This window comes from Flavobacterium sp. GCM10022190, assembly GCF_042656445.1.
Classification (GTDB): domain Bacteria; phylum Bacteroidota; class Bacteroidia; order Flavobacteriales; family Flavobacteriaceae; genus Flavobacterium; species Flavobacterium nitratireducens.
On sequence record NZ_JBHSOQ010000004.1, the window covers coordinates 1 to 57,671 of the forward strand.

Here is a 57,671-nt window from a genome sequence, read left to right on the forward strand (position 1 = left end):
AGAACGTTTTCGCTGTTGCGGGTGCAAAAGTAGAACCTTTATTCGATTAAACAAGACCTTTTCAAAACTATTTTTTGTTTATTTTTTAATCAACTGATAACATGTGTTTTAATTTTTAAGAAATTTTCAGTTTTGTAAGAATTTGGGGTTTTAGACATTGTTTAACCGCAAAGAGCGGAAAGTTTCTTCACAAAGAACACTAAGAACAGACCGATATCACTATATTACATAGTAGAAAATAAGCTTTTAAACACATAGGTCTCTTAAGAAAACTAAAAGAACACAAAGGTTTTTACACTATATATAATAGTAGAAGCTCCATTTTAAGCAACCACCCTAGCCCTGACCTGCCTGCCGGCAAGGCAGGTAGCAGCAGCATCCTCTTGTGGTAACACAGTGGACACAAGAGATAGAGCGGATAGCAGGATTTAGCTCCTGAAAAAAAAGAAATAAAAAAACCCGCCTCGATAAATCGGGACGGGTTGTAATGATTGAAACTACTCTTTATTATTTAGTAGAAAATTTGAAAGCCGTTTTTGTTTTATATGTTTCCCCAGGGTTTAAAACTGTTGTTGGGAAATCTTTTTGGCTTGGAGAATCTGGATAATGTTGCGTTTCTAAACAAAGACCTGTTCTGTGTGCATACGTTTTACCATCTCTTGTAGGCAAAGTACCATCTAAGAAATTACCCGTGTACAACTGGATTCCCGGCTCATCAGTATAAACCTCCATCACTCTACCACTTGTTGGCTCATAAACTGAAGCTGCAAAACGGAAACCTTTGTCTTGATTGTTCAACACCCAGCAGTGATCATAACCTTTACCTCTTTTTAATTGCTCATTAGCAACTCCTATTTCTTTACCAATAGCTTTTGGTTTTCTAAAGTCAAATGGCGTATTAGCTACATCGTCTAATTTTCCTGTTGGAATCAATGTTTCATCAACAGGAACCAATTTATCAGCATCAATAGTGATTTCGTTATCCAAAATAGTCTTTGTAAAATCACCAGAAAGGTTGAAATAAGAATGCTGTGTTAAATTCACTACTGTTTTCTTATCTGTAGTAGCTTCGTAATCTACTTCCAAAGTATTATCTGCTTTTAAAGTATAGGTAACAAAAACCGTTAAGTTTCCAGGAAAACCTTCTTCCATATCTTTTGAAAGGTATTTTAATTTCAAAACTCCATCAGTTCCTCCTTTTGCTTCAACAGCAGTCCAAATCACTTTATGAAACCCTAATGGTCCACCGTGCAAACTATTTGGCCCGTCATTAGCCGCTAATTTATACTCTTTTCCATCCAAAGTAAATTTAGCTTTACCAATACGATTACCATATCTACCAATTAAAGCCCCGAAATAAGGATTATCCTTAGTGTATTGCTCAAAATTATTAAAGCCAAGAACGATTTCTTCAGAAACACCAGCTTTATTAGGCACTTTTAACGAAGTGATAATTCCTCCATAAGTCATGATATCTACTTCCATTCCTTTTTGATTTTTCAGCTTATAGCTTTCAATCTTTTCCCCTTTGGCAGTAGTACCATACTCTGATTTCTTAACAGTCACACTGTCTTTTTGCGCAACACTTTGTTCTTGGTTTTCTTTCTTTTCCCCTTTACATTGAACAGAAAGCCCTGCTGTTGTTATAACAGCCAATCCTAAAACACAACTTCTTAATAGATTCATACTTTTTTTAATTTTATCGGTTAATAGAGAAGTCATAAAGCCAAAAGCTAGTATAACTTTTGACTTTATGACTTTAAAAATTTTGTTTCTAAACAATATTACAATCCTGTTTGGAACAAGTGGTAATAAGCTTCGTTAGCATTCAAAGTTTCTTTGAAAGAACGGATTTTAGTATCATTATCAATAACTACTAATTCGATTCCGGCGATATCAGCGAAATCTTCCATAAATTCAGTTGTAACCGCTTGGCTATATACTGTATGGTGCGCTCCACCTGCTAAAATCCAAGCAGTAGCGGCGATATCTAAGTTTGGTTTACAATCCCAAAGTACACGAGCTACAGGTAATTTTGGCAATTCAGCCATTGGTTTAACAGCAGTAACTTCGTTTACAATTAAACGGAAACGAGTTCCCATATCTACTAAAGATACGTTGATAGCATCTCCAGCTGGTGAATTAAATACTAAACGAACCGGATCTTCTTTTCCTCCAATTCCCAATGGGTGAATTTCACAAGAAGGTTTTCCATCCGTAATAGAAGGACAGATTTCCAACATGTGAGAACCTAAAACATATGATTTTTCAGGTGTAAAGTGGTACGTATAATCTTCCATGAAAGAAGTTCCACCTTCAAGACCAATGTTCATTACTTTTAAAGCTCTTACCATAGCAGCTGTTTTCCAGTCACCTTCTCCTCCAAAACCGTAACCATCAGCCATCAAACGCTGTGTAGCAATACCAGGTAATTGTTTTAATTCTCCTAAATTTTCAAAAGTATCTGTAAAAGCGCCGAAACCACCTTCTTCTAAGAATGCTCTTAAACCTAATTCAATTCTAGCAGCATCTCTTAATGATTCTCTTTGCTCTCCTCCTTTTTGTAATTTTGGAGCCAAAGTATAAGATTCTTCATAAACTGCTACTAAAGCGTCTACTTGCTCTTCAGTAACTAATTTCATTTTATTAACGATATCTGAAGAGTCATATCCGTTTACAGAAACACCAAAACGAATTTGAGCCTCCACTTTATCACCGTCAGTAACTGCAACTTCACGCATGTTATCACCAAAACGAGCTACTTTTAAATTTTGCAATTCATCCCAACCTAAAGCAACTCTTGTCCAGTTTCCAATTTTTTGCTGAACGCGCTCGTCTTCCCAGTGTCCAACGATAACTTTACGTTTTTTACGCATTCTGGACATGATGTAACCAAACTCTCTGTCTCCGTGAGCTGATTGATTCAAGTTCATGAAATCCATATCGATTGATGCCCATGGAATTTCAGCATTGTATTGTGTATGTAAGTGACATAATGGCTTTTTCAAGATACTTAAACCATTAATCCACATTTTAGCAGGGGAGAAAGTGTGCATCCAAGCAACGATTCCGATACAGTTTTTAGCCGAATTAGCTTCCATACAGATATCTGTGATTTCGCTTGGTGATTTTGCAACTGCTTTGTAAACAATTTTTACAGGAACATGTGACGAAGCATCAATTCCTTTAGCAATTGCTTGAGAATGGATAGCAACTTGTTTTAAAGTTTCTTCACCGTATAAATTTTGGCTTCCAACTACAAACCAAACTTCTTTTTTAGAAATATCAATCATTTTATATATTGTTTGTTTTTAAATTTATTTGTTCAAGGTTCAAAGTTTAAGGTTTTTAATAGTTACAGAAAGAACTTGAAACATTAAACTTTAAACTAATTTTTATTGTCCGTAATAAGCATCTTTCCCGTGCTTACGATCGTAGTGTTTTTTAATCAAAGAATCTTTTAATCTTGGAGCAGCAGGATTAATTTGTAGTGTCAAATAAGCCATTTCCGCACAAACCTCTAACACTTTAGAGTTATAAACCGCTTTTGCAGCATTTTTACCCCATGCAAAAGGACCATGATTACCTAAAAGAACCATTTCTACTTCTTCATAAGAAAGGTTTTTTTCTTTGAAACAGTCTAAAATTTGGATTCCTGTATTGTGCTCATAGTTTCCTTCTATTAAATGATCAGCCATTGGGGGAGCACAAGGAATATCAGCTGTTAAGTGATCAGCATGTGTAGTTCCGAAAATTGGAATATCTCTTTGCGCCTGAGCCCAAGCTACTGAATAAGTAGCGTGAGTGTGCGCAATTCCACCAATATTTGGCCAGTGCTTGTATAAATAAGCATGTGTTTTAGTATCTGAAGAAGGTCTTTTGTCCCCTTCGATGATATTATTATCAAAATCAACAATAACAATATCTTCTGCTTTTAATACTTCATATGGTACACCACTAGGTTTAATTGCAAAAACTCCATTTTCTCTATCAACTGCACTTACATTTCCAAAGGTATATACTACTAAATTCAACTCATTTAGCTGCATATTAGCCTCATAACATTCTTGTTTTAACGCTTGGTATTTTGACATACTACTTAATTATTTTGTTATACTTTCAATAAATTGACTTAATTCTGAGTAAGAATCCATCAATTCTTGGTATTTTTCAATTTTATCTGCTTGAGGGAAATATTCGCTTTCAAAATCACTTCCCATTTTTTTACTAGCTTCAATTACGTTAGGATAAATTCCAGCAGCAACTGCAGCATAGATAGCAGCTCCTAAAGCTGGTGCTTGGTCTGAAGCACAAACTTTAATTGGCTTATTCAAGACATTAGCCAAAGTTTGCATGATAAATGGTGATTTTCTAGCCACACCTCCAATACCTATTACAGAATCAATACGAACACCTTCTTCTTCAAAACGATCGACAATTTTCTTAGAACCAAAACAGATTGCATTGATTAAAGCTTTGAAAATATGTGGTGCTTTCGTTCCTAATGACAAATTAGTCATCGCACTTTTTAAACCTTGATTAGCATCTGGAGTTCTACGTCCGTTTACCCAGTCCAAAGCAGTTGGAATACTTTCTGATAACGGAATAGCTTCTGCTTGTGCTGTTAACGTTTTAATGAAATTAGACTCTACTTCCTCTTTTAACTTTACTTTTTGCTCTTCAGATAAAACATCCGAAGTATAGACTAAATTATTCAATGGCCAAGATAAAGTATCTTTGAACCAAGCTAAAACATCCCCAAAAGCAGATTGTCCAGCCTCTAAACCAACATATCCTGGTATAACCGAACCGTCTACTTGTCCACAGATTCCTTTTACTGTTTTACTTCCTACTGCTTCATTTGAAGCTACCATAATATCACAAGTAGATGTACCCATTACACGTACTAATGCATACTCGTCTATCTTAGCTCCAACCGCACCAGAATGCGCGTCAAAAGTTCCTACAGCAATAACTGTATCCGTTGTTAATCCTAAACGATTTGCCCATTCTTGATTTAATTTTCCAGCAACTAAATCGGATGTATACGTTTCATTGTATAATTTTCCTCTTAACTGAGCCAAATACGGATCTAATTTTGTCAAGAATTCTTCTGGAGGTAAACCATTCCAGTCTTCATGCCACATTGCTTTGTGTCCTGCTGCACAACGGCTTCTTTTAAATGTTGTTAAATCTTTATCATCGATTAATAAAAAAGTCATGTAATCGCAGTGCTCCATCCATGAATGCGCTGCATTTTTTACCGCTTCATCCTCACGAATGATGTGTAAAATTTTTGCCCAAAACCATTCAGAAGAATAAATTCCACCTTCATATTTAGTAAAATCTTCACCACCCCATGAAGCTGCTAATTCATTAATTTCATTTGCTTCATTGATAGCCGTGTGATCTTTCCATAAAATCATCATCGCATTTGGGTTATGCTCAAATTCTTTAGTTAAAGATAACGGACTACCATCAGCTGTAACAGGAATTGGAGAAGACCCAGTAGTATCGATACAGATACTTTTTATTTGAGATGGAGCTACATTAGCTTGAGCTACAACCGATTTAATTGTTATTTCCAATCCTTCGATATGATCCAAAGGATGTTGACGAAATTGATTGATTGACGGATTACAATACTCATTGTTTTTCCATCTTTTATAATGACAAACTTCAGAGGCTAATTCTTGCCCATTTTCGGTATCAATTAATACGGCACGAACTGAATCTGATCCGTAATCTATACCTATAACATAATTTTTCATCTTCGAATTTTAAAATGTGGTTACAAATATAAAATAAAAAAACATTAAGTGTTACACTTACACTTAATGTTTTTTATCAATTTTTCAATATTTTTAGTTAAATTTTTTCTTAACTAAAAATAGAAATTATTTTTTTGATTATTTCATTTTTAGTTTCAAAACTACAAACGAATTCGCAGGTAAACTCAACACCGCTTTTTTACCACTTACTTTAAAATCTTTTTCTACTGGACTTATTTTAGTTGGCTCAGCCAAAGTATTGTATTCCTCCAAATTAGCACTTGTTAAAAGAACCATTTTCCCCTTGCTATCTACATTTTTACCAGATAAATTAATAGATAAATCTTGCGCTTTAGCTGATGTATTGACCAATTTCAAAATCAATTCATTTTTCACAGCATCTTTTGCCGCTGAAGCATATAAATCATTTTGTCCAGTTATCGCTTTTCCATCTTTAGTAATAGAAAGCACATCAGTTCCTCTATTATTAGAATACATTTTTTGAACATAATAATTTGCCGTACCATAAGCAGCTAAATTATCAAACCAAATCATATCTGGAGCCCATTGAAAAGCATCAACATGCGCCATTAAAGGAGCATAAGACGTTAAATAAACAACATCTGCATTACGCTCTAATCCTGTCATAAAAGCAGACTCAGAAAGCGCCGCTAACCAGTTATTCTCTTTCAAACCATCCTCAACTCCATTAGGATGTGCTGCATATTCACCAGCGAAAATTTTAGGCCCTTTTCTATCATAGTTATCATAACGAGCAGCATTTGCTTTAAACCATTCTGGGTTTTTATAATAATGCTCATCAACTATATCAGCCTTCAATTTTTTTAATTCGTCCCAACCATAATCAAAAAACACACCATCAGGCGAAGGTCCAGAACCAGAAACGATAGTAATATTTGGATACTTAGATTTTATAGCTGTTGCAAAAACTTTATATCTCTCAATATATTGCGGACCCCATTGTTCATTACCCACTCCAATAAATTTAAGGTTAAAAGGTTTTGCATGTCCCATATCGGCACGTAATTTTCCCCATTTTGTAGATACATCTCCATTGGCAAACTCAATTAAATCAAGTGCATCTTGAACATAAGGATCCAATTCTGCCATTGGCACTAACTCCCCTGTGTTGTATTGACAAGCAATTCCACAACTTAAAATTGGTAGTGGCTCTGCGCCTAGATCTTCTGATAGTTGGAAATATTCAAAAAAACCTAAACCAAAAGACTGAAAATAATCTGGTGCTAGTTTATGTTTAAATTCCACATTCCATCTATTAATCATCGTTTCTCTATCCTCAACTGGACCAACTGTTTTTTTCCATTGGTATCTATTTTCAAGTGTTTTTCCTTCAACGATACATCCACCTGGGAAACGAATAAATCCTGGTTTTAAACCATCTAATAATTGAACGATGTCCTTACGCAATCCATTTTTCCTGTTTTTCCAAGTTTCCTCTGGAAATAACGAAATCATATCTAAGTCAATCGTTCCATTACCTTCAAAAGTAATTTTCAATTGGGCTTTAGCCTCCGTTTCGGTTGCGACTAATTGTGCTGAATAATCTTTCCAAGTTGTAGATGAAGGAACAATAGTAGTTTCACCTAATACTTTTTTATTCGCATCAATAAATTGAATAATAATCTTTTTAATTGCATTGTTATGATTGGCAGCTTTTAAAGTAAGATTATATTTTGCATCTTTCTTAATTCCCATTCCTCTGAAACCTTCATTAATGATTTGGTATCCTTTATCATTATTGATTATAATTCTACAAAAATCTGGATTATTTTTATTTTCAGAAGTATGCATAGGTGTTGCAATACCTGAATCTAAATTCATAGAATGTACATTACTATTAGGCTGTAACCATCCCATCAAAGGTGCGTCAAAACCAAAAGTTCTATTCTTAACCATTTCTGCATACAATCCTCCATCGGCAGCAAAATTGATATCTTCAAAAAAGACCCCGTACATAGTAGGTTGAATTTTAGCAATTGACTTGGTTAAATCAACTTCTAGATTTGTTTTTTGGGCTGTTGCCAAGAAACTACTTAGTAACAAACCGCAAAGGGCGCTCTTTTTCATTACATTTAATTTCATCTTGTTATATTTAGTTTTTATTTATGTTTCTGTGTTTTTCTATTCTTTTGATTCTTAATTTAATTCGGGCCAAAAATCAGCATCCCATTGTAATTCTTTGATAACTAAAACGGATTTCCCATTTTGTTTGGCATCATAACCATGATAAATCATATAATCTTTACCTTCAAAAGTGTACACACTATTATGACCAACTCCAAAAAAATCCTGATCTCCTTTTACTATAATTGTACCTCCTCCTTGATTTAACCCATTTCCATCTTTATCAAGATAAGGCCCTGATACATTTTTAGATCTTCCCACTACAACTTTATAAGTACTCTCCTTACCTTTACAACAGAAATCCCAAGAAGTAAACAAATAATAAAAGCCATTTTTCTTAAAAATAAAAGGGGCCTCTATAGCTGAACTTTTTTCTTTATCCTCTTTTTTGCGTTTGGCAATCGAATACCATTCCTGAGGCTCTGCAATGGATTTTAAATTTTCCCCTAATTTAACTATTTTAATTCCATCCCAAAAAGAACCAAATGACAACCATGGAATATTATTATCATCAAATACTACATTTGGATCAATTGCATTCCATTCATCTCTATTAGGATGCGATTCTATCACAATGCCTTGATCAATCCATTTATAGTTAGGGTCTTCTGGATTCAAGGTAACATTAGTAGCGAGACCAATTGCAGATGTGTTTTTTCCAAAAGCCGAAATTGAATAATACAAATAGTATTTCTTATTATGAAATGTAATATCAGGTGCCCAAATATGATTTTCAAAATTAGGAACAACTTTATCTGCCCAAACAGGTTTTATTTCAAATACAGCTGGTCCCTGTTTCCAATTTTTTAAATCTTTTGAACTAAAAGTTTTAATCCCTTTTCCTGTACAAAACAAATAATAAGTATCCTTTTCTTTAATAAGGACAGGGTCATGTACGGCAATTGACTGTGCATTTGATTTTATAAAAACCAATAGCAACCCAATAATCCAATAGTATTTTATTTTAAAAAAAATCATGATTATTCTTGAATCCCTTCTGAAGTCATAACTACGCGTTTCATTGTCCCGTTAGAGTTATAAAACAAACGGTCTACACAAACTGAACGTCTAAAACTTCCTCCTTCGGTAGGGATAACACCATTGTGATATATAAAATAAGATTTCCCTTTAAAATCAATAATTGCTTGGTGGTTAGTATTTGAATTTCCAGCCACTTCGTTCAATATTCCTTTGTATTCCCATGGTCCATTAATTGACTTACTCATCGCATAAACAATTTTTTCAGGAAATTGGGAAGCATAAGATAGATAATACCATCCTTTGCGTTTATGAACCCATGGTGCTTCAGTGAAATTTGGCAAATCGATAGTCATCATTGGACCATCCATTTCTATCATGTTTTCTTTTAATTTCACATAATTACACACAGTATTCCCCCAAAACAGATAGGCCTGACCATCATCATCAATAATAACCGAAGGATCAATATCATCCCAACTAATATTGGTTTTAGTGGTCATATCATTAGTGATTAATGCTTTCCCTAAAGCATCTTTAAAAGGTCCTGTAGGACTATCCGACACTGCAATTCCTATAGATTTTCCGTGAATGGTACCGTGAGTAATAGCCACATACCAATAAAACTTTCCGTTTCTTTCAATCACTTGACCAGCCCAAGCATCACCCTTTGCCCAAGAAAAATCAGAAGCTTTTAATGGCACTGGATGTTCTTGCCAATGTACCATGTCTGATGAGGAATACACCAGCCAATCATTCATGCGATAAAAATTAAAGTCCTTTTCAGGAACATCATGTCCAGTGTATAAATACACTTTGTCATTATAAACTAATGCAGCAGGATCTGCTGTATATTTATCTGTTATTATAGGGTTATTCATTTTTAGTGTTTGCTGATTTTTTACAGCAGCTGTTTTACAAGAAACAGCTGCTAAAATCCCCACACTAAATAAGATTGATGAAATTTTCATTTTAATAATATTATTTTCCTTCTAACATAATAACTGAAAAAGGAGGAACAGTTATTTCAATTTTACCTTTGGTATTTTTTACACCCTTAAATTCTTTAGGTTCAATTGTATTTGGTTTTTCAAATGAATTATAATCTTGTAGTTTTTTTGAAGACAAAATAGTGGCAGTAACATTTTTCAAACCAAGATCGGCTAAATTAATTTCGATTTTATTTCCCTTTTTAGCATCAATATTAACTAACGAGATATGAACTAATCCTGCTTTGTCTTTTGAAGCAGAAACAGAAATTGCTGGTAAAGTTTTCCCTTCTAAGGTATAATCAGGCGATTTAAAATCAACCGGAATTAATTCGGCATCCTGATGAACACGATACATTTTCATTACATGATAAGTTGGTGTTTTAATCATTTGAGCCTTATCCGTCAAAATAACAGCTTGCAAAACATTTACACATTGTGCTAGATTAGCCATACGAACTCGATCTGCATGATTATTAAAAATATTCAAAGTAGAACCAGCTAATACTGCATCTCTCATTGTATTTTGTTGATACAAAAAGCCTGGATTTGAACCTTTTTCAACTTCATACCATCCACCCCACTCGTCAACTGCCATTGTTATTTTTTTCTGAGGGTCGTACTTGTCCATAATAGCAGCATGTTTAGTCACTAATTCCTCCATTTTTAAAGCTGATTTCATGGTTTGGAAATATTGCTCTTCTGTATAATCTACAGCGTCCCCTTTTTTATTCCAGTCGATTACAGCATAATGGTGAACTCCTACAGCTCCTAACATATTTAATGGAATATTTTTCATTAAAACTTCTGTCCAGTTGTAATCATCACCACTTGCACCAGAGGCAATACGAGTTAAACCACCTGTATTTTCCCAATCAGCCATAAAAGTAGCATATTTGCGATATTCACCTGCATAGTATTCTGCAGTCATATTTCCCCCACATCCCCAAGCTTCATTACCAACTCCCCAGAATTTCACTTTCCAAGGTTCAATTCTACCATTTGCTTTACGTAAATCACTCATTGGACTTTTACCACCAAAATTAACATATTGAACCCAATCAGTCAATTCTTGAACCGTCCCACTTCCTATATTTCCTGCTAAATATGGCTCTGCTCCTAATACCTCACATAAATTTAAAAAATCATGTGTACCAAAACTATTATCTTCTGTTGTTCCACCCCACCAAGTATTTACAATTGTAGGTCTTTTATCTTTAGGTCCAATTCCGTCTTTCCAATGATAGGTGTCTGCAAAACAACCTCCAGGCCATCTCAAATTTGGAATTTTCAATTCTTTTAATGCCTCAATAATATCATTTCTAACTCCGTTTGTATTTGGAATTTTAGAAGTATCTCCCACGTAAAAACCTCCATAAATACATCTTCCTAAATGTTCTGCAAAATGACCATAGATATTTTTATTAATTGTAATCGGTTTTTCTCCTTTTTTGATATTTAAAATTGTGGTTTCATTTTGAGAAAAAATAAGCTGGCTCGAAAAAGTCAAAGCCAACAATAAGAACAAATTTTTTTTCATTGGATAATTTTTTTTTATTTATAAGTGTTATTTTAACATTTGTAAATATAACTAAAAAAAAATGATTAAAACAAACTATTATAGCAAACAACAAAGCTTTTTAATTTGTTAAATAACTTTGTTGTAATCCATTATTTAATTACTTTTTTTTTACCCCAAACAGGTATTCCTCCAGCTGTAAGTCCAGAATATGTTATAGTCACTTTTCGTGTTGGAGATTCCCAATCCCATGCATCACTCACTTTACATTTGATTCCATTAACTGTTAATGTTTTATTCGTAGAATCATAAGACCAATTTCCTGTCACAGCTCCAGAAACTTTTTTATCGGCAGTCAAATAAATAGTTACCGATTTCTGAATAGTTTTAAATTGATAATTCATGGTGATTTGTTCCCATGTCCCTATAAACGAAGTTTCAGCAATAGTAGTTTCAGGTACTGCTGCATAACGTTCAGGATCGATTACTGGCCAACCATCATCAGTCCATTTGATTGCTCGAACATGCCCCATCATGATTGCATTAGAAGCAAATATACCCGGAACATTTTCTGGCAAACGTCCTTGAGAAGAATAAAACCATTGTTTCGTTTCTGGGTTTTGAAAAATAGCACAGTGAGAAATCCCAACCCATCCACTATGATTATTAAATCCATAAGGATGTGTTAGCATAGGCCAACAATCAGCTCCATTTGTAACATTAGCACCATTAATACCATAATAAGGTCCTGTCACATTCCTAGAACGAGCTACACGTGTATTGTATGCGACTGATAACTCATCATATGCCATAAACAGATAATAATATTGAGTATCTGGATTGTATATGATTTCGGCTCCTTCGGAAGCCTGCCAACGACTTATAGAATTACGAGTAGCAATACGTGTTCCATAGTCTGCCAAAGTATTAAGTTGAAAAGGCTTTCCTGTAGTGGGATCTAATTTTAAAGCCACAATTCCTGAATGCCATGAGCCATAAATTAAATATTGTTCCCCCTGTGGTGTTTCAATAAAACTCGGATCAATGGCGTTATACTTGAAGTATGCATTTTCCCAATTTCTAACTCCTGTATACGAATATGGTTTTAATCCATCTGGTTCTGAACATACGACCATACCTTTATCTGTCCAAACATTAGAGGCTAAATCATCTGTTTCGGCTAAACCAATAAAAGCTCTTTCAGTCCAAGAAGTATCAAAACTTGTTCCTGTAATGGGTTCATCAACAACTATACTGTAATACATACGGAATTTATTACCTACTTTACGAATACAAGGTGCCCAATATCCATATCTTGGATTCATAATAGGTGGCAATGCTGGATTCATTCTTGCTCTTTTATTATTCAAGGAATCTTTAACCCATGCTGGAGCAGTTGTCATTGTTGACCCCATAAATTCCCAATTTACTAAATCTTTAGAACGACGATAAAAAAAATGACCACGTCCATCGTGCGCATTCCCATAAGATGCATCCGTTTGATACATATAATAGTATTCCCCCGATTTTTCTATTGAAGGATCATGAACATTAGCCAAATTCCACTGTGATCTTGTATTCCAAGAAGCAATTGAAGTATAATTATCGCTATATGTTGGCCCGGGAAAACCTGGGGTTACAACTGGTGGATCTACAACAACTGGATCTGACTCTCCAGTTCCTGAATCATCTTTAGAACAGCTTGTTAAAGCTAAACCAATTATATAAAGTCCCAAAACAATAAACTTGTTTAATTTTGAATTTGATTTTTTCATTAGATTCCTATTTAATTTTCTCCTTAAATTTTAGAGGAGAAAGAATTATTATTTCCTTTACATTCATAAGGCCGAATTAATACACAGCTTTATTCCTACTATTGACCACCTTAAAATACTTTAAGCTTGTAAAACTTTAAAAAAATCTAATTTTTAGAAGAAGATACCTTCTTTGATTGTAGGTGAAAATACCACAATGATAAGCGTGTAACAACTTATCATCATGGTATCCTAAATTGTATAAACAAATCGTTTACTAAAATGGTTTAATACCCATCATTTTGAGTTGAACCTGGATTATTATCCATTTCTAACTGTGGGATTGGAAAATATTCTCTTCCAGAACTGTAACTATTAAATTCAACGTCTCTTGATTTCAACCAAGCAAGTTTAACAGGATCTTGTAACCATCCCCAACGACGAATATCATCAAAACGGTGCCCCTCTAGTGGGAATTCTAAGAATCTTTCATGACCTATTTGATCTCTCATTTGAGCTTGAGTCATACCCGGTTTTGTAGTTGCTAAATTTGGCAAACCAACTCGATCTCTAACCATTTGAATATAAGAATAGGCTCCAGCAGTATTACCTGTTTCGTTCAAACACTCTGCATACATCAACAGGATATCTGCATAACGTAACAAACGTTCGTTAATTCCTGAACGCCAATCAAATTCATTTGCATAAGCTCCATCTGAATTTTGATACTTTCTACAAAATAAATCATTTAAATCTCCTGGATTACCAGCATAAAATGTAGCAAAATCTTTTCCGTACAATTGCATTCCTCCCGGTTTATTGTAAAACATTGTAGCATCTAAACGTGGATCGATAGTATTTGCTGTAGTTTTTTCAATCTGATATTCATTATATAATGTCCAAGTAGGCTGTACATCCGTCCAACCGAAAGCTCTTGGAGCATATGTAATTGCTCTAGCGGAAGTTTTACCCCATCCTGAAGCAGGTGCACCACCCCATCCTAAATCAACTCCACCAGCATCTCTACTGAATTGTACTTCAAATAAAGACTCCGAATTATTTTCATTTGAATCAGTAAAATTGTCTCTATAATTAGACACTAATGAATAAACACCTAAATCAATAACAGCCTTAAAAGTATCTCTTGCATTTGTAAAATCTTTAGTAAACAAATAGGCTTTCCCTAAATATCCTAAAGCAGCTCCTTTCGTTGCTCTTCCTTTTTGTCCTGCGTCTAATCCAGAAACACTAGTGTAAGATGTTGGTAGTAATTCAGCAGCTTTCTTGAAATCAGCTATTACTTGAGCCCATCCTTCTGCTTGTGTCTTTTGTGGATAAATTGCTGCAATTTCTGTTGGAACAGGAACATTCTTAAACATATTTACAGCATGGAACAAATACAAACCTCTCAAGAAATAAGCTTGACCTAAAATTCTATTCTTAAGAGCTACATCTGTAAAATTAATAGCAGGAACACTAGTTAAGACTTGATTTGCTCTATAAATTCCCTGATAATACGTTTCATACGCCCAACCATAAATAGCTGCATTAGAAACATTAGAATTAAAACGTCCTACATTGTACATGGCATCCCACGGACTATTGCTTCTACAATCATCTCCTTTTAAATCTAACAATAAAGGAGTACTTCTCATATAAGTACCGTCAGTTAATAAACTTCCATAAGCAGCATTAACACCTTCTAAAGCATCTTGATCATTTTTCCAGAATGAATCCACCGCATCGTTATTTGGGTCAACCTGAATTAAATCTTCATTATCAACACAACTTGTTGTTAAAATAGCTATTGAAAAGAACCCAGCTATATATTTATATATTTTGAATTTCATGTTTTTTGATTTTAAAATTATTGGCTAGATTAAAAATTTACTTCAACTCCTAAAGAAACAGTTCTAGGATTAGGAAATGATCCGTTATCGTAACCTCTTGAGAAAGAACCATCATTACTATTAAAATCAGGATCATAACCTTTGTATTTAGTAATAGTCCACAAATTTTGACCATTAGCATAAACTCTAGCTTTTTGAATTAAACTTTTAGCAGGGAATGGAATATTAAAACCAATTTCCATTGTTTGTAATCTAAAATAATCTCCTTTTTCAATGAAGCGGTTAGAGTCTCTACCATTAGCATTTGGATCACCAATAATTGGACGAGGTATATTAGTGTTGGTGTTTGAAGGTGTCCAATAATTTAACATATCTGTATGGTGGTTTCCATATTGTCCAGCCATTAAATTACGATATAAGCTATTGAATACTTTGTTACCTCCACTTCCTTGACAAAACATTGAGAAATCCCAATTTTTATAACTTCCGCTAAAATTAATTCCGTAATTGTATTTTGGAATAGTGACTCCTTGATAAGTTCTATCTAGGTCACTAATCATACCATCACCATTAATATCTTTGAATCTAATATCCCCTACACCAGCATTCGTTTGAGTTGGAGCAGCAGCAATTTCGCCAGCATTTTGAAAAATTCCATCCGTTTCATAAGCATAAATTTCACCCATTGATCGTCCTACTTCAGTTTTTGATGCAGCACCATAAATTGGATTTCCATTAATACCGATCTGTAAAACTTCATTTTTAAGCGTACCTACATTCGCCGAAATACTATATTTGAATTCATTTTGACTATTCGTATATTTTGCCTCAAATTCAAAACCTTTATTTCTCATCGCGCCCGCATTAGTAGTTATACTCGCAGGAAAAGCGCCTGTCGAATAGGGTAATGGAACACCTATTAATAAATTTGAAGAATTTTTAATATAATACTCAGCCGTTAATTGTAATTTGTCATTAAACAAACCAAACTCAGCAGCAAAGTCCGTAGTTTTTACATCTTCCCAACGCACATTTGGGTCATACGAACTTACCACAGTAGTCCCAGGTGCTAATTCATTATTGAAATCGTAACCTGCAAAATTATTAATAGTAGCTGCAAAAAAGTAAGCAGGGATTGTATTGTTTCCTAGTTTACCATAACTTCCTCTTAACTTAACAGTATTAAGCCACTCTGGTAAATGAATAAATTTTTCATTACTTAATTTCCACGCTCCAGAAAAAGAATATGCATTAGTGGTATTATTATTTGTATTAAACAAAGACGATTTATCTTGTCTAAAATTAGCTTGAACTAAATAACGGTCATCAAAAGAATAATTAATTCTACTGATATAGGATATTCCTTTTATTTTAGTTTCAGATTCTCCAGTATTGTTCGCATCAGCATATTGCAACTTGCTAATTTCACCATAATCATAACCAACCCCCCTAGACCAGTGGTTGAAAAATTGTTTGCTTTCTTGAACCCAACCCGCTAAAACATCAACTTTATGCTTGCCAATTTCAAGATCATAAGTCAATAAATTATTGAAAAAAGTCTTGATTTCATCGCCACTAACAACATCTAATGAAGCCTCTTCTTTAGTTGTGATATAATACCAACCTAAATCACTTTGTGGGACAAATACTCTATTTTGATAATTTAAACGATCGTAACTAGCGTCCATTTTAAATTTTAATCCCTTAACAATTTCTAATTCTCCCCACGCATTTCCGATAAATCGATTTCTAATACCTCTATTATCAATCAAATTATTAAATCCTATTACGTTTAACGAAATCGCTCTTTGTGTTAAATTGGTTGTTCCACCATAACCACCTAATCTATTCGAATCGTAAACAGGCATAGTAGGTACAGCACTTACTAAAGCACCTACTGCTGACTCCCCTACGTAGCTATTAAAACTTTCTTTTCCTGATTGTGTATAACCTATTTTTGAGCCATATTTAAAATTCCCTTTTTTACCACTTAGGTTCAAATTCATCGATAGGCGCTCATAATTTTGAGGGGAATTAATGTAGCTACTGTTTTTGAAATAATCCATATTCAAATTGTAAGCTAAATTTTCAGCACCTCCATTGAAAGTTAAAGCATGATTTTGAACAACGCCCGTTTCATAAGCTTCATCTTGCCAATTAGTATCTACATTCCTAATATAACTACTATTAGTTGGGTCATTACCAGGAGCCAAAGTAAGTCCAGCATTTGCTTCAGCAGCATTTGTTATAGTTTGGTAACCAACGCGATCTGTAACGGACCATTTCTTTGCTACATTTTGAAAACCAACAAGGGATTTGTATTTAATATCCATTCTTCCTTGTTTTCCTTTTTTGGTTGTAATAATGATTACACCATTAGCACCACGAACTCCATAGATAGCAGCCGAAGAAGCATCTTTAAGTACCTGCATAGACTCAATATCTCCAGGAGCAAAATCAAAGGGAGAATCTACAATCATTCCATCAATAACAAATAATGGATTATTGTTACTGAATGAATTCAAACCCCTAATTTTAATATTTACAAAACCTCCCGGCTCACCCGAAGATTGAACAGTAACCCCAGCAACTTGTCCTTGAAGCATTTTTGCAGCATCATAGGTAATTGTTTTTTTAGCACTTTCCATGTTTACAACCCCCACAGAACCTGATAAATCAGATTTCTTTTGAGTACCATATCCAATAACAACTACTTCTTCTAACTTAGCATAGTCATCTGATAGTTTAACAGTAATATTGGATTGATTACCTACAATAATCTCTTGATTTACAAAGCCTATATATGAATATACAAGTACAGAATTGGGCCCAGCAACCTCAATTGAAAACTTACCATCAAAGTCAGACTGAACAGCATTAGTAGTTCCTTTTTCTAAAACATTTACTCCTGTTAAAGGGTCTCCTTTAGAATCTTGAATAACACCCGTGACTTTTATTCGTTGTTGTTGTATCTTTTCAAGAGCTTTATTTTTTGCAATAATAATCTTATTATCTCCACTAAGTTCAAATACATAACCTTCACCCCCAAGGTTATCGTTAAGGAGCTTGTTAGCATCTACTATTCCTTTTTTAAGTTTTAATTTAGGAACATTTTTAAACATATCTTCTTGATAGATAAATGTGTATTTGGTTTGAACTCTTAACATATCGAAGACTTCATCAATAGTCACAACTTTATCTTTATCTACTACAATTTTTACATTTTGTGTAAAAACCTTACTAGAAGTAAAACTTAAGGCTGTTGTACAAAAAAACAATATAAAAGCTTTCATACAGGTTAGTAAAAACTTTCTCTTTAAAAAGAAAAAATGGTTAATAAATTCAATTTTCATATATTTGGTGTTTATTGGTTAATTTGTTAATTAATAAGCTTCATGGGGAAAAAAAGTAGCGTACTGTCCAGGTATTACTTTCTTCCCCTTTTTTTATTTTATTGTAATTTTTCGGTCTTTTATCTCATAGTCTTTTATAAAATTGGTTTTCTTAATTATTTTTAAAATTTCTCGTATATTATCATTTTTACTTAATACTCCATTAAATTTTACGCTCTCCAGAGCTGTATTTTGAAATACAACTTCAACATCATACCATCGAGACATTACTGCCATAATTTCCTTTAAATTCTTACCCTTGAAACTAAAAATCCCTTTTGTCCATAGTACTTCATTGTAGGCATCAACAGTTTGGATATTGATATTTTTGTTTTTGATGTTAATAGTAGACTGTTGATTTGGACTCAAATATTTTTTTGTGGTTGCATTAGTAACAGTAACTTTTCCTTCTACTAAGGTCGTAGCAACATTATCTTCATCTTTATAGGCTTTAATATTAAATTCAGTTCCTAAAACTTCAACGATCTGTTCTTTGTTTACTACTTTAAAATTTGATCCTTTATGATTGGTACTTGGAGACACATCAAAAAAGGCTTCTCCATATATTAATTCTACTTTTCTAGAACTGCCCTCCACAAAAGCAACTGGAAATTTCAATTTAGAATCAGAATTTAACCATACTATTGTTCCATCAGTTAAAACCAATTTAAATTGTCCTCCTCTAGGAATAGTTAGATAATTATATGGAATAGCAGAATTTGGTTTGTTTCTTTTGTTACACACCAATTCTTTTCCGTTGCTAACTACATTACCCCTCTGATAAGTCTTATTTTTTTCTAACAACACATTTGACCCATCTTCTAGTGTCAATACAGCTTTATCAGTTCCTGCACTTATTACATTATTAACTAGAACTTTAGGTTGTTCAATAGGATTATTATTTAAAATGCTATTACTATTAAAATAAGTTGATGCCACTACTCCTATGAAAACTGCTGCTGCCGAATAATAAAAAAGTTTACGTATTTTTTTAATTTTCTTCTTTCTTATTTCTTGTGCATAAGCTCCTAATAACTCATTAATCACTTTATTAGAATCAAATTCTTGCATATTATATTCTATTGCATAATTAATCTTTACGAATTCATCAAATAACTTCTTATTATTTGATTGCTGAATCCATTCTTCTAACTCCGTTAATTCAGAAGCTGATGCTTGTTTAGTTAAAAATTTAACTATTATATTTTCTATTTTAGCGTCCATTATTTTGTGTCCCTTTTTATCAATTACGAATGCTTTTTACAAAACCCTATGTTTTTATGTAATTTTTTTTAACTTTTTTTTTACATTGCATAAAAATCAAGCTCATTATTTACACTAACCTTAATTATGCTAGCTTATTCTGACAATACCCAACTTATCCATGCTTTAAAATCAGGAGATCCTAAAGCATACACCTATTTAGTCAATACTTACCATCATAAACTATGTGTGTATGCCTATAGTTTTACGCATGACCATAGTCTTTCGGAAGATATTGTTCAGAATGTTTTTATGCGTATTTGGAATAAAAGAGAAAATCTTAAAGATGATTTTGTACTAACAAATTTGTTGTATAAATCTGTTTACAATGAATTCATAGATCATTATCGCACACAAAAATCATTTTATCCACTAGAAAAAAAATATATTGATGCTTTGAATACTATTGTAGAAACGGATGACGAACATTCGTTAGAAAGAATCATCAAATTAGTTAAACGGGAGATTCAAAATTTGCCACCTAAATGCCGTGAGATATTCTTGCTCAGTAAAGAAGAGGGACTTACTAATATTGAAATTGCAGAATACAAAAATGTTTCCATAAAATCAGTTGAAGCCCATATAACAAAAGCCTTTACAATTTTGCGTAATTCAATTGGTGATAAAACCGATATTTATCTATTCTTAGCCTTTAGATAATTCATATTATCGAATTTTTACAAAACCAAACTAATCAATAAAAATTCTACACTTAAATTGTTCAAAAACAAAAGTGTTTTCAAAACACTAATTAATTATGATACTTTTTAATAAGTGTTTATATTTACACCAAAATAATCTAACAAGATGCTAAACAGTTATAGTTCTGAAGACAAAGTGCTACTTTCAGTAGATTGTATCATTTTTGGATTTGATAATGAAGGACTTAAGATTCTTCTCATCAAAAGAGATTTTGAACCCGAAAAAGGCAAATTGTCTTTGATGGGTGGTTTCCTAAAAAAAGAAGAATCCCTAAATGATGCCGCTACCCGTGTTTTAAATCATTATACAGGTTTACAAAACATATACATGGAGCAGTTATATGCTTATAGTGAAGTAGATCGTGACCCTGTAGAAAGAACCATTTCTGTTGCTTACTATGCCCTAATTAATATTGAAAATCATAATACAGAATTAATCAAAAATTATCACGCTGAATGGTTCAATATTTCACATATGCCAAAATTAATTTTTGACCATAACGAAATGGTTGCGCATGCCATGCGTAGATTACGTTATAGAACTTCTACTAAACCAGTAGGTTTTGAACTCTTACCAGAAAAATTCACTATGCGTCAATTGCTAGAATTATACGAAGCCATCTTAGACAAAGAACTGGACAAAAGAAATTTTATTAGTAAGATTAATTCACTTGACATATTGGTAAAACTCAACGAAAAAGATATGTTATCGTCCAGAAAAGGGTCTTATCTTTATAAATTTGATAAAGAAAAATACGATGCAAAATCACTTAATAACTTTGCATTAAACTTATAAAAAATCTATTTTCATAAAATAATAAAACCGTCCCAATAACTATCAGGACGGTTTTTTCGTTTTTGTTTTTGTTTTTAGTTAACTACTACAAGATATAATCAGTATTAATAAAATTAGATTCTTTATTATTTAACAATTCTTGTAATATTTCGTTATTGTAAGCATTATCTTTAGAAGCCACAAAGGTTCTAATAGAAAATGAACGTAAAGCGTCAAAAACACTAAGGGTACCTACCGCAGAATCCTTGCGACCTGTAAATGGATACACGTCTGGTCCACGTTGGCAAGAACTATTTAAGTTAACTCTACACACTAAATTCACTAACACATCAATAAGTGGAGCTAATGTTTTACTGTCTTTTCCAAATAAACTCACTTGCTGACCATAATTTGATTCAGCCATATCGTTTAATGGTTCTTGAATATCCTTAAAAGTCATAATTGGAACCACTGGCCCAAATTGTTCTTCGTGATACACTCTCATTTCTTTATTCACAGGGAACAAAACAGCAGGAAAAATATAATTTTCAGATACTTGTCCACCTTTGGCATTAATAATCGTAGCACCTTTGCTAGTTGCATCATCGATTAAGCCTTGAATATATGCTGGTTTTTCTACCTCTGGTAGTGGGGTTAATGAAACTGATTTGTCCCAAGGATTTCCATAAACCAACTCATCAACAGCCTTAGAAAATCTTTTATTAAATTCTTCAGCTATTGATTCATGAACGTATAAAACTTTTAAAGCTGTACAACGCTGACCGTTGAAAGACAATGTTCCTGTAATACATTCAGATATAGTTAAATCTAAATCGGCATCTGGTAAAATAATCGCCGGATTTTTAGCTTCTAATCCTAATACCAAACGCAATCTGTTTTTATTTGGGTGTTGATCTTGTAACGCAATGGCGGATTTACTATTTCCAATTAATGCCAGAATATCAATTTTTCCTGATTTCATAATTGGAGAGGCAATTTCCCTACCTCTACCGTAAACAATGTTTATTGCTCCTTTTGGGAAACTGGTTTGAAAAGCTTCTAATAAAGGAGAAATTAATAAAACTCCGTTTTTAGCTGGCTTAAATATTACTGGATTCCCCATAATTAAAGCCGGAATCAATAATGAAAAAGTTTCATTTAACGGATAATTGTAAGGACCTAAACACAATACAACTCCTATTGGACCTCTACGAATCATTGCATTTACACCTTGACTTTTGGTAAAATGCGCATTGCTTCGGTCTAATTGTTTGTAATGTTCAATCGTATCGTAGATATAATCAACTGTTCTATCGAATTCTTTTTGAGAATCACCTAATGATTTCCCAATTTCCCACATCAACAACTTAACTACTTCTTCACGAGTCGTTTTCATTTTTGACACGAAATTTTCCATACATTTAATGCGATCAGCCACTTTCATTGTAGGCCATAATCCTTGCCCATTATTAAAAGCATTGCTCGCAGATTCCACCACTTCTTGTGCTTCTGCTTCACCCATAAAAGGAATTGTTCCTAATAAAGTAGGTGCATATTCTTCTGTTGAAGATATTGTAGAATAAACCTCTGTAGTTTTTCCGGTCCATTTTTTCAATTCGCCGTTTACTAAATAGGTATCTTGATGTAATAATGTTTTTATCTTAAATTCTTCCGGGATTGAATTCATCTAAATTTTGTTTTGTTGTTGTTAGTTAGTTAATTTATTTAGCTGTTTTTTTAGATTACTTCACCTTCCCATTCAAGCATACCTCCTAATAAATTGTAGGTATTATCAAATCCTAATTCATTCATTATTTCGCAAGCTTTTGCACTTCTAGCACCTGAACGACAATAGATATAATAATTTTTACTCTTATCTAATTTTTCAATTTCAGAAATAAATCCTTGCCCTTGATGAATATCAATATTAATGGCATTAGGAATAATTCCTTCATCGCATTCAGCTTCTGTTCTTACGTCTAATATTACTGCATTCCCATCTTCCTCGAGTTGAGCAATCCAATCTTCTTGTGTTAAATTCATAATACTGTTCTGTTTTTTGTAAAATTACGATGTTTTTGCTATAAATTAGCCTTTGAAATTTGAATTAGCAAATATTTTAAAGAAAACGTTTTAGTGAAGTACTTATACCAACAAAACTAAGAATACCCTATAATTTTATTAAAAACTAACTCGATATTATCATTTTGAATAGAATATTCTCAATTTAACTTTTTCCTAACACACAGAAAACATTGAATAACTATCATCAAATTTTAACTACTTTTACAAAAGTCTTAGCTTTTTTCGAAAAATAACGAAATATCAACAAGATTTAGCTTCTACAAACACAATACACATGGCAACAGAAACACCAAATATTAAAAACGCATTTCCCAATTTTTCGAATGAATTAATACAGGAAATTGAAGCCAACTCCTCTTTACAATACTTTAAAGCGGGTGATGTTATCATGCGAACAGGCCAATACATCAAAAGTACCATGCTAATCCTTAAAGGACAATTAAAAATCTATCGAGAAGGAGATGATGGTGAAGAGTTTTTAATGTATTATTTACAACCCGGACAAGCCTGTGCTATTTCTTTAATATGTTCAACAAAAAACCAAACGAGCCAAATAACCGCAAAGGTTGTTGAAGATGTTGAAGCCGTTACTTTTCCCTTATCCTTAATGGATAAATGGATGATGAATCATCGTACTTGGTATGAATTTGTAATTTACACCTATAGAACCCGTTTTGAAGAAGTACTGGAAGTAATTGATAACATCGCTTTTAGAGCTATGGACGAACGATTAGAATTTTATTTAAAGCGACATGCTAAAGCTTGCGGCTGCAAAGAAATCAATCTTTCACACCAAGAAATTGCTATCGAATTGAACACTTCCAGAGAGGTAGTTTCTCGTCTATTAAAAAAAATGGAACAACGCGGTTTATTGAAACTTCATCGAAACCAAATTGAACTTTTTATATAAAAAAGCTTCATGTGACAAATGTTACTGTAATCAACCGAAATACATCCAACCTTTGTAAAAAAATTACAAGATGGAATATTTCGGATATATTGCTTCAATCATAATTGGACTTTCATTAGGATTAATTGGCGGAGGAGGTTCAATACTCACGATTCCTATTTTAGTTTACTTATTTAAAGTCGACCCTGAATTAGCTACCAGTTATTCCCTATTCATTGTAGGGACTACCGCTTTATACGGTGGATACAGTCATTACAAACTTGGTAATCTAAAATTAAAAACGGCGCTATACTTTGCGATTCCTTCGGTGTTTTCCATATTGATAATCAGAGAAGTAATTTTTCCTAAAATTGCCAATACGCTATTTACCATCGCATCTTATGCTGTGTCTAAAAACTTATTAATCATGATTGTCTTTGCTATACTCATGATTAGCGCTTCCATTTCGATGATTAAGAAAAGTAAAAATGAAGATCGTCCACATAAAACAAATTATCCTCAACTCGCCTTTATAGGCTTTCTAGTAGGCATTGTAACCGGTTTCTTAGGAGCTGGAGGTGGTTTTTTAATTATTCCTGCATTGTTATTCTTTGCTAATTTGCCCATGAAACAAGCAGTTGGAACTTCGCTGCTCATTATCTTTATCAACTCTGCAATAGGTTTTGTAGGTGACTTATACATCAATACCCCAATAGACTATCGTTTTTTGTTTTCAATAACCGCCATGGCTTTTATTGGAATGTTCGTTGGAATTTTACTATCTAAAAGAATTGACGGCACAAAACTAAAACCGATTTTTGGTTGGTTTGTATTAGTAATGGGAATTTATATTATACTCAAAGAAATCATTCTATAATCGTAAAGGATTTATATAAAAGTAAACAACAAACCCTAATATTTCCCAAAAGAGCCAATCTAACTACGGTTAAAATTGGCTCTTTTACTTTTACATTTAATGCTAATGTTCTCCATATCCTACATCATCCATTTTTCCACTAAATACTTTATACTGAATAAAAAAATAGCCAATAACTAACAATATAGCAACTGCAAACCAATACACACCTACTGATAAAGCATAATCACCATTGGCAACATTATAAATAGTCAACGATGGATTCACCTTATTAGTCGAGGGCAAAACTTCGGGAAAAATAGAAGCCGTTGTAGAAGTAAATCCTCCAACAAGGAAAAGACTCGAAAACAGGAATCCTGTTCCGTCTTTTTTTAATGTTCTCACTTTAAAAAGTCCAAACAAACCCACAAATGTGATTATTGGAAAAATAAAAAGTAATGGATTATTGATAAAATTATGGAAAGGTTCTTTCTCAATAATATGCCAAACAGAAATTGACACAACTACCAAAACTAGTAATACAAAATTCAATTTGTAAACCAATTGTCTTAATTGTTCATTTAAAGAAGAATTGGTTTTATAGATAATCCAATTGGCTCCATGAATCATTAATGCCACCACACTTACAACGCCCAGAAAGAGTGTAAACCAATCTATAATTCCAAGTTCGGCCGCTTCAGGACTAAAACTAGGATTCCACAAAGGCAAAAAGAAAAAATGAGGTTCCTGCGTAGAAACACCATTTACAACCATTCCTAGATTTACCCCACGAACTACATTTCCCAGTGCCATCCCAAAAAACAAAGCCAATAACAAACTGGCTATCCCAAAAGCTTTATCCCAAACTGCTTCCCACATTGCATTGTGAATTTGCCCACGCAATTCTAATCCTACAGCTCTAAAAATTAACAGCCATAAAATCATCATCAAAGGCAAATAAAACCCGCTAAAAGAAGCAGCATATAATGTTGGAAAGGCATAAAACAAAACCCCTCCGCCTGCAATCAACCAAACTTCATTTGCATCCCAAAAAGGACCAATAGCATTGGTAATTGCTTTTTTATCCTTTTCAGTTTTAGCAAAAAACAAATGAATAATCCCAGCTCCAAAATCGTAGCCATCTAATACTAAATAGGTTGCTAAAATGCCTATCAATACAATATACCAAAAGAATTCCATCGTTTATTTTTTTACTGGTTCTGGACCGTGATAAATAATTTTTCCAACTAAAATTGCAAATAACATTCCTAACAAAGCATATAAACCTACAAAGCCCATTAAGGTAAATAAAGTATTCCCAGAGGAGACTGTTGGCGATGCACCATCAGCAGTACGCAACAAATCATATACTAACCAGGGTTGTCTTCCTAACTCAGCTGTATACCAACCTGTGGTATTCGCAATATAAGGAAAGGGCATTAAAAACATAAATGCCCACAAAAGCCATTTGGTTTCAAACAATTTTTTTCGGCTTAATTGAAAAGCTGCCAATACCATCACTCCAATAAAAAGTGTCCCTAAACCTACCATAATATGATAAGCATAATACAATCCTGAAATATTGGTGGGATGAGCATCTACTGGAAATTGATCCAAGCCTTTTACCTCTGTATCCCAATTTCCATAAGTCAAAAAACTTAGCACATTAGGAACAGCTATCTTGTTATCTAATTTTTTATCTTTTACATCAGGTTGCCCAATCAATACAATCTCGGCTCCTTTTTTTTCTGTATGAAAAATTCCTTCCATGGCTGCAAATGTTACGGGTTGATGTTTAACAACATTTTTAGCCAATAAATCACCCGTAGGCATTGCTACAATGACACTGGAAATCAATCCAAAAACAACTCCTGTTTTCAAGAACAATTTTCCATAGGAAACATTCTTATTCCATAAAATGTAAAATGCTCCAATACCTGCCACTACAAATGAACTGGTTACTAACGAAGCTGCCTGATTGTGCAAGTACGATGGCCACAACCAAACATTGGTAAACAATGCTTCAAAGTTATTGAGCACAAATTTTCCATTTTCTAGAACTTCATAACCCACAGGGTGTTGCATCCAGGAATGCGTTGCAATGATTAAAAAACCACTAGCCCATGACCCTAAACAAATCAATAATCCGGTTACAAAATGCCATCGATGCCCGAGAATCTTTTCTCCAAATAAAAACATCCCTAAAAAGGACGATTCTAAAAAGAAAGAAAACATGCCTTCCATAGCAAGGGTTTGTCCAATAATCCCCCCTGTAAGTTCTGAAAATTTTGCCCAATTTGTTCCAAATTGAAATTCCATTGGAATTCCTGTTACCACCCCCATTGCAAAATTTAGAGCGAAGACTTTCATCCAAAAATGAGTGGCTTTGTTATAATGTGGGTCGTTAGTTTTTAAATACTTCCATTTGAAATAAACAACAATTAACGAAAGTCCCATTGTTAACTGTGGAAATAAGTAGTGAAAGGTAATCGTAAATGCAAATTGCATGCGATCATAAAAGAGCATTTCTTCCATAGGAAAGACATTTTTTGATACCACAAATTTAACCTAAACGCCCCAAAATTTGCATAAAAAAAGACTCAAAATTCGGATTTTAACTTTTTAAAACAAAAAATGCAAAATAGACCTTATGTGTAACTTTAGTCACCAGATAGACTAAGCAGAAGCTTTACCTTTGTATGTATAATTAAAAAAAGAATTGCTATGAAAATAGAACAAATATACACTGGATGTCTGGCTCAGGGAGCTTATTATATCACTTCAAATGGTGAAGCAGCCATAATTGACCCTTTACGTGAAGTTCAACCTTATTTAGATCGTTTAGAACGTGATAATGTAAAACTAAAATACATATTTGAAACGCATTTTCATGCCGATTTCGTTTCTGGACATTTAGATTTAAGCAAGGAAACTGGTGCTCCAATTGTATATGGTCCCACCGCCCAACCTGAATTTGAAGCGGTAATCGCGACTGATGGTCAGGAATTCCAAATAGGTACAATCAAAATAAAAGTGTTACACACTCCAGGACACACAATGGAAAGTACTACATTTTTACTACTTGATGAAAATGGAAAAGAATATGCTATTTTCTCTGGGGACACCTTATTTATTGGTGATGTTGGTCGTCCTGACTTGGCTCAAAAGGCAGCACACATGACTCAGGAACAATTAGCAGCCACTTTATACCATTCGTTAAGAAATAAAATAATGACTTTACCTGATGAAGTGATTGTATATCCTGCTCACGGTGCTGGAAGTGCTTGTGGTAAAAACATGAGCAAAGAAACGGTTTCTACCATTGGCAATCAAAAAGCTACGAATTATGCTTTAAGAGCTAATATGACAGAGGCCGAATTCATTAAAGAAGTAACCGACGGATTATTGCCTCCTCCAGCCTATTTCGGGATGAATGTTGCCATGAACAAACAAGGTTATGAAAGTTTTGAAAATGTGCTCAATCAAGGAATGGTTGCTATTCCTGTAGCTGATTTTGAAGCAATTGCTGATGAAAGTGGTGCTTTAATTTTAGATACCCGTAAAAATGCTTTATTTGCCAAAGGTTTTATCCCCCAGTCAATCAATATTGGAATCGAAGGCGATTTTGCTCCTTGGGTAGGTGCTTTAATTGCTGATGTAAGACAACCTATCATTCTAGTAACCGAAATTGACCAAGAAGAAGAAACAGTTACGCGTTTAAGCCGAGTAGGTTTTGACAATATTCTTGGGCATCTTGAAGGAGGATTTGAAGCTTGGAAAAAAGCAGGAAAAGAAATTGATACGGTTCACCGAATTACAGCAGATGAATTTGCTAATGAAGTAAAAACAGGAGAAAACACCATCATTGATGTACGAAAAGAAAGCGAATATGCCGCCGAACACGTTGAAGATGCCTATTCTAAACCTTTGGCTTATATCAACGATTGGATTAAAGATATTAATCCGAAAGAACCGTTTTATTTACATTGTGCTGGTGGTTATCGTAGTATGATAGCTGCATCTATTTTGCAAGCAAGAGGTTTTAGAAATTTCACTGAAATAGAAGGTGGTTTTAATGCTATCGCTAAAACTTCAATCCCAAAAACAGATTTTGTTTGCCAAAGCAAAACATTAAACACATAAACACTTGATTTAAAATAGATTAATCCGTAAATTTATAGTAGTCAATATTGCATTTTAACCCTAAAATTATAGAAATCATGAAAAAGAATATGGGTAAAACAGATAAGACTATTCGTCTTACTGTTGCAGTAATTTTAGCTAGTTTGTATTTTACACAAACAGTAACAGGTAATTTTGGTATATTTTTAATAGCCTTTGCGGTTATATTAGTGATTACAAGTTTTATTAATTTTTGTCCTTTGTATACACCTTGGGGAATTAATACTAATAAGAAAAATAAAGTCGTTTAAATTTGATTATGAAAGATTCTTGCTGCAGTGTTGTATGTGACAACCCTCTCGATCAAAATTATTGGGATGCACAATACATAGCCAATTCAACAGGTTGGGATTTAGGACAAATTGCTCCTCCAATCCAAAAATTTATTGATCGATTAGACAATAAACAGTATCGCATACTAATACCGGGTTGTGGGAATACTTACGAAGCCGAATATCTATTGGCTAACGGTTTTACAAACATTACAATTATCGATATTGCCCCTACTTTGGTAGCAAACTTGAAGCAAAAATTTGCTCAAAAGACAGGAATTACGATTATTCAGGGCGATTTTTTTGACCACAACGAAAAATACGATGTAATCATTGAACAAACTTTTTTTTGTGCCTTACCTCCAATACTGCGTCAAAAATATGTTTGGAAAATGCATCAGCTTTTAAGCACTAATGGAAAACTAGCGGGTTTACTTTTCAATCGCGAATTTGAGGTAAGTCCTCCCTTTGGTGGAAACCAAAAAGAATATGAAAAACTCTTTAAAGATGCTTTTCACTTTGATACATTAGCGCAAGCAAAAGATTCTGCTATACCAAGAAAAAACAGTGAATTATTTTTTGAATTTATTAAAAACGAAAAGGTAACTGTCGCATTGTATACTTTTGAGGGTATAACTTGTAGTGGTTGCATGGAAAAGGTTTCAGAAAAATTTGCTGCCGTAGAAAATGTTCTAAATGTAAGTATGAATTCGAATTTTAGTGAAGTTTTAATGGTGAGTAAAACCGAAATTCCGCTTCATTTACTACAACAGTTAGTGTCTTATGATGAAAACTATAAAATACAATTAATGCAGCCATGAAGAAACTACTTTTTACAAACTGGCATGTTATGCGTTGGATTCGTTTAGCTTTTGGTTTATTTTCGCTCCAACAAGCTTTTCAATATCATGAAATACTATTTGGTGTAATGGCTGCTTTCTTTCTTTTCCAAGCTCTATTTAATACTGGATGTGGTTTAAATGGATGTACAATTCCTAAAAATAAAACAAATAGCAATGAACAGTAATTTTGATCAACTCATACAATCGGAAAAACCAATTCTAGTAGATTTTTTTGCCACTTGGTGCGGCCCTTGCCAAATGTTGGGTCCTATTTTAAAGGAAGTAAAAGACCACCTTGGCGAAGAAATTTCAATTATTAAAATTGATGTTGACAAAAACCAGCAAATTGCTGCACAATATCAAGTTCGTGGAGTTCCCACTATGATTTTGTTTCAAAAAGGAAAACAATTATGGAGACAATCAGGTGTGGTGGATAAAAACGCAATTATCGCTACTATCAAAGAAAAAAGAATCTAATGAACCAAAAAGCTGTCATAGTAACAATTATAGGAGTGATTCTAGGAGCAGTTGCAGGCTATCTGTATTATAAATATGTAGGTTGTATTACTGGAACTTGTGTTATTACTTCCAAACCTTTGAATGCTACTCTTTACGGCGCTTTAATTGGGGGGCTATTATCGAATTCTTTACTAAAAAAAGAAAAATAAAATTGCAAGAAGAAAATCATCGCTATTATCTTACCATGATAATTCTAGAGATGATTTTCTTTTTAATCTTTTAACCATTTATACATAATAGTTTCTAAATCTGTAAAACTAATAGGCTTAGTTACATAGTCGTTCATTCCAGAATTTAGACATTCTTCTTTTTCTTCCACAAAAATTCCAGCCGTAAGAGCGATAATAGGAGTTAGTTTTGTTTTTTCAATTTTTCGTATATCATAAGTAGCTTCAAATCCATTTTTATTAGGCATTTGAATATCCATCAAAACAATATCTGGCTGGTGTTTTTTAAATTCTTCAACAGCCTCTATACCATCACCTGCTTCAATAATTACAGCTTTAGGAATTATTTTTGATATTAATGTTTTCGCCAAAAACATATTAATTTTGTTATCCTCAACAATCAAAATTTTCTTGGCCCCAAATGTCTCTTTTGTATACAATACCTTATTTTCAATAGGTTCATTACTATGAGTTTCACTTCCTTTTTTCAAACGAAGTGAAAAATAAAATCTACTTCCTTCTCCATAATTACTTTCTAATTCTAATTTAGAATCCATTAGAGCCAAAAGTTGGTTCGAAATAGCCAAGCCTAATCCTGTACCTCCAAACTGACGACTTATTGAATTATCTTCTTGAACAAAAGAATGAAATATCTTAGCTTGATTTTGTTCTTTGATTCCAATTCCGGTATCTGTTACTGAAAAAAGCATATTTACATGAGATTCATCTATATTAGATACAACTCGTACATCTAAGGTAACACTTCCTATTTGCGTAAACTTAATAGCATTACCTATTAAATTTATAATGATTTGTTTTAAGCGTAATGAATCAGCATAGATAAAATGAGGTACCTGTTCATCAATATGCAATACTAAATCTATTTTCTTTTGATTAGCCTGAAATTTAAACAAAGAAACAATCTGATTTATCAATGATAAAAGATCAATTTCTTCCATTTTAAGTTCTAATTTACCAGCTTCAATTTTAGAAAAATCCAAAATATCATTTACAATATCCATTAAAGTTGCCGCCGATTCATTAATGGTAAACATGTACTCTTTTTGTATTTCATCTAATTTTGATTCCATTAACAACGAGGTAAATCCAATAATACCATTTAGTGGAGTTCGAATCTCGTGACTCATATTAGCTAAGAAATCTGTTTTAGATTTATTTGCTTTTTCAGCCAATTCTTTAGCTTTTTGAATTTCTAAATTCATTTTGCGTTCTACAGAAACATCGATAAAACTAATTACAACTTCCTGTATGTTTCCCTCTTCATCAAGCATTGGAAAACCGCTTACTAAAACCCAAATTACATTATCCTTCTTAGAACCTACAATACCCAAAGGAAAATTCTTGATGGCCGATTTACTTTTAATAATCTGATAAACCGGAAATTGTTCTGGTTGCATTTTTGAATCATCATCATTCAAAAAATTCCATTGCAATAACGCTTCATCGTTAGCCAGTAATTGTTCTATTCTAAAGCCTAACAATTCTGATGCCTTACTATTACAACTTATTATTTTTCCTTCATTATTATGAACTACAATTCCTGCTTCTAAATTAGTTAATAAGCCATGATAACGTTCTTCATTTTTAACAAGTGCATTTTCAATATTTTTTTGTTCAGTGATATTTCTAGAAATAACAATAAAATGTTGCTCTTTAGTATCATCTTCTTTCATTGGCACTAATGATAATTCGAACCAATGCAAGACATTAGACAGATACAATGTATACTGTTTTCCTCGAGAAAATCCATTCTTATAAGCTTCTTCTAATCCAGAAAGACATACATCCGCAGCTTGTTTTGGTATGACTTCAACAACGTTCTTTCCTATAAAAGCATAAGGAGGCATGATCAACAAATCATCATTAGAAGAATGATAATTATGAATTACACCCTGTAAATCTACTTCAAACATTAAATCAGGGATAGCCTGTATGATGGCTTCCATTTTCTTTGATGCCTTGATAAAATTATCTTCAGCTTCTTTACGTTTTGTAATATCTGTTATGGTACCTATGTAACCAATTATTTTATTTTCTGAATTTGTCTCTGGAGTTGCCTGTCCTATGACCCAAATTATCGACCCATCTGGCTTTACAAATCGATATTCAATTAACGAACGTAATTTTTTATTGATAACTTTATCCCACTCATTAAACAATTGTACTCTATCTTCAGGATGAATAGCAAAATACCAGCCGTTACCCAATGATTCTTCATAACTTAAACCCACAATTTGGGTCCATCGCTGATTAACATAAGTCGTTGAACCATTCAAGTCAGTTCGATAAATTCCTACTGGTGATACTTCGGTAAGCGTATGAAACCTTTGTTCACTTTCTGCAACTGCCTGTTCTGCTTTTTTTTGCATTTCTTCTTTTTCAAAAAGTTCCAAAGCAAAAGTAACATCAGTTGTAGCCTTTACTAGTAAATCAATTTCTTCATCATCAAAAAAATGCTTTTCTCCAGAATAAATAACAAAAACACCTATTATTTTCCCAAAGAATTTAATTGGGATGGCAACCAAAGAACGAAATCCACTTTTCAAAGCTTCTTCTTTCCATGGCTTCATAAACGAATCATCTTCAATGTCATTACAGACATGATGCATCCCCGTTTTTATGGCTAAACCACTTGGTCCATTTCCGGTTTCGGAATTTAAATTAATAGATACTGTTTTTAAAATTTGCATATAATCTTGTGCATCCTCACCATGAGCACTAACAGGATCTACATTTAGAGTTTCATAATTTAATATACCAATCCATGCCATCTTGAATTTACCTATATCGACAGCAACTTTACAAATCTCTTTAAATAATTCTTCCTTAGTAGTTGAACGAACAATAATCTGATTAATACGGCTTATAAAATGAAACAAACGAATTGCTTTATTCATTTTTTGTTCTAAAAACTTACTTTCGGTTATATCTTTTACAACACCTTGATAAGAAGTTTTTCCATTTAAAATGCCATCACACAAAACATTAAATTCATGCCATATCAATCCTTTTTCAGGATGATCATATTGGTATTGAATAACAAGGGGATTCAACTTTGATTGCGCGTTTTGTATTCCTTTTAAGAAATTAGCCTTATGATTTTCATGTATTCGGCTCATGATTAATGCCGGAACAGCATTAGAATCAGTAAAATCAATTCCGTAAAGTTTATCTCTACTGCCTAGTACATAATTACAAGCCAAATTAGCGCTGTTATCGATCGTAAAAGAACAAACAGCAATAGACGAAACATCAAGGTTATTTTTTAAGTCATTAAAAACAACATTCTGAGCCACTAATCCTTTTTGAAGCTCTTCAATTTTTAACTCTTGCTCTTGAATTTTAATTTTCAAAGCCTCAATTTCCAATTTTGACTCTCCCATACTTTCAAGCATAAGCACTACATTTGTGATTATAAATATAAAAATTTAGATTTACATATCACACTTTTGTGAAAATTAAAATAGTCTCCAAAAGTAATTTTACCTAGCTTTGATTATTTATACTTTAACATTATAGACAATATGTCAGAAATATTCAAAACTCATTTAAAAAAATTTATCGACATTAATGACGAAGAATATTACGAAATTGAAGCATTTATAAAAATTAAAAGTGTTCCAAAAAAAGAAAACTTAATCATCGAAGGAGCGGTTTGTAAAGAACATTATTTTGTATTAGAAGGCTGCTTGAGAAAATTTTTCATAAACGATAAAGGAGTAGAACAAACTACTGAGTTTGCTATCGAAAACTGGTGGATTACAGATCATATTGCTTTTGAAAACCAATTGCCAACTCGTTTTTATATTCAATCTGTTGAAAACTCAAAAATCCTGATTCTTGATAGCGATACACAAGAAAAACTACTAAAAAAGTTTCCAAAATTAGAACGCTATTTTAGATTTATTTATCAAAGAGCTTATGCTGCATCCCAAATGCGTATTAAGTATCTCTATGACTTCTCTAAAGAAGAATTCTATCATCAACTTTGTAAAAACCAACCCCAATTTGTACAACGTATTCCTCAATACTTAATAGCCTCTTATTTAGGTTTCTCTCCTGAATATTTAAGTGAAATCAGGAAAAAAAAAGCGTTCTTAAACCAGTTTAAGTTTTTTCCGTTTCTCAATACTGAACTTTGCTCTATTAATATATAAAAGTATAAAAAATGAGAGTAAACATCAACGAAACAGAACCACAAGCTTTTAAAGCCATGTATGCATTAGAAGGTTATTTAGCAACTATTCAATTATCTAAAATTCAAAAAGAACTTATTAAAATTCGCGCTTCTCAAATTAACGGCTGCGCTTTTTGCATAGACATGCACACTAAAGACGCACTTAAATATGGTGAAACTACTCAACGTATTTTCCTTTTAAATGCTTGGAACGAAACTCAATTGTTCTCGGAAGAAGAAAAAGTAATTTTAGCCATTACCGAAGAAATTACCTTAATTACTAACAAAGGACTATCTGATGAAACCTATGCTAAAGCCGAACAATTTTTCGATAAAAACCAAATTGCACAAATTATTATGATAGTTGTTACTATCAATGCCTGGAACCGAATCGCTGTAAGTACTCAATTAGAACCTACAGTATAAGCACACAAACAAAAAGCCGCTTATCGAGCGGCTTTTTGTTCTATAGCAGGGATTCATTTTATTCTTCTTCGTCAGTGTGGTGTGATTTCGAATAATTGCGCCATTTTTCCAAACAATCCTGAAAATCCTGAGGCAATTCAGTATCAAAACGCATCATTTCTCCAGTATTCGGATGCACAAAACCTAAGGTTTTAGCATGAAGTGCCTGTCTAGGCAAAGCTTTGAAACAATTTTCAATAAACTGCTTGTATTTAGTAAATGTAGTTCCTTTTAAAATCAGGTGACCACCATAACGCTCATCATTAAACAATGGATGACCAATGTGTTTCATGTGCGCTCTAATTTGGTGCGTTCTTCCCGTTTCCAAAATGCAGGAAACCAAAGTCACATAACCAAAACGCTCCAAAACCTTATAATGAGTAATCGCAGGTTTTCCTATTTCCGGATCATCAAAAACCGCCATTTGCATACGGTCTTTTAAGTGACGGGCTAAATTCCCTTCGATAGTTCCACTCTCTTCAGCCACATTTCCCCAAACCAAAGCCACATATTCCCTTTCGGTAGTTTTAGCCTCAAATTGTTTAGCCAAATGCGTCATCGCAGCTTCAGTCTTAGCAATAACTAACAAGCCCGAAGTATCCTTATCAATACGGTGTACTAATCCCGGACGCTCGCTGCTGTTCATGGGTAAATTTTCAAAATGAAACGCCAATGCATTTACCAATGTTCCAGTATAATTTCCGTGTCCTGGGTGCACCACTAAACCGGGTTCTTTGTTTACTAACAACAAAGCATCATCTTCATACACAATGTTCAACGGAATATTCTCAGGAAGAACATGGTTTTCAAACGGCGGATGCGACAACATCACCGCCACAATATCAAAAGGTTTTACTTTGTAATTGGATTTTACCTTGACATTATTCACAAAAATATTGCCTTCGGTTGCGGCATTCTGAATCTTATTACGAGTCGCATTAGGGATCAATCCCATCAAATACTTATCAATTCGCAATAAAGCCTGCCCTTTAGGAACCTCAAATTTAAAATGTTCAAATAATTCCTCTTCGTCTAAATCAATCTGCTCAATATTATTGTTCATTCGGTAATTCTTCTTCAGTTGTTGGAGTTGCAATTGTATCTGTAGCAATATCTTCTTCGTAGCTTGCTTTTCCGTCACCTAAAACCAAATCAATTTTAGATCCTTTCAATACTCTATCTCCTGGTTTAATATTCCTTCCTTTGTAGCGCATTTCCAGCACCATATCTTTTCCTAAATTAGGAATATAGGTAATTGTTCCTTCTTCTAATCCTAACGCTTTCAAGGTAGGCACAGCCTCACGGTACGTTTTCTCAATCAAATCAGGAACTTTGATTGATGAAAATCCAGAACTATTAATTTTCAAATATACTTTTCTACCCTCTTTTACCTTTTCACCTGGTAAAGGATCCTGCTGAACCACACTGTATTTTGGATAATCTCCACGGTAATCCACACTATCAAGGATTACATAATCCAAGTCTAACTCATCTAACTTTTCCTCTACTTGTTCTTCGGTTAATTTTCTCAAATCAGGAACCGTAATTTCATGTCCATGATCTGTAGTAAAAGTTAACCAATGCATAAAAAGATAACCCAAAACGGCAATAATTAAAGCGGCAAGAAATACTTGCCCAAAGAACACTCGGCTAGTAAGATATTTACGTAAACTCATATATTTATTTTTATAGAAGGCAAAGATAAAGCTATTTCGTTTCAAAAAAAATGATAATTTTGTTTTATGCGTCCTAACCTCAGCTATAGCCAAGTTTAGGAGCTTTTTCCCGCTATCCGTTGCAATCTTTTTATCCCTAAAGAAGGAATAAAAAGGATTTCCACTACTATCGGGGCTAAAACAAAAAATCGATATTTATCATACAAACGCAACTAAATGAAAAACATTGCCATCATCATGGGCGGCTATTCCAGTGAGTACAAAATTTCACTCATTAGCGGTAACGTAGTTTACAAATTTTTAGATCAAAACCTATTCAAAGGCTATCGCATCCATATTTTCAAAGAAAAATGGGTGTATGTTGACGATGCTGATCAAGAATTCCCAATAGACAAAAACGACTTTTCAGTAATAGTCAACGGAAACAAAATTACATTTGACTGTGTTTTCAACGCCATTCACGGAACTCCGGGAGAAGATGGTTTAATGCAGGCCTATTTTGAATTATTAGGTATTCCACAAACGTCTTGCGATTATTACCAAGCCACTTTAACTTTCAACAAAAGAGATTTATTGTCTGTTCTAAAACCATACGGAATCAAAACCGCTATTTCTTATTATTTGAACCAAGGCGATGTAATTAATACTACCGAAATCATTAACAAAGTAGGTTTGCCATGTTTCGTGAAACCCAACAAAGCAGGTTCCAGTTTCGGAATTTCAAAAGTAAAAACCGAAGCCGAATTACCAATTGCAATCGAAACCGCTTACAAAGAAGACAACGAAATCATCATCGAAAGCTTCCTTGACGGAACTGAAGTATCTGTTGGTGTTATCAATTACAAAGGTGAAATTATCGTATTACCAATTACGGAAATCGTTTCTGAAAATGATTTCTTTGATTACGAAGCCAAATACCAAGGGAAATCTCAGGAAATCACTCCTGCCCGCCTTTCAGACGAACTGACTCAAAAAGTAGGCGCTATTGCTAAACGTGCTTACGAAATATTGAAAATGAAAGGCTTCTCCCGTTCTGAATTCATCATTGTTGACGGAGAACCACACATGTTGGAAATGAATACCATTCCGGGATTAACCACCGAAAGTTTGATTCCGCAACAAGCAGCCGCTGCTGGAATTCCATTAGCTGATTTATTCACTAATGCAATTGAATTAGCGTTAGCTTAATATTATTTACCACAGATTTAAAGGATTAACACTGATTATTCTTTTAAAGCTGTGGTTTGTTTTTTTTTAACAAAATTCCCTCGGTGTGTCATTGCGAACGCAGTGAAGCAATCTCATCTAAGCAAACATTTTAAACTTTCTCTCTTCTTTATGGGCACAAATTGCAAATCTGAACTATTGAGGTTAATTACTGCTTAGTAGTGGAACCATTTTTAGAATTTCAATTTCTAAATTCTTGAGTCTTTCGAAATTGATTTCTAAATCCTCCCAAACATGACAATAATTATTTAACGCCGCGACAATAACTCTAATAGAGCTAAAAAGTTCATTGATTAATATGTGTTGTTTTGAATCATGATAAACTATATGAACTAATGGAAAACTCAATTCACCAAAATGTTCTAGTTTAGAAAATGCCTTATATAAAATATATGCTGTACCTATTAATTTGTGAGATCGTTCATCATCAGAGTTTTTAAAAATTGATTCTACTAAACTATCTACAGAAGTTCTTAATGATTGAATTTTATTCGAACCATCATTATTAAAATACTTTGAGAAATTTATTTTAAATCTCGAATCTCTTTTTGCTTTTCTTCTTCACTCCAATTTCTAACTTTACTTTCAACTTTTATCGAAGAAAGCAAGTGTTTGATATGATCAAAATTAACTTTGTTAATTAAATCAATTTGCTCATCGTCATTAGATGAATGTATAATTATATATTCTGAAATAATAATGTCATTTAGAATTGCTCTAATAATTATGTATAGAGGTATTTGAAAATCTCGTGAACTATCAAAATTTCTAATAAACAAATTTGCTCCTTCTAATGAGTTTATTGTTTTTAAAATTACTGTGTAAAAATATTTCTCATCATCTTTTATGAATCTGTCATTAGAATAAATATTTAAAAAAACTTCTTTTCGATATGAATCTATAAAAGTCAGAATTCTAGATGAAAATTCATCAAAATACTTTTCGGGATCTGGAAAGTCTAGATTCATGTTACGATGTTTTTAAAAATAACAACTAACTTGTTTCTAAGTGAAAATACTTTCTCATACACACTCAAATACAAGTAGATTGACGAAGCTTTATTACAATTTGTTTGCATCAAATATATATAAAATTTATCTTTCAAAAATTATCATTCCAATACTAAAAACACCAAAACTCCTAAAAAAACAAACTCTCCTAAAAACTTTGTAACTTAGCCACTCAGAAACTTAGTTACTCAACAATGAGAAAAGCCATATTTCCGGGATCATTTGATCCCATTACCTTAGGTCATGAAGACATTATCAAAAGAGGGATTCCTCTTTTTGATGAAATTGTAATTGCTATCGGGGTTAATGCCGAGAAGAAATACATGTTTCCGCTTGAGGAACGCAAACGATTTATTGAGGAAACATTTAAAGACCAACCTAAGGTTTCAGTAATTACGTATGAAGGCTTAACCATTGATTTGTGCAAACGAATTGGCGCCAATTTTATCCTTCGTGGTTTGCGTAATCCCGCCGATTTTGAGTTTGAAAAAGCCATAGCTCACACCAACAGACATTTGTCTAAAATTGAAACGGTATTCTTATTGACTGCTGCAAGTACTTCGTATATCAGTTCGAGTATTGTTCGCGATGTATTGCGTCATGGAGGAGAATATGAAAAACTAGTTCCAAAAGCGGTGAGAGTGAAGTAGTTTTTAGTATTCAGTATCAGTCTTCAGTAAGCAGAGGCAGAAGGCAGAATTTAGACAAAAGAAGAAAGAAGAAAGAAAATAGATTTAAAACTTTGCGAAAACTTATTTCCCGTGCCTCGCCGACAGGCGGGTTTGCGTTAAATTATTAAATACAGATTTCTTTCATTTTCATTTATGAAAATTGCTTATCTGAACTTTTACCTAACTTTTTAGAACTTATAAAACTTATATGCCTCCTGTCTCGCCGACAGGCGGATATATGGTTATAATTTTAGCCACAGCTTATTAAATCTTTAAAAACTTTACGGTTAAACTTAAAATCGTAAACTTAAAACTACAAACCTTAAACTACAAACCTTAAACTATAAACCCCAAACACTTGCAGAAAGCACTCAATAAGTGTACATTCGCCAAAAAATTTTATAATGAGCTTAGACAGAGAATTAAATAAACGTAGTGGAGGAAAATGTGAACTTTGTGGCGCAACGGAAAACCTAAAAGTGTGTGAAGTACTTCCAACAAAAAAAGGAGGCATTGACGAAGCTATTTTAGCTTGTCCAACTTGCAAAGACCAAATCGAAAACCCTGGTAACGAAGATTTAAATCACTGGAGATGCTTAAACGACAGTATGTGGAGCGAACATACTCCTGTTCAAGTGGTAGCTTGGAGAATGTTAAGCCGTTTGCGTGCTGCGGGTTGGCCTCAGGAATTACTGGATATGATGTATCTGGAAGAAGACGTTTTAGAATGGGCAAAAGCTACTGGCGAAGGTGAAGATGACGAAAACAAAATCATTCACCGCGATAGTAATGGTGTAATTTTAGAATACGGAGATTCGGTAGTTTTGATTAAAGACCTGAAAGTAAAAGGTTCGAGTATGGTGGCAAAGCAAGGAACTGCTGTGAGAAACATCCGTTTAGACCATGAAAACGCCGAATATATTGAAGGAAAAGTAGACGGTCAAATGATTGTAATCATTACACAATACGTGAAGAAAATATAATCATCAGTTTACAGTGATCAGTTTTTTAGTGGTCAGTAAACTTAGTGCATAAAAAAACGTTAGCAATATATTTCTGCTAACGTTTTTTTTATATTTCGAATTTTATAAATCAGTTATCATTTCTTTAGTGGAATTACAAACTGCTCACTAAAAAACTAAACACTGAACACTACTCCTCTACTTTCTTAATCACGTTTCGGGCGACCTGAATTTTATATTTTTTACCTTTCATTTTTTCATCCTGAATATTTTGCAACAAACTTTTTACTTTAGGGAATTTTACGGCTGCAAAAGAGATAAAATCTTTGACTTCAATCAAACCTAAATCGCCTTTTTCTAATTTGCCTTTTTGAGAAAAGAACCCAACGATGTCAATTTTATTCAATTTATTTTTCTTTCCACCACTAATATAAATGGTTTGAAACTGTGGCGCTTTAGGCAATGATTTGTCATGTTCAACCGATAAAACATCAATATTTTCATAATCGACATACTCCATTTTTTTCTCGGATTCATGCGCAATGATGTATGCAGTTCCTGTTGCTGTCATACGTGCGGTACGACCATTACGGTGGGTAAATTCGTCTTCTTTTAAAGGCAAATGATAATGAATTACGTGATTCATTTCGGGAATATCGAGTCCGCGAGCGGCTAAATCGGTAGTGATTAAATAACTCACACTGCCATTTCGAAACTGAATCAGCGCACGTTCTCGCTCTTCCTGATCCATTCCGCCATGATAATAGGTTGAGTAAATTCCTTTTTCGTTTAAAGTATCACTAATACGCTCGGCCGCATCACGATGATTACAAAATACAATTGCCGATTCCGATTGAATGAAACAAAGCAATTGGAATAAGGTATTGAGTTTGTCTTTTTCTTTCGAAAAAACCAATTTAGTAGCAAGATTCGATGTCGATTCTTCTTCTGGAATGAAATCCAAAACGGTTGGATTAACTACTCTGGTATATTTTGGAATCTCAATATCAGAAGTAGCCGAAACTAAAACTCGTTTGTTGACTTTCGATAATTTCCCAATGATAAAAGACATTTGTTCGTGGAAACCTAATTGCAATGATTTGTCAAACTCGTCCAAAATTAGGGTCTGAATTTTATCCAAACGGAAACTCCCTCTCTCAATATGATCGGCAATTCTACCAGGAGTACCAATCAAAACAGCTGGTGGATTACTCAAATTTTTGATTTCCGTTTCCATCGAATGCCCGCCGTAACAAACATTCACCTTGTAAGCTGTACCCATTTTTTTCCAAACCTGCTCAATTTGTAAACCTAATTCACGTGAAGGCACGATAATTAAACATTGAACCGAAAGTATCTCAGGCAAGAGCATTTCTAAAACAGGCATCAGAAAAGCCAGCGTTTTACCAGAACCTGTTGGCGATAATAACAGTACATTATTATCATTCAAAATGGCATCATGAGCAGCAAGCTGCATTTCATTTAGGCTATCTATACCTAAATTCAAAAGAATATTATTGGATTGGTGTTTTTTATTCATTCGGCAAAGGTACTTAAAAAAAAGAAGTCAGAAGTTAGTAGTCAGAAGTTAGAAGTAGGAAGTAGGAAGTGAAACTCTACAAAAAAACAGATTTTAGACTAAGAACGTAAAATTCTAATCTAAAATCTGTTATCTAACTTCTAACTTCCTACCTCTAACTTCTAACCTTGAATAATATTTTCTTCCTCGAATAATAATTTGATGTTCTCATAAGAATTTTTCAATACTTCCGGAATATCATTAGGATGAATCCAAGCTACCTTTTCAATTCCTTCCTCTAATTGTCCTTGTGGCGTACCATCAAACTCAGAATACATTTCAAACCAATGTGTAATTTTTAATTTGTACACTCCGTTACGTTTAAAAACGTGATAGGTTTTTTGGAGTTTATTGGTAATTCTCAATTGATTTACACCTGTTTCTTCTTCTACTTCGCGAATGGCTGTTTGCTCAATTTCTTCCTTTTTTTCCACACCTCCTTTTGGCAAATCCCATTTTCCATTTCTAAAAATAAATAAAACCTCCCCTTTCTTATTGTAAACTAATCCTCCGCCCGCTTTATTTACTGGAATTTTAGCTTTCAAGGTTTTCATAATCTCTTTTTCATCAGGATGATAGAGATAGGCTTTCTGAATTTTATTTTGAAAAATTTTAACTATAATCTGCTTAATATCAATACTTTCCAACAAAAACAACTGAAAATCCGTCTCTTTAGAGATTTTATTTGTCAAAAAAAGTGGTTTGTCGTTCACAAAAACTTTATACATTTGTACTATGATTTTTAATAAAGATACAGCCGAAAAAACAGCCGAATTGCTTTTACAAATAAATGCAATTAAATTGAATCCTGAAAATTCTTTTACATGGGCTTCTGGATGGAAATCACCTATATATTGTGACAACCGTCTGATACTATCATTTCCTGCCATAAGAAATTATGTGCGAGATGAATTTGCAAAACATATTGAAAAACAATTTGGGAAACCAGATGTAATTGCTGGAGTAGCAACAGGTGCTATAGGCATTGGTATGCTTGTTGCTGAAAGCATGGGATTACCATTTGTTTATGTACGTCCTGAAGCTAAAAAACACGGTCGTCAAAACCAAGTGGAAGGCTTCTTACAAAAAGGACAAAATGTAGTTGTTGTTGAAGATTTAATTAGTACTGGCAATAGTAGTTTGCTTGCTGTTGAAGCATTGAAAAATGCAGGTGCCAATATTAAAGGAATGGCTGCTATATTTACATACGGTTTTGATGTTGCCGAAGAAAACTTCAAAAATGCCAAGGTAGACTTATACACTTTGAGCAATTACCAAAATCTTTTAAATTTAGCAGTAGCTAAAAAATACATTACTGAAAAAGAAGAAAGTACTCTAAGAGAATGGAGTGTTACTCCTTCAACTTGGGGGCAAGAAGCTACTAAATAATTACATCATGAACTTAGAAAGTCCAAAGGTTAACGTTGAAAAATCTGCACAAGAATTATTTGATTTATTGACAGAGATGAAAAACTTTGAAAAACTAATGCCTGAAAACATTGCTAAGTTTGAAGTTATTGGAGATGATTCGTTCCTGTTTGGTTTAAAAGGAATGCCCGAAATTCAACTAAAACTAAAAGAAAAAGTAGCTCCCAACAAAATTGTTTTGGGCGCAGCTACAGACAAGGTTCCTTTTACTTTAATTACTAATATCGAACCTATTTCAACTACTTCTTGCAGTTTAAAATTTGATTTTGAAGGTAGCTTTAACCCAATGATGGCCATGATGGTCAAAAGTCCAATCAGTAAATTTATTGAAACACTGGCTACGAACATGTCCAAACTATAAAAACGACTTCCAATTACCGAATATTGATACCTCTTCGAATTTAAAATTCTTAGAGGTATTTTTTTTTAGCCTATAATTGCTACTTATTAATATTTATCGTAATATTGCAATATAAATATATAACTATGGGGATCACAAAAACATTTAGTTTCACTGACGAACAAAACGAACTAGCCACATTAGCAAAAGCTATAGGCCATCCTGCTCGTATTGCCATCATACAACACCTAATCAAAGTAAATAGTTGTATTTGTGGAGATATAGTAAATGAATTACCATTAGCACAACCAACCGTTTCTCAGCATTTAAAAGAATTGAAAAATGCAGGATTAATCAAGGGAAATCTTGAAGGAAATGCCATTTGCTATTGTATCGATGAGAATGGATTTGAAAAAATAAAAGCCTTCTTCCAACACGTAAATAACTATTTAGAAAATAAAAAAGACCAATGTTGTTAACTTTAAAAGTAGAAAATCATGAAACTATCCGAAATTAAAAAGATATTGAGCAATGTTGACACTGTTGCTTTTGTATTAGAAAACGGAACTGCTGTTCCAGAGCATTTCCATGTAACTGAAGTGGGTTTAATTACCAAAAACTTCATCGACTGTGGAGGAACGATACGAAATGAGAAAGTGGTTAATTTTCAATTATGGAATGCCAACGATTTTGATCATCGTTTAAAACCAAAGAAACTTTTAGACATCATTGAGTTGTCTGAAAAAGCGCTTGAAATAGGGGATTACGAAATTGAAGTTGAATACCAATATGAAACGATTGGCAAATACGAACTAGGTTTCAACGGAAAAGAATTTCTTTTATTAAACAAAAAAACGGCTTGCTTAGCCAAGGACCAATGCGGTATCCCTGCCACAAAACCAAAAATTAGATTATCACAAATTAACACTCAAAATAACAGTTGCACTCCAGGTGGAGGTTGTTGCTAAATCTAAAACCTGTAAAATGAAAATAGTTAAAACAGAATTATTTGAAAACATTGAAGCTAAAATTAAATCTTTAGAAACTACTTCAATATCAAAAGAACGAAAAATCATCCTACAACCATTGATTGATTTTATCCAAAGTAAATACGACAATAATGATGAAATCAGATTAAACTTTATCTGTACTCACAATTCTAGAAGAAGTCATTTATCTCAAATTTGGGCACAAACAATGGCTGCTTATTTTGACATTAAAAATGTTTTTAGCTACTCAGGAGGAACTGAAGCAACTGCGCTGTTCCCGGTTGTGGCTCAAACTTTAGAAAAAATAGGATTTCAAATAAACACTATCGCCGAAGGAAAAAATCCAATTTACAGCATTAAACACAGCGAAAACGCCCACCCTATTATTGTTTTTTCTAAAACTTTTGATAACAATTTTAATCCACAAGCTGCATTTGCTGCTATACTAACTTGTTCGAGTGCCGATCAAGGTTGTCCATTTATCGCAGGAGCCGAAAAACGCATTCCAATTACTTTTGAAGACCCAAAAGCATTTGACAACACGCCGCAACAAGCTGAAAAATATGAAGAAAGAAGCATACAAATTGCAACGGAATTATTTTACGTATTTTCTCAAATTCAAAAATAACTATGTCAACTAATCATTGTACACCCGTCGTTAACCGTAAAAAATTAAGTTTTTTAGATCGTTACCTTACACTTTGGATTTTCTTAGCTATGGTTATTGGTGTAGCTATTGGAAACTTTATACCATCAAGTGGCAATTTCATCAATTCTTTTTCATCAGGAACCACTAATATTCCCTTAGCAATCGGACTAATATTAATGATGTACCCGCCACTAGCGAAAGTGAAATACGAACAAATGGGTTCTGTTTTTAAAAACACTAAAGTACTAGGTGCTTCATTACTATTAAATTGGATTATCGGACCTATATTAATGTTTTTTCTGGCTTTAACATTTCTTAGTAATTATCCTGAATACATGATAGGGGTTATCTTAATTGGATTGGCTAGATGTATTGCAATGGTAGTCGTTTGGAACGACCTTGCGGATGGAAATAGAGAATATGCAGCCGGACTTATTGCCCTAAACAGTATCTTCCAAGTGCTTTTATATAGTGTTTATGCGTATTTCTTCATCACAATACTTCCTCCTTATTTTGGATACACTGGTTTTGAAGTAAATATTAGTATAGCACAAATAGCCGAAAGTGTGGGTATTTATCTCGGAATTCCATTTGCTTTAGGCATAATTAGTCGATACACTTTGATTTATATTAAAGGCGAAGAATGGTTCCAAAAAAAATACGTTCCTATTATTTCTCCAATTACTTTAATCGCTTTATTATTTACGATTATTGTCATGTTTAGTTTAAAAGGGGCTTTAATAGTCAAAATTCCAATGGATGTAATCCGAATTGCTATCCCATTAGTTATTTACTTTGGTATTATGTTTATCGTTAGTTTTTTTATTGGAAAATATTTCGGAGCTGATTATTCAAAAAGTACTGCTATCGCATTCACAGCTACAGGTAATAATTTCGAACTAGCTATTGCTGTAGCTATCGGAGTATTTGACATTAATAGCGGACAGGCCTTTGCAGGTGTCATTGGACCCTTAGTAGAAGTCCCGGCTCTAATCGCCTTAGTAAATCTTGCCTTTTGGTTTCAAAAAAAATATTACACAAAGAATTAAGTAGTTGTACTTAATAAAAAATTGAAATTTTTTATTACCCAAGCATCAAAATAAGTACTTTTTACGCACTTATTTTGGTGCTTTTTTTTCGTTTATAATCCACAACCGCTTCTTTTTCAATATAATTTCATCTTAAAAACAGACAAAAAAGCAGCAATAATGTTCAACACAAGCCATCATTTACCAAAAAAACAAAAAAAACTTCAACACTTTTTTACATAATATCCATTTTAACCCTCTCCTTTTCATAATATCTCAATTTACATCAAAAATTAAAAATTAAGTATATTGCATAAGTATTTATACGTATATTTGCTTTGTAATACTTAATAATGATATTATGATTAAAATAATTGTAGTCGGAAACGGCATGGTGGGTTATAAATTTTGCGAAAAATTTATTTCTAAGTCTGGGCAGGAAAAATATCAAATTACCGTATTTGGTGAAGAACCAAGACGAGCGTATGACCGTGTTCACCTAAGTGAATACTTTGCTGGTAAAACTGCTGACGATTTATCTTTATCAACAGCAAATTGGTACGAAGAAAATAATATCATATTAAATACTTCTGAATTAGTAACGGATATTCACAAAGAAAACAAAACAATATCCACTCATTTAGAAAATACTTATTCATACGACTATTTAGTTTTAGCTACAGGTTCCGCAGCTTTCGTCCCTCCAATCGAAGGAGTGGAAAAAGAAGGAGTATTTGTATATAGAACCATAGAAGACCTAGACGCTATTATGGCTTATGCAGCCAAAATAAAACAAAACGGAGCAACTGAAGCTGCTGTTTTAGGAGGTGGATTACTAGGTCTAGAAGCAGCAAAAGCAGTTCGCGATTTAGGACTAAATCCACATGTTGTTGAATTTGCTCCTCGTTTAATGCCGAGACAATTAGACAAAGGAGCAAGCGATATGCTTCGTTCAAAAATCGAAGAACTAAACATCAAAATACATCTAAGTAAATCAACACAATTTATTGACGGCGACAAGGCTATCACCGGAATGATGTTTGAAGAAGAAGAACTGCTTAAAGTAGACATGCTTGTCATTTCTGCAGGTATCAAACCAAGGGACGAACTAGGAAGAGGTGCAGGACTGGAAGTTGGTGTTCGCGGAGGAATTGTGGTAGACAACCAAATGCAAACTTCAGACCCTTCCATTTACGCTATCGGAGAGGTTGCCCTATACAATCATATGATTTACGGTTTGGTTGCGCCAGGTTACGAAATGGCTGATGTTGCCGCTGAACAGATTTTAGGAAATGCAAAAACAATGCGTGAAAGCATTGACATGTCTACTCAATTGAAATTAATTGGTGTTGAAGTAGCCAGTTTTGGAGACCCATTTATTGAGCACCAAGACGGAACTCCAATTGTTTATGAAAATAAATTCACTGGTATCTACAAAAGAATCAACGTTTCTAAAGACGGAACTAAATTACTTGGAGGTATCCTAGTAGGAGATTCAAGTGATTACAATAGTCTATTCCAAATTTACATCAACGGAATGGCAGTGCCTAAAAACCCAGAAGATTTAATCTTAGGAGCAAGAGGTGGTGAAGGTTCTACGATGGGTAGTGCCATGGATTTACCTGATTCGGCTGTAATTTGTTCTTGTGAAAATGTAACTAAAGGAAGTATCTGCTGTTCTATAACTGATGGAAGTTGCGAAACTTTATCGGATGTTGTAAAAGCAACTAAAGCAACTTCTGGTTGTGGTGGTTGTAAACCAATGGTTTCTGATTTAGTAAAAGCAGCCCAAAAATCACTTGGAAAAGAAGTAAAAGATGTCGTTTGTGAGCACTTTGCGTATAGTCGTCAAGAATTATACGACATTGTAAAAATCAACAAATTCACGAATCACAACGAAGTACTAGGAACTGTTGGCAAAGGTGATGGTTGCGAAATTTGCCGACCAGTACTATCTTCCATCTTCTCTAGTATTTACAACGACACAGCTAACAAACATGTGACTTCTCAAGATTCAAACGACCGTTTCTTAGCTAATATTCAACGTAACGGAACCTACTCTGTCGTGCCTCGAATGGCTGGTGGTGAAGTAACCGCAGAAAAATTAATCGCCATTGGAGAAGTTGCCAAAGAATACAACTTATATACAAAAATCACCGGAGCACAACGTGTAGATTTATTCGGAGCTGAATTAAACGACTTACCTTCTATTTGGAAAAAACTGATTGACAAAGGTTTCGAAAGTGGTCATGCTTACGGAAAATCTTTAAGAGCCGTAAAAAGCTGTGTAGGTAATGCTTGGTGTCGTTACGGAATGGACGACAGTACCACATTAGCAATAGAATTGGAAAACCGTTACAGAGGAATACGTTCTCCACACAAACTAAAAGGTGGTGTTTCGGCTTGTATCCGTGAATGTGCTGAAGCCAGAGGAAAAGATTTTGGAGTTATCGCTGTGGAAGGCGGATGGAACTTATACATCTGCGGAAACGGTGGAGCAAATCCAAAACACGCGGTACTTTTGGCCGAACAAATTGATAAAGAAACCGTATTCAAATACATGGATCGTTTCCTTATGTACTATATCCGTACGGCTGGTCCATTAGTTCGTACATCAACATGGTTGGAAAAACTAGAAGGCGGAATCGATTATTTGAAAAATGTAATCATCAATGACAGCTTAGGAATCAATACCGCGCTGGAAGAAGAAATGCAAGGTTTAGTTGATACTTTCGAGTGCGAATGGAAACAAGCTATCGAAGACCCTGAAATGATGAAACGTTTCAAACATTTCTCTAACTCAGATGACCGCGATGACAACCTAGAGTACATCCCATTAAGAGAGCAAAAAATGCCTAAACCTTGGTAATCTTAAAAGCTAAAAAAACACAACAATCAGTAAATTAATTACAATTTCTAATCCTGTCTCTTCTTCTTAAAAAAAGAGACAGGGTAAAATAAAAATTAAATATCATGGAAAACGTATTAAACAAATATAATAGTGTAACCCTAAACGATGTTACCGTTTGGTTTAAAGCAGGTAAAACCTCTGACTTTCCTGCTGATGGAGGAAATTGCGTTAAATACAAGGACAAACAAATTGCTGTAATTAACTTTGAAAGAAGAGGAGAATGGTATGCTTGCCAAAATGTATGCCCTCACAAATTAGAAATGGTACTCTCTAGAGGTATGATTGGTTCTGCTGAAGAAACACCAAAAATTGCCTGTCCAATCCACAAAAAAACTTTTTCTCTTAAGGATGGAAGCAATTTAAATGGAGAAGATTATACCATTGCAACCTACCCTGTAAAAATTGTTGAAGGCGAAGTATTCATTGGGTTTATGGAATAAATATGTATATTTGAAGTATAATTGACTCTAAATGACATACAGCAAATTCCAACAAGCAAGCGAATGGATTGATGCCGAAAATGCACAAGATCCTAATATAGAAATACACGAATCTACAAGTTATCCAAAGGAACTTTTATACTCCAATAGGATGTATGCAAAACTTATGGATTTTGAACCTAATGCTTCAGAAGAAGTTCAAATTGCCGCTAAAGCACAACATATTTGCAGGTGGAAAATCGCTCGCGAATCCTATCCAATGGATCGTGTAGGTTATTTAAAATGGCGTGAAGAATTAAAAAAATTCCACGCAAAAACCACTGCAACTATCCTAGAAAAAGCGGGTTACAATGAAGATTTCATAGCAAGAGTTTCCTTTTTAATTGAAAAAAAACTACTTAAAAAGGATGAAGAAACCCAACTATTAGAAGATGTAATTTGTTTGGTATTCTTAGAATACTACTTAGCTCCCTTTGTAGAAAAACACGATACCGAAAAATTAAAAAACATTATTCTAAAAACTTGGAATAAAATGTCTGAAAAAGGACATCAAGCTGCTTTAAAAATTAACTACAGTCCTGAAAATCTACAATTAATTAAAGACGCTTTAGGATTGTAATTCAACTCCAATATGATAAAAGAAGCCAAAGCGTTTTCTGAAAATCTTAATTTTAAACAATTAAAGCAAATGTATCTATTTGCTTTAATTACTATTGCCATTACGATTCTGTTGAGTCAGTTATTGATTCAGCATAACATAAGCAGTCAGCTTAACGACTCTCGGCTAATCAATATTTCGGGTAAACAACGAATGTTAAGTCAGCGGTTAGCTAAAGAAATTCTTATTCTTAATTCTTCTTCTATAAATTCTAACATTGATGAAGAAGTGGCTAACATCAAAAAGACACTTGAACTATGGAAATCTACTCATATTGCTCTTGAAAAAGGAAACGATAGTTTAAATTTCCCTAGTGAAAAAAGCACCACTCTTTCTACTTTATATAAAGACATAAAGCCCAATGTTAACAAAATAGATTTTGCAGTTCAAAAATTTTTGTCACACAATAAAGAAACACTTTCTAGAGACAATTATCCAGAAGAAATAAAAACAATCTTAGACAATGTGGCCATTTTTCTAACCAAAATGAATCGCATTGTAAGTCAATACGAATATGAAGCTTCCGAAAAAGTAACCCGTCAACGTAATATTGAATATGGCATTCTAACTTTCACTTTACTCGTATTACTATTAGAATTCCAATACATTTTTAAGCCTACCAATAAAAAAATAGAAGTCTTAATCTCAAAACTTATCCTCTCTGAAAAAAGGGCAATTAAACTTGCTAGAGACACAGAAACGATAAGCATTGCAAAGGAAAATTCAGTAAAAGAACTAAAATCACTGAATTTTGCAATGGAGAACACTCTTTTATATTGCCGTATAAGTCCGCAAGGTAAAATCATACACATGGGGGAGAAATTCTCTAAATTGTTACAATACAATTCCTCTTTTGATAATGACAAAAGCTTTTCCAAGGCATTAACTAAAATTGCCAAGGAACAACAGGAAATTGAACAAATTATTGCCGACAAACAAAGAAGCGGTTGGCAAGGCGAAATCAATACAACCGACAGAAATGGTAACAAACTTTGGCTTGATATGTCGATGATTCCTGTTCGCATCCGCAAAGAAGAATCCGAATTATTAGTCATTTGTTTCAACATCACCATTCGTAAAAATGCCGAACTCGAAGTAGAGCGATTAAATCGTGAAAATATTATTGAAAAAATAAATCAACAAAAGATTATTTCTAGTAAAATTGTTGAAAATCAAGAAAATGAACAAAACCGAATTGCACGAGAAATCCACGACGGAATTGGACAAATGCTTACGGGACTAAAATTTAGTTTGGAAAGTATTAACCTCGATGACAAGGAGAAATCGGCTCAAAAAATAGAATACCTTAAAAAATTATCTTTAGATATTATCAAAGGTGTTCGTACGGCTACTTTTAACCTAATGCCACCCGAATTAAGTGACCACGGTATTGTTTCTTCGATTGCTAAACTTACCTTGGAATTAGCCAAACTTACTGGAAAGAATGTCCAGTTTTACAATAAAACCGATTTTGACCAAAGATTAGATTCATTAATCGAAATCAATATTTATCGCCTTACGCAAGAAGCCATCAATAATGCTATCAAATATGCCGATTCATCCCATATTATCGTACAACTTTCTCATAGCAATAACATACTTAGCATTACCGTTGACGATAACGGAAAAGGTTTTGACATTAATACAGTAGAAAAAAAACGCAATAGTGAATCGGGAATGGGATTACTATTCATGAAAGAACGCGTTCAATACATTAATGGCAGGGTTTTTATCAATTCGATACCGGGAGAAGGCACCCGCATTACATTTAATATTCCTATATAATTTTCGCAAAGAAAATACGTAAAAAATACGTATATTGCACGACTTTAAAATAAGTAAATATTTTATATCCTTTAAAAAAACGTACGTTATGAACCAAATGATTAAAGTTGTCCTTGCTGATGATCATTTCTTTGTAAGAGATGGTATAAAATCACTTTTAGAAAGCGAAAAAAATATTGAAGTAGTTGGAGAAGCTACAGATGGACAAGAAGCATTAGACGTCGTAACGACTACCAATCCCGACTTATTTATTGTAGATATTAGAATGCCTCAATATACAGGAATAGAAGTAGTTGAAAAATTACGAAACCAAAACAATCCTGTAAAAATTATTGTGCTGTCAATGCATGAATCTGAAGAATATGTCTTAAAATCAATCAAGGCAGGTGCCGATGGTTATTTGCTAAAAGGATCTAGCAAAGAAGAATTCATGAAAGCACTTCATGCAGTGGCTAATGGCGGTAAATATTTTACTGGAGATATTTCCTCAATTTTAATCAACCAATTAACAAACACAAGTGCTTCAATAGAACCAAAACCTACTATCGCAGAAGATTTAACGATAACTAAAAGAGAAAAAGAAATTCTTACCCTTTTATTATCTGGAAAAGGAAATAAAGAAATTGCAGAAGCATTAGAAATCAGCAAGCGTACCGCCGAGGTACATCGTTTTAATTTAATGAAAAAACTAAAAGTTAAAAACTTAATGGAACTTTCAAACAAAGCAACCGAGTATTCATTGATTTAAAATACATACTAAGAAAATTCAAATCCTGTTTTTAGAAACCTCTGAAAACAGGATTTTTTATTCCATTATCTCATTCAAATTACATTTCACGAAACTTAAATAGCAAACTTTACGGCGTAATTTTAAATAAATGAAAGTAAACAAGCACAAAGAATTAACTAACTTAGTAGTATTCAAATGGTATAATTATGAAAACACTATATTTATTCCTACTACTCACCTTTTCATTAGTTTCTTGTGTTTCCAAAAAATATACACAAATAAAACAATTACCCAAAGGCATCCAATCAGCAACTGAAGAAATCTATATTCTTGAAAACAATCAAAAAAAACTTTTGCAGAAAAAATCCATGAATTTTACCAAAAACGGAAGAATTAAAAATTCAATTACTACTGATTCTTTGGGCCAAATGATTCAATCTACTCAAAAAAAGCTATGGTTTACCGTGCAAATGTATCCTGACAAGGAAAACTACTATTGTAAAACTCGATGGAAAACTAATAATAGGGAACGTATTAGTTGTTACACTCGAAAACAATTCAAACAAAACGAAGCTATTTACCATTATAATCCAGACGGAACTATCCATAAGATTGTTGACCACTATCCTCCCTTTTATAGTCAATATTATCAATATACAAATCAAGTTCTCACTACGATTACTGTCAATGATAAAAACGACAACCTAATCGATGATATAATTATAAGTTGCATCAAAAAAGACGAAAAAGGCTGTTGCATTGAAGAAATTAGTACTTGGACGAAAACAAAACTCCAACAAGAAAGACACTTCTTACCCACCTATGATTAAATTTGAACCTCTATTCGAAAAAGAAAAATATTAGCCTTTTTTAGTAAAACCTTTTCTTGTCATTTCACCCCAACCTTTAACCCCAAGTATCTTTTCTTTATACCCTACCAAAGAAGAAAATACAGCAAGGGGATGAAAATAAAAAGGCTCGATAAAGGCAGCCACTAGCAACTTGAAAAAATCGGCTTGTTTGGGATATTTATGATACGTTCGTTCCTCACTATATAGCGCCATTACCGAAAATAAAATAGCAAAAAAGTAAACAAATATTAAAAGTAAAAAGAAAAAATACCAGTTAATCAAACCAAAAATGATAAATAATATAGTGATAAACAAACCTATAAACTCGATTCCTGGAGCCAAAAACTCAAAAAATGTCCAATAAGGAACACTAAGCATTCCGAGTAATTTATATTTAGGATTAAAGAACATTTTTTTATGAAAACTTAATGTTTCAATAGTACCTCTCATCCAGCGACTACGTTGTTTTTTAAAGACTTTTAATGTTTCTGGCGCTTCAGTCCAACAAAGTGGATCTGGAATATAACTAACAGAATAAGGAATTTTATTTTCAAGCATAAAGCGACGCATTCTTACTACTAATTCCATATCTTCTCCAACGGTTTTAGTATTGTATCCGCCTACTTTCAATGCTATTTCTTTATCAAATGCACCAAAAGCTCCACTAATAAGTAATAAACCATCTAGCCTACCCCAAGCCATTCTCCCTAAAAGAAATGCTCTTAAATATTCTAAAACCTGAATCCTAGGCAACAATTTATCTGGAATATTTACCTCCACCAGACGTCCATTTTTTATAACGCACTGATTAGCGATCCTAACTACACCTCCGGTAGCAATTATACGTTTACCATACGATTCTAAAAAAGGTTTTGCCAATTTAAGTAAGGAATCTCTATCGAGAATACAATCGACATCAATGCATACTACATATTGATTTTGAGCAATGTTAAGTCCTACATTGAGAGCATCTGCTTTACCCCCATTTTCTTTATCCACGACAATCAATTTCTTAAAAGCCGCATTTCTTGAAACATAAATACCTTTGATTTCTTTAGTTTTAATTTTAGTACTAATTGCCATTTCAGTTAACTGAAGGTCATAGGTTTTTATTAAAATTTCCATCGAATTATCCTTACTACCATCATTTACCACAATTAATTGGTAATTATTGTAATTTAAGGACAATAGGGATTTAACATTTTCCTCAATAGTAAAACTTTCATTATAAGCTGGCGCAATCAGTGATAAACTTGGAGCAAATTCACTGGTTAGTAATACCTCATAATCTACAAAACTATTCTTTTTAAGATAAGACCTTAATTCTTTGGTAGAAAGAAAAGCCAGTATCAAATAGGAAGACATTATGAGTATGGCATAAAAAAGGATAAGAATAAGGTAGGTTTGAAAAAAAGAATTTACATCATCATTAAAAAAAATCATACACCTAATAATTAAACGGTTAATGCCTTTACTACATTTTGAGCTTCTAGCTGCAATTCTTTAGAATCTGTTTCAGTTACTAACTTTTCTACAAATCCTACTTTTTGGGTTAGTTTTAGTTCTTTAATTAATTTCAAACCAAGCGATGCAACAGTCTGATTTACAGATTTCAACAACAATTCAATCCCTTCAATTGAATCTATATTGTGCTTTTTGAAAGCAGCAATTATATTCACTTGCATCCAATTGTCAATTGGATCCGTTTGTTGAATGAGGTGTTTTACCCCTTTACTTCCTCCTAACTTAATTGAAGCACTAACTGCGGTAATTTTTAAGGTAACATTTGTCGTTGTTGCTAATTGTATGATTTTATCAAAAGCATCTTCAATATTTAGTTCGGCTAGTTCATTTATTCCCTTACATTGTATTTCCCATTTGCAACTTTCTATCTTTTTCAATGAATCATTAATCAACCCAGAATCTTTATAAAACTGCTCTAATTTTGCAGCATATAAACCATCATAATTTTTATGTAAATTGATAATAGATTCCATTAATACCTCTCTAAAAAAGACTTTTTTAAATAGGTTTATGAACTCTTTATCTGCCTTGAGAGTTAAAAAAGTAGCTTCATTAAAAACAACAGAGAATAGTATTTTTTCAATGAATTGATCGTATTCTATTCTTTGCTTTGCTTTTTTAATTTTATTGTTTCTGCTCCTTATAATTAAAAGATATAATATAAAAGCGCTTGTCACAAACAAACCAATTGAAAAAATCAGAAAGGACTCCAGCCATTCATCAGTGAAATATAATCCTGCAAGCATTATCATATTGAAATCTTTTAGAAATAAATAGTGTAAAACGATTTGTTATTGTCAATTACCATAAGAGAATTGAATGGTGTCACTTAACTACGCATTTGTTTTAAGTAACTTTTTAATTCTAATCAACAATACGGCCGGGCTAACCGGTTTAGCCATAAATTCGTTAGCTCCTAAATTGAAGGAATCCAATTCAGTTTGCTCAACACTAGAAGTTGTGAATATGATAATAGGAATATCTGACCCTAAATTTTGTCTAACATGCTGCGTAATCTCCATACCGCTTATACCAGGCATATTTATATCGGTCAAAATTAAATCATAGTTGTTGATTTTAATTGCATCTAGCGCATCTTTACCATCAGCAAACTGATCCACAGTAAAGCCGTTAGCTTCTAAGAAAAAAGACAATGACTTACGTAGGATATCATTATCTTCAGATAAAACTATTTTCATTGCTTAAAATATTTATCCTAAAGGAAACTTTGTTTATAAATTTGGAACAGTACAAAATTATAGCATATTTTCCATAAATCACTTAATGTTCCTTTAAACTTTCAATAACCTCGGCTATATTGGTATTCAAAGAGTTAATTTTAATCTTCGTTTCCTCAGAAAATTGTGCTTCCAAAGCTTCTTTTTCAATAGCAATCATAGTTTCAACCCAATCCTCCAGCTTAAACATATCAAAACTAGATTTCATGTGATGCGCTGTTTTTTGTATTATCGCGAAATCATTCCTCTTAAAAGCTTCTACTAATGTGGTTAACTGAGTTGGGATTTTTTGAATAAAAAGTGTAATCATCTCTTGTTTGAAATTTGAATTTCCACAAGCCA

Annotated in this window: 53 protein-coding genes (1 of these 53 running past the window's edge); 27 read left to right on the plus strand and 26 right to left on the minus strand. The window is 33.3% G+C overall.

Annotated elements, in window-relative coordinates:
- Nucleotides 1-507: 507 nt before the first annotated feature.
- The 12 genes from ACFPTQ_RS13165 to ACFPTQ_RS13220 form a co-directional block, all read right to left on the minus strand.
- Entirely contained in the window at nt 508-1,686 is a 1,179-nt protein-coding gene (locus tag ACFPTQ_RS13165) for an aldose epimerase family protein (protein WP_379777988.1), read from the minus strand.
- Between the two features lie 98 nt (nt 1,687-1,784).
- Nucleotides 1,785-3,293, minus strand: a complete 1,509-nt coding sequence (gene araA, locus ACFPTQ_RS13170; RefSeq protein WP_379777989.1) for an L-arabinose isomerase — start codon at nt 3,291-3,293, stop codon at nt 1,785-1,787.
- Between the two features lie 102 nt (nt 3,294-3,395).
- The gene (locus ACFPTQ_RS13175; RefSeq protein WP_379777990.1) at nt 3,396-4,094 is read right to left on the minus strand and encodes an L-ribulose-5-phosphate 4-epimerase; all 699 of its coding nucleotides are present in this window, start codon (nt 4,092-4,094) and stop codon (nt 3,396-3,398) included.
- A 9-nt stretch (nt 4,095-4,103) separates the two neighbouring features.
- On the minus strand, nt 4,104-5,771 hold the full coding sequence (locus tag ACFPTQ_RS13180) for a ribulokinase (RefSeq protein WP_379777991.1): 1,668 nt from the start codon (nt 5,769-5,771) through the stop codon (nt 4,104-4,106).
- A 138-nt stretch (nt 5,772-5,909) separates the two neighbouring features.
- Nucleotides 5,910-7,895 carry an alpha-L-arabinofuranosidase C-terminal domain-containing protein gene (locus ACFPTQ_RS13185; protein WP_379777992.1) on the minus strand — a complete coding sequence of 662 codons (1,986 nt, stop codon included), beginning with the start codon at nt 7,893-7,895 and terminating at the stop codon, nt 5,910-5,912.
- Between the two features lie 54 nt (nt 7,896-7,949).
- Nucleotides 7,950-8,915, minus strand: coding sequence for an arabinan endo-1,5-alpha-L-arabinosidase (locus ACFPTQ_RS13190; protein ID WP_379777993.1), 966 nt, complete (start codon nt 8,913-8,915; stop codon nt 7,950-7,952).
- Between the two features lie 2 nt (nt 8,916-8,917).
- Entirely contained in the window at nt 8,918-9,886 is a 969-nt protein-coding gene (locus tag ACFPTQ_RS13195; RefSeq protein WP_379777994.1) for a glycoside hydrolase family 43 protein, read from the minus strand.
- Between the two features lie 10 nt (nt 9,887-9,896).
- The gene (locus tag ACFPTQ_RS13200) at nt 9,897-11,444 is read right to left on the minus strand and encodes an alpha-N-arabinofuranosidase (protein WP_379777995.1); all 1,548 of its coding nucleotides are present in this window, start codon (nt 11,442-11,444) and stop codon (nt 9,897-9,899) included.
- Nucleotides 11,445-11,575: 131 nt separating this feature from the next.
- The gene (locus ACFPTQ_RS13205) at nt 11,576-13,198 is read right to left on the minus strand and encodes an arabinan endo-1,5-alpha-L-arabinosidase (protein ID WP_379777996.1); all 1,623 of its coding nucleotides are present in this window, start codon (nt 13,196-13,198) and stop codon (nt 11,576-11,578) included.
- 266 nt (nt 13,199-13,464) lie between these two features.
- Nucleotides 13,465-15,027: a RagB/SusD family nutrient uptake outer membrane protein gene (locus ACFPTQ_RS13210; protein ID WP_379777997.1), complete on the minus strand. Its 1,563-nt coding sequence runs from the start codon at nt 15,025-15,027 to the stop codon at nt 13,465-13,467.
- A 29-nt stretch (nt 15,028-15,056) separates the two neighbouring features.
- Nucleotides 15,057-18,320: a SusC/RagA family TonB-linked outer membrane protein gene (locus ACFPTQ_RS13215; RefSeq protein WP_379777998.1), complete on the minus strand. Its 3,264-nt coding sequence runs from the start codon at nt 18,318-18,320 to the stop codon at nt 15,057-15,059.
- Between the two features lie 153 nt (nt 18,321-18,473).
- Entirely contained in the window at nt 18,474-19,643 is a 1,170-nt protein-coding gene (locus ACFPTQ_RS13220) for a FecR family protein (RefSeq protein WP_379777999.1), read from the minus strand.
- A 126-nt stretch (nt 19,644-19,769) separates the two neighbouring features.
- Between ACFPTQ_RS13220 and ACFPTQ_RS13225 the strand changes: the two genes are divergently transcribed.
- Complete coding sequence (locus tag ACFPTQ_RS13225; RefSeq protein ID WP_379778000.1) at nt 19,770-20,342, plus strand: RNA polymerase sigma factor; 573 nt, start codon at nt 19,770-19,772, stop codon at nt 20,340-20,342.
- A gap of 147 nt (nt 20,343-20,489) precedes the next feature.
- On the plus strand, nt 20,490-21,179 hold the full coding sequence (locus tag ACFPTQ_RS13230) for an NUDIX hydrolase (RefSeq protein WP_379778001.1): 690 nt from the start codon (nt 20,490-20,492) through the stop codon (nt 21,177-21,179).
- 85 nt (nt 21,180-21,264) lie between these two features.
- Here the strand turns inward: ACFPTQ_RS13230 and ACFPTQ_RS13235 are convergent, their stop codons facing one another.
- Both ACFPTQ_RS13235 and ACFPTQ_RS13240 read right to left on the minus strand, forming a co-directional pair.
- Nucleotides 21,265-22,845, minus strand: a complete 1,581-nt coding sequence (locus ACFPTQ_RS13235) for an NADP-dependent glyceraldehyde-3-phosphate dehydrogenase (RefSeq protein WP_379778002.1) — start codon at nt 22,843-22,845, stop codon at nt 21,265-21,267.
- Nucleotides 22,846-22,895: 50 nt separating this feature from the next.
- Nucleotides 22,896-23,201, minus strand: a complete 306-nt coding sequence (locus ACFPTQ_RS13240) for a rhodanese-like domain-containing protein (RefSeq protein ID WP_278036112.1) — start codon at nt 23,199-23,201, stop codon at nt 22,896-22,898.
- 316 nt (nt 23,202-23,517) lie between these two features.
- Between ACFPTQ_RS13240 and ACFPTQ_RS13245 the strand changes: the two genes are divergently transcribed.
- Nucleotides 23,518-24,153, plus strand: a complete 636-nt coding sequence (locus tag ACFPTQ_RS13245; RefSeq protein WP_379778003.1) for a Crp/Fnr family transcriptional regulator — start codon at nt 23,518-23,520, stop codon at nt 24,151-24,153.
- A 70-nt stretch (nt 24,154-24,223) separates the two neighbouring features.
- Complete coding sequence (locus tag ACFPTQ_RS13250) at nt 24,224-25,009, plus strand: sulfite exporter TauE/SafE family protein (protein WP_379778004.1); 786 nt, start codon at nt 24,224-24,226, stop codon at nt 25,007-25,009.
- Between the two features lie 102 nt (nt 25,010-25,111).
- Here ACFPTQ_RS13250 and cydB read toward each other — a convergent pair whose 3' ends face one another.
- Nucleotides 25,112-26,188, minus strand: a complete 1,077-nt coding sequence (gene cydB, locus ACFPTQ_RS13255) for a cytochrome d ubiquinol oxidase subunit II (protein ID WP_379778005.1) — start codon at nt 26,186-26,188, stop codon at nt 25,112-25,114.
- Nucleotides 26,189-26,191: 3 nt separating this feature from the next.
- Nucleotides 26,192-27,523: a cytochrome ubiquinol oxidase subunit I gene (locus tag ACFPTQ_RS13260; protein ID WP_379778006.1), complete on the minus strand. Its 1,332-nt coding sequence runs from the start codon at nt 27,521-27,523 to the stop codon at nt 26,192-26,194.
- A 189-nt stretch (nt 27,524-27,712) separates the two neighbouring features.
- On the opposite strand from ACFPTQ_RS13260, the gene ACFPTQ_RS13265 reads away from it, so the two are divergent.
- The 6 genes from ACFPTQ_RS13265 (at nt 27,713) to ACFPTQ_RS13290 (ending at nt 30,952) form a co-directional block, all read left to right on the plus strand.
- On the plus strand, nt 27,713-29,131 hold the full coding sequence (locus tag ACFPTQ_RS13265; RefSeq protein ID WP_379778007.1) for an MBL fold metallo-hydrolase: 1,419 nt from the start codon (nt 27,713-27,715) through the stop codon (nt 29,129-29,131).
- A gap of 77 nt (nt 29,132-29,208) precedes the next feature.
- On the plus strand, nt 29,209-29,421 hold the full coding sequence (locus tag ACFPTQ_RS13270) for a YgaP family membrane protein (RefSeq protein WP_379778008.1): 213 nt from the start codon (nt 29,209-29,211) through the stop codon (nt 29,419-29,421).
- A gap of 8 nt (nt 29,422-29,429) precedes the next feature.
- Nucleotides 29,430-30,263 (plus strand): methyltransferase domain-containing protein, encoded by an 834-nt coding sequence (locus ACFPTQ_RS13275; protein ID WP_379778009.1) that lies wholly within the window; start codon nt 29,430-29,432, stop codon nt 30,261-30,263.
- Complete coding sequence (locus tag ACFPTQ_RS13280) at nt 30,260-30,469, plus strand: hypothetical protein (RefSeq protein ID WP_379778010.1); 210 nt, start codon at nt 30,260-30,262, stop codon at nt 30,467-30,469. Before ACFPTQ_RS13275 ends, ACFPTQ_RS13280 begins: the two co-directional genes overlap by 4 nt.
- Entirely contained in the window at nt 30,459-30,761 is a 303-nt protein-coding gene (gene trxA / locus ACFPTQ_RS13285) for a thioredoxin (protein WP_379778011.1), read from the plus strand. The genes ACFPTQ_RS13280 and trxA overlap by 11 nt, the downstream gene beginning before the upstream one ends.
- A complete protein-coding gene (locus ACFPTQ_RS13290; protein WP_379778012.1) occupies nt 30,761-30,952 on the plus strand; it encodes a DUF6132 family protein in 192 nt (63 codons plus the stop codon). The genes trxA and ACFPTQ_RS13290 overlap by 1 nt, the downstream gene beginning before the upstream one ends.
- Before the next feature lie 62 nt (nt 30,953-31,014).
- Here ACFPTQ_RS13290 and ACFPTQ_RS13295 read toward each other — a convergent pair whose 3' ends face one another.
- Complete coding sequence (locus tag ACFPTQ_RS13295; RefSeq protein ID WP_379778013.1) at nt 31,015-34,386, minus strand: PAS domain S-box protein; 3,372 nt, start codon at nt 34,384-34,386, stop codon at nt 31,015-31,017.
- Nucleotides 34,387-34,515: 129 nt separating this feature from the next.
- Between ACFPTQ_RS13295 and ACFPTQ_RS13300 the strand changes: the two genes are divergently transcribed.
- Together ACFPTQ_RS13300 and ACFPTQ_RS13305 are read left to right on the plus strand one after the other, a co-directional pair.
- Complete coding sequence (locus ACFPTQ_RS13300; RefSeq protein ID WP_379778014.1) at nt 34,516-35,148, plus strand: Crp/Fnr family transcriptional regulator; 633 nt, start codon at nt 34,516-34,518, stop codon at nt 35,146-35,148.
- A gap of 11 nt (nt 35,149-35,159) precedes the next feature.
- Nucleotides 35,160-35,594: a carboxymuconolactone decarboxylase family protein gene (locus ACFPTQ_RS13305; RefSeq protein ID WP_379778015.1), complete on the plus strand. Its 435-nt coding sequence runs from the start codon at nt 35,160-35,162 to the stop codon at nt 35,592-35,594.
- A 58-nt stretch (nt 35,595-35,652) separates the two neighbouring features.
- Here the strand turns inward: ACFPTQ_RS13305 and ACFPTQ_RS13310 are convergent, their stop codons facing one another.
- Complete coding sequence (locus ACFPTQ_RS13310; RefSeq protein WP_379778016.1) at nt 35,653-36,696, minus strand: RluA family pseudouridine synthase; 1,044 nt, start codon at nt 36,694-36,696, stop codon at nt 35,653-35,655.
- Complete coding sequence (locus tag ACFPTQ_RS13315; protein ID WP_379778017.1) at nt 36,686-37,309, minus strand: PASTA domain-containing protein; 624 nt, start codon at nt 37,307-37,309, stop codon at nt 36,686-36,688. Before ACFPTQ_RS13315 ends, ACFPTQ_RS13310 begins: the two co-directional genes overlap by 11 nt.
- Nucleotides 37,310-37,525: 216 nt before the next feature.
- Between ACFPTQ_RS13315 and ACFPTQ_RS13320 the strand changes: the two genes are divergently transcribed.
- Complete coding sequence (locus ACFPTQ_RS13320; protein WP_379778018.1) at nt 37,526-38,497, plus strand: D-alanine--D-alanine ligase; 972 nt, start codon at nt 37,526-37,528, stop codon at nt 38,495-38,497.
- Between the two features lie 563 nt (nt 38,498-39,060).
- On the opposite strand, the gene ACFPTQ_RS13325 is transcribed toward ACFPTQ_RS13320, so the two are convergent.
- Entirely contained in the window at nt 39,061-39,504 is a 444-nt protein-coding gene (locus ACFPTQ_RS13325; protein WP_379778019.1) for a hypothetical protein, read from the minus strand.
- A gap of 236 nt (nt 39,505-39,740) precedes the next feature.
- Here ACFPTQ_RS13325 and coaD point away from each other — a divergent pair, with 236 nt between their 5' ends.
- Together coaD and ACFPTQ_RS13335 are read left to right on the plus strand one after the other, a co-directional pair.
- On the plus strand, nt 39,741-40,196 hold the full coding sequence (gene coaD, locus ACFPTQ_RS13330) for a pantetheine-phosphate adenylyltransferase (RefSeq protein WP_379778020.1): 456 nt from the start codon (nt 39,741-39,743) through the stop codon (nt 40,194-40,196).
- A gap of 425 nt (nt 40,197-40,621) precedes the next feature.
- Entirely contained in the window at nt 40,622-41,200 is a 579-nt protein-coding gene (locus tag ACFPTQ_RS13335) for a PhnA domain-containing protein (protein WP_379778021.1), read from the plus strand.
- A gap of 169 nt (nt 41,201-41,369) precedes the next feature.
- On the opposite strand, the gene ACFPTQ_RS13340 is transcribed toward ACFPTQ_RS13335, so the two are convergent.
- Together ACFPTQ_RS13340 and ACFPTQ_RS13345 are read right to left on the minus strand one after the other, a co-directional pair.
- The gene (locus tag ACFPTQ_RS13340; protein WP_379778022.1) at nt 41,370-42,719 is read right to left on the minus strand and encodes a DEAD/DEAH box helicase; all 1,350 of its coding nucleotides are present in this window, start codon (nt 42,717-42,719) and stop codon (nt 41,370-41,372) included.
- A 161-nt stretch (nt 42,720-42,880) separates the two neighbouring features.
- Nucleotides 42,881-43,486: an NUDIX hydrolase gene (locus tag ACFPTQ_RS13345; protein ID WP_379778023.1), complete on the minus strand. Its 606-nt coding sequence runs from the start codon at nt 43,484-43,486 to the stop codon at nt 42,881-42,883.
- A 7-nt stretch (nt 43,487-43,493) separates the two neighbouring features.
- On the opposite strand from ACFPTQ_RS13345, the gene pyrE reads away from it, so the two are divergent.
- The 12 genes from pyrE to ACFPTQ_RS13405 all read left to right on the plus strand — a co-directional run bounded on the left by pyrE (nt 43,494) and on the right by ACFPTQ_RS13405 (nt 54,546).
- Nucleotides 43,494-44,147, plus strand: coding sequence for an orotate phosphoribosyltransferase (pyrE, locus tag ACFPTQ_RS13350; RefSeq protein WP_379778024.1), 654 nt, complete (start codon nt 43,494-43,496; stop codon nt 44,145-44,147).
- 7 nt (nt 44,148-44,154) lie between these two features.
- Complete coding sequence (locus ACFPTQ_RS13355) at nt 44,155-44,547, plus strand: SRPBCC family protein (RefSeq protein ID WP_379778025.1); 393 nt, start codon at nt 44,155-44,157, stop codon at nt 44,545-44,547.
- A 125-nt stretch (nt 44,548-44,672) separates the two neighbouring features.
- Nucleotides 44,673-45,005, plus strand: coding sequence for an ArsR/SmtB family transcription factor (locus tag ACFPTQ_RS13360; protein ID WP_379778026.1), 333 nt, complete (start codon nt 44,673-44,675; stop codon nt 45,003-45,005).
- 18 nt (nt 45,006-45,023) lie between these two features.
- Entirely contained in the window at nt 45,024-45,494 is a 471-nt protein-coding gene (locus ACFPTQ_RS13365) for a DUF6428 family protein (protein WP_379778027.1), read from the plus strand.
- Nucleotides 45,495-45,510: 16 nt separating this feature from the next.
- A complete protein-coding gene (locus ACFPTQ_RS13370; RefSeq protein WP_379778028.1) occupies nt 45,511-46,143 on the plus strand; it encodes a low molecular weight phosphatase family protein in 633 nt (210 codons plus the stop codon).
- A 2-nt stretch (nt 46,144-46,145) separates the two neighbouring features.
- Nucleotides 46,146-47,213, plus strand: a complete 1,068-nt coding sequence (gene arsB / locus ACFPTQ_RS13375) for an ACR3 family arsenite efflux transporter (RefSeq protein WP_379778029.1) — start codon at nt 46,146-46,148, stop codon at nt 47,211-47,213.
- A 340-nt stretch (nt 47,214-47,553) separates the two neighbouring features.
- Complete coding sequence (gene nirB / locus ACFPTQ_RS13380) at nt 47,554-50,061, plus strand: nitrite reductase large subunit NirB (RefSeq protein WP_379778030.1); 2,508 nt, start codon at nt 47,554-47,556, stop codon at nt 50,059-50,061.
- A 104-nt stretch (nt 50,062-50,165) separates the two neighbouring features.
- The gene (nirD, locus tag ACFPTQ_RS13385; protein ID WP_278036143.1) at nt 50,166-50,543 is read left to right on the plus strand and encodes a nitrite reductase small subunit NirD; all 378 of its coding nucleotides are present in this window, start codon (nt 50,166-50,168) and stop codon (nt 50,541-50,543) included.
- Nucleotides 50,544-50,574: 31 nt separating this feature from the next.
- Nucleotides 50,575-51,162 (plus strand): DUF4202 domain-containing protein, encoded by a 588-nt coding sequence (locus tag ACFPTQ_RS13390; RefSeq protein ID WP_379778031.1) that lies wholly within the window; start codon nt 50,575-50,577, stop codon nt 51,160-51,162.
- A 12-nt stretch (nt 51,163-51,174) separates the two neighbouring features.
- Nucleotides 51,175-52,986: an ATP-binding protein gene (locus ACFPTQ_RS13395; RefSeq protein ID WP_379778032.1), complete on the plus strand. Its 1,812-nt coding sequence runs from the start codon at nt 51,175-51,177 to the stop codon at nt 52,984-52,986.
- A gap of 88 nt (nt 52,987-53,074) precedes the next feature.
- Nucleotides 53,075-53,734, plus strand: a complete 660-nt coding sequence (locus tag ACFPTQ_RS13400; protein WP_379778033.1) for a response regulator — start codon at nt 53,075-53,077, stop codon at nt 53,732-53,734.
- Nucleotides 53,735-53,922: 188 nt separating this feature from the next.
- Entirely contained in the window at nt 53,923-54,546 is a 624-nt protein-coding gene (locus tag ACFPTQ_RS13405; protein ID WP_379778034.1) for a hypothetical protein, read from the plus strand.
- A gap of 30 nt (nt 54,547-54,576) precedes the next feature.
- Here the strand turns inward: ACFPTQ_RS13405 and ACFPTQ_RS13410 are convergent, their stop codons facing one another.
- From ACFPTQ_RS13410 to ACFPTQ_RS13425, 4 genes are all read right to left on the minus strand, one after another.
- Nucleotides 54,577-56,010 carry a glycosyltransferase family 2 protein gene (locus ACFPTQ_RS13410; RefSeq protein ID WP_379778035.1) on the minus strand — a complete coding sequence of 478 codons (1,434 nt, stop codon included), beginning with the start codon at nt 56,008-56,010 and terminating at the stop codon, nt 54,577-54,579.
- 11 nt (nt 56,011-56,021) lie between these two features.
- Nucleotides 56,022-56,843, minus strand: a complete 822-nt coding sequence (locus ACFPTQ_RS13415; protein WP_379778036.1) for a hypothetical protein — start codon at nt 56,841-56,843, stop codon at nt 56,022-56,024.
- 81 nt (nt 56,844-56,924) lie between these two features.
- Nucleotides 56,925-57,290: a response regulator transcription factor gene (locus ACFPTQ_RS13420; protein WP_379778037.1), complete on the minus strand. Its 366-nt coding sequence runs from the start codon at nt 57,288-57,290 to the stop codon at nt 56,925-56,927.
- A gap of 82 nt (nt 57,291-57,372) precedes the next feature.
- A protein-coding gene (locus ACFPTQ_RS13425; protein ID WP_379778038.1) for a GAF domain-containing hybrid sensor histidine kinase/response regulator crosses the window boundary here: on the minus strand, nt 57,373-57,671 show its end. It continues 1,687 nt past the right edge of the window; only the last 299 of its 1,986 coding nucleotides appear in the window; its start codon lies beyond the right edge, outside the window — the gene reads right to left on this strand; its stop codon occupies nt 57,373-57,375.

What these genes read in the sequence shown, in the direction of transcription:
- ACFPTQ_RS13320 (WP_379778018.1), top strand. Translation starts at nt 37,526, where the DNA reads ATGAAAAACATTGCCATCATCATGGGCGGCTATTCCAGTGAGTACAAA.
- ACFPTQ_RS13240 (WP_278036112.1), bottom strand. Translation starts at nt 23,201, where the DNA reads ATGAATTTAACACAAGAAGATTGGATTGCTCAACTCGAGGAAGATGGG.
- ACFPTQ_RS13295 (WP_379778013.1), bottom strand. Translation starts at nt 34,386, where the DNA reads ATGCTTGAAAGTATGGGAGAGTCAAAATTGGAAATTGAGGCTTTGAAA.
- ACFPTQ_RS13400 (WP_379778033.1), top strand. Translation starts at nt 53,075, where the DNA reads ATGAACCAAATGATTAAAGTTGTCCTTGCTGATGATCATTTCTTTGTA.
- ACFPTQ_RS13220 (WP_379777999.1), bottom strand. Translation starts at nt 19,643, where the DNA reads ATGGACGCTAAAATAGAAAATATAATAGTTAAATTTTTAACTAAACAA.
- araA (WP_379777989.1), bottom strand. Translation starts at nt 3,293, where the DNA reads ATGATTGATATTTCTAAAAAAGAAGTTTGGTTTGTAGTTGGAAGCCAA.
- ACFPTQ_RS13310 (WP_379778016.1), bottom strand. Translation starts at nt 36,696, where the DNA reads ATGAACAATAATATTGAGCAGATTGATTTAGACGAAGAGGAATTATTT.
- ACFPTQ_RS13345 (WP_379778023.1), bottom strand. Translation starts at nt 43,486, where the DNA reads ATGTATAAAGTTTTTGTGAACGACAAACCACTTTTTTTGACAAATAAA.
- arsB (WP_379778029.1), top strand. Translation starts at nt 46,146, where the DNA reads ATGTCAACTAATCATTGTACACCCGTCGTTAACCGTAAAAAATTAAGT.
- ACFPTQ_RS13410 (WP_379778035.1), bottom strand. Translation starts at nt 56,010, where the DNA reads ATGATTTTTTTTAATGATGATGTAAATTCTTTTTTTCAAACCTACCTT.
- ACFPTQ_RS13265 (WP_379778007.1), top strand. Translation starts at nt 27,713, where the DNA reads ATGAAAATAGAACAAATATACACTGGATGTCTGGCTCAGGGAGCTTAT.
- ACFPTQ_RS13360 (WP_379778026.1), top strand. Translation starts at nt 44,673, where the DNA reads ATGGGGATCACAAAAACATTTAGTTTCACTGACGAACAAAACGAACTA.
- ACFPTQ_RS13165 (WP_379777988.1), bottom strand. Translation starts at nt 1,686, where the DNA reads ATGAATCTATTAAGAAGTTGTGTTTTAGGATTGGCTGTTATAACAACA.
- ACFPTQ_RS13300 (WP_379778014.1), top strand. Translation starts at nt 34,516, where the DNA reads ATGTCAGAAATATTCAAAACTCATTTAAAAAAATTTATCGACATTAAT.
- coaD (WP_379778020.1), top strand. Translation starts at nt 39,741, where the DNA reads ATGAGAAAAGCCATATTTCCGGGATCATTTGATCCCATTACCTTAGGT.
- cydB (WP_379778005.1), bottom strand. Translation starts at nt 26,188, where the DNA reads ATGGAATTCTTTTGGTATATTGTATTGATAGGCATTTTAGCAACCTAT.
- ACFPTQ_RS13370 (WP_379778028.1), top strand. Translation starts at nt 45,511, where the DNA reads ATGAAAATAGTTAAAACAGAATTATTTGAAAACATTGAAGCTAAAATT.
- ACFPTQ_RS13200 (WP_379777995.1), bottom strand. Translation starts at nt 11,444, where the DNA reads ATGAAAAAAAATTTGTTCTTATTGTTGGCTTTGACTTTTTCGAGCCAG.
- ACFPTQ_RS13230 (WP_379778001.1), top strand. Translation starts at nt 20,490, where the DNA reads ATGCTAAACAGTTATAGTTCTGAAGACAAAGTGCTACTTTCAGTAGAT.
- ACFPTQ_RS13390 (WP_379778031.1), top strand. Translation starts at nt 50,575, where the DNA reads ATGACATACAGCAAATTCCAACAAGCAAGCGAATGGATTGATGCCGAA.
- ACFPTQ_RS13215 (WP_379777998.1), bottom strand. Translation starts at nt 18,320, where the DNA reads ATGAAAGCTTTTATATTGTTTTTTTGTACAACAGCCTTAAGTTTTACT.
- ACFPTQ_RS13335 (WP_379778021.1), top strand. Translation starts at nt 40,622, where the DNA reads ATGAGCTTAGACAGAGAATTAAATAAACGTAGTGGAGGAAAATGTGAA.
- ACFPTQ_RS13235 (WP_379778002.1), bottom strand. Translation starts at nt 22,845, where the DNA reads ATGAATTCAATCCCGGAAGAATTTAAGATAAAAACATTATTACATCAA.
- ACFPTQ_RS13190 (WP_379777993.1), bottom strand. Translation starts at nt 8,915, where the DNA reads ATGATTTTTTTTAAAATAAAATACTATTGGATTATTGGGTTGCTATTG.
- trxA (WP_379778011.1), top strand. Translation starts at nt 30,459, where the DNA reads ATGAACAGTAATTTTGATCAACTCATACAATCGGAAAAACCAATTCTA.
- pyrE (WP_379778024.1), top strand. Translation starts at nt 43,494, where the DNA reads ATGATTTTTAATAAAGATACAGCCGAAAAAACAGCCGAATTGCTTTTA.
- ACFPTQ_RS13280 (WP_379778010.1), top strand. Translation starts at nt 30,260, where the DNA reads ATGAAGAAACTACTTTTTACAAACTGGCATGTTATGCGTTGGATTCGT.
- ACFPTQ_RS13340 (WP_379778022.1), bottom strand. Translation starts at nt 42,719, where the DNA reads ATGAATAAAAAACACCAATCCAATAATATTCTTTTGAATTTAGGTATA.
- ACFPTQ_RS13270 (WP_379778008.1), top strand. Translation starts at nt 29,209, where the DNA reads ATGAAAAAGAATATGGGTAAAACAGATAAGACTATTCGTCTTACTGTT.
- ACFPTQ_RS13250 (WP_379778004.1), top strand. Translation starts at nt 24,224, where the DNA reads ATGGAATATTTCGGATATATTGCTTCAATCATAATTGGACTTTCATTA.
- ACFPTQ_RS13180 (WP_379777991.1), bottom strand. Translation starts at nt 5,771, where the DNA reads ATGAAAAATTATGTTATAGGTATAGATTACGGATCAGATTCAGTTCGT.
- ACFPTQ_RS13275 (WP_379778009.1), top strand. Translation starts at nt 29,430, where the DNA reads ATGAAAGATTCTTGCTGCAGTGTTGTATGTGACAACCCTCTCGATCAA.
- ACFPTQ_RS13205 (WP_379777996.1), bottom strand. Translation starts at nt 13,198, where the DNA reads ATGAAAAAATCAAATTCAAAATTAAACAAGTTTATTGTTTTGGGACTT.
- ACFPTQ_RS13420 (WP_379778037.1), bottom strand. Translation starts at nt 57,290, where the DNA reads ATGAAAATAGTTTTATCTGAAGATAATGATATCCTACGTAAGTCATTG.
- ACFPTQ_RS13175 (WP_379777990.1), bottom strand. Translation starts at nt 4,094, where the DNA reads ATGTCAAAATACCAAGCGTTAAAACAAGAATGTTATGAGGCTAATATG.
- ACFPTQ_RS13245 (WP_379778003.1), top strand. Translation starts at nt 23,518, where the DNA reads ATGGCAACAGAAACACCAAATATTAAAAACGCATTTCCCAATTTTTCG.
- ACFPTQ_RS13210 (WP_379777997.1), bottom strand. Translation starts at nt 15,027, where the DNA reads ATGAAATTCAAAATATATAAATATATAGCTGGGTTCTTTTCAATAGCT.
- ACFPTQ_RS13260 (WP_379778006.1), bottom strand. Translation starts at nt 27,523, where the DNA reads ATGGAAGAAATGCTCTTTTATGATCGCATGCAATTTGCATTTACGATT.
- ACFPTQ_RS13225 (WP_379778000.1), top strand. Translation starts at nt 19,770, where the DNA reads ATGCTAGCTTATTCTGACAATACCCAACTTATCCATGCTTTAAAATCA.
- ACFPTQ_RS13325 (WP_379778019.1), bottom strand. Translation starts at nt 39,504, where the DNA reads ATGAATCTAGACTTTCCAGATCCCGAAAAGTATTTTGATGAATTTTCA.
- ACFPTQ_RS13195 (WP_379777994.1), bottom strand. Translation starts at nt 9,886, where the DNA reads ATGAAAATTTCATCAATCTTATTTAGTGTGGGGATTTTAGCAGCTGTT.
- ACFPTQ_RS13290 (WP_379778012.1), top strand. Translation starts at nt 30,761, where the DNA reads ATGAACCAAAAAGCTGTCATAGTAACAATTATAGGAGTGATTCTAGGA.
- ACFPTQ_RS13405 (WP_379778034.1), top strand. Translation starts at nt 53,923, where the DNA reads ATGAAAACACTATATTTATTCCTACTACTCACCTTTTCATTAGTTTCT.
- ACFPTQ_RS13415 (WP_379778036.1), bottom strand. Translation starts at nt 56,843, where the DNA reads ATGATAATGCTTGCAGGATTATATTTCACTGATGAATGGCTGGAGTCC.
- ACFPTQ_RS13355 (WP_379778025.1), top strand. Translation starts at nt 44,155, where the DNA reads ATGAACTTAGAAAGTCCAAAGGTTAACGTTGAAAAATCTGCACAAGAA.
- ACFPTQ_RS13315 (WP_379778017.1), bottom strand. Translation starts at nt 37,309, where the DNA reads ATGAGTTTACGTAAATATCTTACTAGCCGAGTGTTCTTTGGGCAAGTA.
- nirB (WP_379778030.1), top strand. Translation starts at nt 47,554, where the DNA reads ATGATTAAAATAATTGTAGTCGGAAACGGCATGGTGGGTTATAAATTT.
- ACFPTQ_RS13305 (WP_379778015.1), top strand. Translation starts at nt 35,160, where the DNA reads ATGAGAGTAAACATCAACGAAACAGAACCACAAGCTTTTAAAGCCATG.
- ACFPTQ_RS13185 (WP_379777992.1), bottom strand. Translation starts at nt 7,895, where the DNA reads ATGAAATTAAATGTAATGAAAAAGAGCGCCCTTTGCGGTTTGTTACTA.
- ACFPTQ_RS13365 (WP_379778027.1), top strand. Translation starts at nt 45,024, where the DNA reads ATGAAACTATCCGAAATTAAAAAGATATTGAGCAATGTTGACACTGTT.
- nirD (WP_278036143.1), top strand. Translation starts at nt 50,166, where the DNA reads ATGGAAAACGTATTAAACAAATATAATAGTGTAACCCTAAACGATGTT.
- ACFPTQ_RS13395 (WP_379778032.1), top strand. Translation starts at nt 51,175, where the DNA reads ATGATAAAAGAAGCCAAAGCGTTTTCTGAAAATCTTAATTTTAAACAA.